At 59.0% G+C, this 57,671-nt stretch carries 50 protein-coding genes and 1 pseudogene (1 of these 51 running past the window's edge); 17 read left to right on the top strand and 34 right to left on the bottom strand.

What is annotated here, in order from left to right:
* Both IV01_RS27455 and IV01_RS14610 read left to right on the top strand, forming a co-directional pair.
* Positions 1 to 70 (top strand): annotated as a pseudogene (locus IV01_RS27455) (threonine dehydratase); the annotation flags it as partial.
* A 180-nt stretch (positions 71 to 250) separates the two neighbouring features.
* Entirely contained in the window at positions 251 to 679 is a 429-nt protein-coding gene (locus IV01_RS14610) for a DUF2269 family protein (protein WP_032628093.1), read from the top strand.
* 214 nt (positions 680 to 893) lie between these two features.
* Here IV01_RS14610 and IV01_RS14605 read toward each other — a convergent pair whose 3' ends face one another.
* Positions 894 to 1,550 (bottom strand): HAD family hydrolase, encoded by a 657-nt coding sequence (locus tag IV01_RS14605; protein WP_032628095.1) that lies wholly within the window; start codon positions 1,548 to 1,550, stop codon positions 894 to 896.
* 142 nt (positions 1,551 to 1,692) lie between these two features.
* On the opposite strand from IV01_RS14605, the gene IV01_RS14600 reads away from it, so the two are divergent.
* Positions 1,693 to 2,172 carry an RNA pyrophosphohydrolase gene (locus tag IV01_RS14600; protein ID WP_032628192.1) on the top strand — a complete coding sequence of 160 codons (480 nt, stop codon included), beginning with the start codon at positions 1,693 to 1,695 and terminating at the stop codon, positions 2,170 to 2,172.
* A 21-nt stretch (positions 2,173 to 2,193) separates the two neighbouring features.
* Positions 2,194 to 4,473, top strand: a complete 2,280-nt coding sequence (ptsP, locus tag IV01_RS14595) for a phosphoenolpyruvate--protein phosphotransferase (protein WP_032628096.1) — start codon at positions 2,194 to 2,196, stop codon at positions 4,471 to 4,473.
* Between the two features lie 188 nt (positions 4,474 to 4,661).
* Here ptsP and IV01_RS14590 read toward each other — a convergent pair whose 3' ends face one another.
* Entirely contained in the window at positions 4,662 to 5,408 is a 747-nt protein-coding gene (locus tag IV01_RS14590) for an NRDE family protein (protein WP_032628097.1), read from the bottom strand.
* Between the two features lie 201 nt (positions 5,409 to 5,609).
* On the opposite strand from IV01_RS14590, the gene lgt reads away from it, so the two are divergent.
* On the top strand, positions 5,610 to 6,422 hold the full coding sequence (gene lgt, locus IV01_RS14585; RefSeq protein ID WP_032628098.1) for a prolipoprotein diacylglyceryl transferase: 813 nt from the start codon (positions 5,610 to 5,612) through the stop codon (positions 6,420 to 6,422).
* Positions 6,423 to 6,474: 52 nt separating this feature from the next.
* Complete coding sequence (locus IV01_RS14580) at positions 6,475 to 7,446, top strand: thymidylate synthase (protein ID WP_032628100.1); 972 nt, start codon at positions 6,475 to 6,477, stop codon at positions 7,444 to 7,446.
* 130 nt (positions 7,447 to 7,576) lie between these two features.
* On the opposite strand, the gene cadR is transcribed toward IV01_RS14580, so the two are convergent.
* Positions 7,577 to 8,023, bottom strand: a complete 447-nt coding sequence (gene cadR, locus IV01_RS14575) for a Cd(II)/Pb(II)-responsive transcriptional regulator (RefSeq protein ID WP_032628102.1) — start codon at positions 8,021 to 8,023, stop codon at positions 7,577 to 7,579.
* Between the two features lie 83 nt (positions 8,024 to 8,106).
* On the opposite strand from cadR, the gene IV01_RS14570 reads away from it, so the two are divergent.
* Complete coding sequence (locus IV01_RS14570; RefSeq protein ID WP_032628103.1) at positions 8,107 to 10,368, top strand: heavy metal translocating P-type ATPase; 2,262 nt, start codon at positions 8,107 to 8,109, stop codon at positions 10,366 to 10,368.
* A 103-nt stretch (positions 10,369 to 10,471) separates the two neighbouring features.
* Here the strand turns inward: IV01_RS14570 and hutG are convergent, their stop codons facing one another.
* The 14 genes from hutG to hutC form a co-directional block, all read right to left on the bottom strand.
* Entirely contained in the window at positions 10,472 to 11,275 is an 804-nt protein-coding gene (gene hutG / locus IV01_RS14565) for an N-formylglutamate deformylase (protein ID WP_032628104.1), read from the bottom strand.
* A gap of 63 nt (positions 11,276 to 11,338) precedes the next feature.
* Complete coding sequence (hutI, locus tag IV01_RS14560) at positions 11,339 to 12,544, bottom strand: imidazolonepropionase (RefSeq protein WP_032628105.1); 1,206 nt, start codon at positions 12,542 to 12,544, stop codon at positions 11,339 to 11,341.
* Between the two features lie 14 nt (positions 12,545 to 12,558).
* Positions 12,559 to 13,959, bottom strand: a complete 1,401-nt coding sequence (locus tag IV01_RS14555; RefSeq protein WP_032628107.1) for an amino acid permease — start codon at positions 13,957 to 13,959, stop codon at positions 12,559 to 12,561.
* Positions 13,960 to 14,300: 341 nt separating this feature from the next.
* Complete coding sequence (gene hutH / locus IV01_RS14550; protein WP_032628108.1) at positions 14,301 to 15,830, bottom strand: histidine ammonia-lyase; 1,530 nt, start codon at positions 15,828 to 15,830, stop codon at positions 14,301 to 14,303.
* Positions 15,831 to 15,842: 12 nt separating this feature from the next.
* Entirely contained in the window at positions 15,843 to 16,673 is an 831-nt protein-coding gene (locus tag IV01_RS0124995) for a quaternary amine ABC transporter ATP-binding protein (RefSeq protein WP_032628194.1), read from the bottom strand.
* Positions 16,670 to 17,521: an ABC transporter permease gene (locus IV01_RS14545; RefSeq protein WP_032628109.1), complete on the bottom strand. Its 852-nt coding sequence runs from the start codon at positions 17,519 to 17,521 to the stop codon at positions 16,670 to 16,672. Before IV01_RS14545 ends, IV01_RS0124995 begins: the two co-directional genes overlap by 4 nt.
* A 135-nt stretch (positions 17,522 to 17,656) precedes the next feature.
* Complete coding sequence (locus IV01_RS14540; protein WP_032628110.1) at positions 17,657 to 18,625, bottom strand: ABC transporter substrate-binding protein; 969 nt, start codon at positions 18,623 to 18,625, stop codon at positions 17,657 to 17,659.
* Positions 18,626 to 18,855: 230 nt separating this feature from the next.
* A complete protein-coding gene (gene hutU / locus IV01_RS14535; protein ID WP_032628112.1) occupies positions 18,856 to 20,541 on the bottom strand; it encodes a urocanate hydratase in 1,686 nt (561 codons plus the stop codon).
* 365 nt (positions 20,542 to 20,906) lie between these two features.
* Positions 20,907 to 21,632 (bottom strand): anti-sigma factor, encoded by a 726-nt coding sequence (locus IV01_RS14530; protein WP_032628113.1) that lies wholly within the window; start codon positions 21,630 to 21,632, stop codon positions 20,907 to 20,909.
* The gene (locus IV01_RS14525) at positions 21,629 to 22,192 is read right to left on the bottom strand and encodes a sigma-70 family RNA polymerase sigma factor (protein WP_032628114.1); all 564 of its coding nucleotides are present in this window, start codon (positions 22,190 to 22,192) and stop codon (positions 21,629 to 21,631) included. Before IV01_RS14525 ends, IV01_RS14530 begins: the two co-directional genes overlap by 4 nt.
* A 93-nt stretch (positions 22,193 to 22,285) precedes the next feature.
* Entirely contained in the window at positions 22,286 to 22,819 is a 534-nt protein-coding gene (locus IV01_RS14520; protein ID WP_032628115.1) for a DUF3455 domain-containing protein, read from the bottom strand.
* A 103-nt stretch (positions 22,820 to 22,922) separates the two neighbouring features.
* Positions 22,923 to 24,101 carry a Na+/H+ antiporter NhaA gene (gene nhaA, locus IV01_RS14515; RefSeq protein WP_032628116.1) on the bottom strand — a complete coding sequence of 393 codons (1,179 nt, stop codon included), beginning with the start codon at positions 24,099 to 24,101 and terminating at the stop codon, positions 22,923 to 22,925.
* A 137-nt stretch (positions 24,102 to 24,238) separates the two neighbouring features.
* A complete protein-coding gene (locus tag IV01_RS14510) occupies positions 24,239 to 24,832 on the bottom strand; it encodes a HutD family protein (RefSeq protein ID WP_032628117.1) in 594 nt (197 codons plus the stop codon).
* Positions 24,829 to 25,539: a histidine utilization repressor gene (gene hutC, locus IV01_RS14505; protein ID WP_195758777.1), complete on the bottom strand. Its 711-nt coding sequence runs from the start codon at positions 25,537 to 25,539 to the stop codon at positions 24,829 to 24,831. The genes IV01_RS14510 and hutC overlap by 4 nt, the downstream gene beginning before the upstream one ends.
* Positions 25,540 to 25,758: 219 nt before the next feature.
* Here hutC and IV01_RS14500 point away from each other — a divergent pair, with 219 nt between their 5' ends.
* On the top strand, positions 25,759 to 27,123 hold the full coding sequence (locus tag IV01_RS14500) for a formimidoylglutamate deiminase (RefSeq protein ID WP_032628119.1): 1,365 nt from the start codon (positions 25,759 to 25,761) through the stop codon (positions 27,121 to 27,123).
* Positions 27,124 to 27,263: 140 nt separating this feature from the next.
* Here IV01_RS14500 and IV01_RS14495 read toward each other — a convergent pair whose 3' ends face one another.
* Positions 27,264 to 27,842, bottom strand: coding sequence for a lipocalin family protein (locus IV01_RS14495; RefSeq protein WP_032628120.1), 579 nt, complete (start codon positions 27,840 to 27,842; stop codon positions 27,264 to 27,266).
* A gap of 3 nt (positions 27,843 to 27,845) precedes the next feature.
* Positions 27,846 to 28,100 (bottom strand): lipoprotein, encoded by a 255-nt coding sequence (locus IV01_RS14490; RefSeq protein WP_032628121.1) that lies wholly within the window; start codon positions 28,098 to 28,100, stop codon positions 27,846 to 27,848.
* A gap of 189 nt (positions 28,101 to 28,289) precedes the next feature.
* Here IV01_RS14490 and IV01_RS14485 point away from each other — a divergent pair, with 189 nt between their 5' ends.
* Positions 28,290 to 28,562, top strand: a complete 273-nt coding sequence (locus IV01_RS14485) for a type II toxin-antitoxin system Phd/YefM family antitoxin (RefSeq protein ID WP_032628122.1) — start codon at positions 28,290 to 28,292, stop codon at positions 28,560 to 28,562.
* Positions 28,559 to 28,891 (top strand): type II toxin-antitoxin system RelE/ParE family toxin, encoded by a 333-nt coding sequence (locus IV01_RS14480; protein WP_032628124.1) that lies wholly within the window; start codon positions 28,559 to 28,561, stop codon positions 28,889 to 28,891. Before IV01_RS14485 ends, IV01_RS14480 begins: the two co-directional genes overlap by 4 nt.
* Positions 28,892 to 28,895: 4 nt before the next feature.
* On the opposite strand, the gene IV01_RS14475 is transcribed toward IV01_RS14480, so the two are convergent.
* The 4 genes from IV01_RS14475 to IV01_RS14460 form a co-directional block, all read right to left on the bottom strand.
* Positions 28,896 to 29,498 (bottom strand): DUF924 family protein, encoded by a 603-nt coding sequence (locus IV01_RS14475; RefSeq protein WP_032628125.1) that lies wholly within the window; start codon positions 29,496 to 29,498, stop codon positions 28,896 to 28,898.
* Positions 29,499 to 29,503: 5 nt separating this feature from the next.
* Positions 29,504 to 30,514 (bottom strand): class 1 fructose-bisphosphatase, encoded by a 1,011-nt coding sequence (locus IV01_RS14470; RefSeq protein WP_032628126.1) that lies wholly within the window; start codon positions 30,512 to 30,514, stop codon positions 29,504 to 29,506.
* A 322-nt stretch (positions 30,515 to 30,836) separates the two neighbouring features.
* Positions 30,837 to 32,243: a DUF3999 domain-containing protein gene (locus IV01_RS14465; RefSeq protein WP_050507459.1), complete on the bottom strand. Its 1,407-nt coding sequence runs from the start codon at positions 32,241 to 32,243 to the stop codon at positions 30,837 to 30,839.
* Positions 32,244 to 32,473: 230 nt separating this feature from the next.
* A complete protein-coding gene (locus IV01_RS14460) occupies positions 32,474 to 34,924 on the bottom strand; it encodes a glycogen/starch/alpha-glucan phosphorylase (protein ID WP_032628127.1) in 2,451 nt (816 codons plus the stop codon).
* A gap of 285 nt (positions 34,925 to 35,209) precedes the next feature.
* Here IV01_RS14460 and pip point away from each other — a divergent pair, with 285 nt between their 5' ends.
* From pip to mdoH, 4 genes are all read left to right on the top strand, one after another.
* Positions 35,210 to 36,181 carry a prolyl aminopeptidase gene (gene pip, locus IV01_RS14455; RefSeq protein WP_032628129.1) on the top strand — a complete coding sequence of 324 codons (972 nt, stop codon included), beginning with the start codon at positions 35,210 to 35,212 and terminating at the stop codon, positions 36,179 to 36,181.
* A 151-nt stretch (positions 36,182 to 36,332) separates the two neighbouring features.
* Positions 36,333 to 36,770 (top strand): D-aminoacyl-tRNA deacylase, encoded by a 438-nt coding sequence (dtd, locus tag IV01_RS14450; protein ID WP_032628130.1) that lies wholly within the window; start codon positions 36,333 to 36,335, stop codon positions 36,768 to 36,770.
* Positions 36,771 to 37,027: 257 nt separating this feature from the next.
* Positions 37,028 to 38,932 carry a glucan biosynthesis protein G gene (locus IV01_RS14445; protein WP_324294253.1) on the top strand — a complete coding sequence of 635 codons (1,905 nt, stop codon included), beginning with the start codon at positions 37,028 to 37,030 and terminating at the stop codon, positions 38,930 to 38,932.
* A complete protein-coding gene (gene mdoH / locus IV01_RS14440) occupies positions 38,925 to 41,501 on the top strand; it encodes a glucans biosynthesis glucosyltransferase MdoH (protein WP_032628132.1) in 2,577 nt (858 codons plus the stop codon). Before IV01_RS14445 ends, mdoH begins: the two co-directional genes overlap by 8 nt.
* 97 nt (positions 41,502 to 41,598) lie before the next feature.
* Here the strand turns inward: mdoH and IV01_RS14435 are convergent, their stop codons facing one another.
* A complete protein-coding gene (locus IV01_RS14435) occupies positions 41,599 to 42,099 on the bottom strand; it encodes an ATP-dependent zinc protease (RefSeq protein WP_032628133.1) in 501 nt (166 codons plus the stop codon).
* Positions 42,100 to 42,402: 303 nt separating this feature from the next.
* Here IV01_RS14435 and IV01_RS14430 point away from each other — a divergent pair, with 303 nt between their 5' ends.
* Positions 42,403 to 43,296: an acyltransferase gene (locus IV01_RS14430; RefSeq protein ID WP_032628134.1), complete on the top strand. Its 894-nt coding sequence runs from the start codon at positions 42,403 to 42,405 to the stop codon at positions 43,294 to 43,296.
* A 15-nt stretch (positions 43,297 to 43,311) separates the two neighbouring features.
* Here IV01_RS14430 and IV01_RS14425 read toward each other — a convergent pair whose 3' ends face one another.
* Positions 43,312 to 43,881 (bottom strand): DUF2780 domain-containing protein, encoded by a 570-nt coding sequence (locus IV01_RS14425; RefSeq protein ID WP_032628135.1) that lies wholly within the window; start codon positions 43,879 to 43,881, stop codon positions 43,312 to 43,314.
* A 243-nt stretch (positions 43,882 to 44,124) separates the two neighbouring features.
* On the opposite strand from IV01_RS14425, the gene IV01_RS26635 reads away from it, so the two are divergent.
* Positions 44,125 to 45,165 (top strand): RHS repeat-associated core domain-containing protein, encoded by a 1,041-nt coding sequence (locus IV01_RS26635; protein WP_154232210.1) that lies wholly within the window; start codon positions 44,125 to 44,127, stop codon positions 45,163 to 45,165.
* Positions 45,166 to 45,248: 83 nt separating this feature from the next.
* Here IV01_RS26635 and fdhA read toward each other — a convergent pair whose 3' ends face one another.
* The 9 genes from fdhA to IV01_RS14380 form a co-directional block, all read right to left on the bottom strand.
* Positions 45,249 to 46,448, bottom strand: coding sequence for a formaldehyde dehydrogenase, glutathione-independent (gene fdhA, locus IV01_RS14420; protein WP_032628136.1), 1,200 nt, complete (start codon positions 46,446 to 46,448; stop codon positions 45,249 to 45,251).
* 220 nt (positions 46,449 to 46,668) lie between these two features.
* On the bottom strand, positions 46,669 to 47,526 hold the full coding sequence (purU, locus tag IV01_RS14415) for a formyltetrahydrofolate deformylase (RefSeq protein WP_032628137.1): 858 nt from the start codon (positions 47,524 to 47,526) through the stop codon (positions 46,669 to 46,671).
* A gap of 128 nt (positions 47,527 to 47,654) precedes the next feature.
* Positions 47,655 to 48,287, bottom strand: a complete 633-nt coding sequence (locus IV01_RS14410; protein WP_032628138.1) for a sarcosine oxidase subunit gamma — start codon at positions 48,285 to 48,287, stop codon at positions 47,655 to 47,657.
* A 148-nt stretch (positions 48,288 to 48,435) separates the two neighbouring features.
* The gene (locus IV01_RS14405) at positions 48,436 to 51,453 is read right to left on the bottom strand and encodes a sarcosine oxidase subunit alpha (protein ID WP_032628139.1); all 3,018 of its coding nucleotides are present in this window, start codon (positions 51,451 to 51,453) and stop codon (positions 48,436 to 48,438) included.
* On the bottom strand, positions 51,450 to 51,773 hold the full coding sequence (locus IV01_RS14400) for a sarcosine oxidase subunit delta (protein WP_032628140.1): 324 nt from the start codon (positions 51,771 to 51,773) through the stop codon (positions 51,450 to 51,452). Before IV01_RS14400 ends, IV01_RS14405 begins: the two co-directional genes overlap by 4 nt.
* Before the next feature lie 14 nt (positions 51,774 to 51,787).
* A complete protein-coding gene (locus tag IV01_RS14395) occupies positions 51,788 to 53,038 on the bottom strand; it encodes a sarcosine oxidase subunit beta family protein (RefSeq protein WP_032628141.1) in 1,251 nt (416 codons plus the stop codon).
* Positions 53,039 to 53,055: 17 nt separating this feature from the next.
* A complete protein-coding gene (gene glyA / locus IV01_RS14390) occupies positions 53,056 to 54,309 on the bottom strand; it encodes a serine hydroxymethyltransferase (RefSeq protein WP_032628144.1) in 1,254 nt (417 codons plus the stop codon).
* A gap of 383 nt (positions 54,310 to 54,692) precedes the next feature.
* Positions 54,693 to 55,913 (bottom strand): alanine transaminase, encoded by a 1,221-nt coding sequence (gene alaC / locus IV01_RS14385; RefSeq protein ID WP_032628145.1) that lies wholly within the window; start codon positions 55,911 to 55,913, stop codon positions 54,693 to 54,695.
* A 223-nt stretch (positions 55,914 to 56,136) separates the two neighbouring features.
* Positions 56,137 to 56,883: a TraX family protein gene (locus tag IV01_RS14380; RefSeq protein WP_032628147.1), complete on the bottom strand. Its 747-nt coding sequence runs from the start codon at positions 56,881 to 56,883 to the stop codon at positions 56,137 to 56,139.
* Between the two features lie 223 nt (positions 56,884 to 57,106).
* Here IV01_RS14380 and IV01_RS14375 point away from each other — a divergent pair, with 223 nt between their 5' ends.
* Positions 57,107 to 57,671: the 5' portion of a low specificity L-threonine aldolase gene (locus IV01_RS14375; protein ID WP_032628148.1), read on the top strand. The gene runs 476 nt beyond the window's last position; 565 of the gene's 1,041 nt are visible here — the first part of the coding sequence; its start codon is at positions 57,107 to 57,109; the stop codon falls past the right edge of the window.

The raw sequence follows: 57,671 nt of genomic DNA on the forward strand, positions 1-57,671 counted from the left end.
ACTGGCCGAGATTGGTTATCCGTATTGGGATGAGAGCGAGAATCCGGCTTATAAGCTGTTTCTAGGGTAAGCGCAAAAAGGGAGCTGGCGGAAACCCTGTGGGAGCGAGCTTGCTCGCGAAGACAATGTTCCTGCCATCCGAAATATATTTGGATGCCCGGCCTCTTCGCGAGCAAGCTCGCTCCCACAGGGGAATTTGTTGTCCCGGACATTATGTCCAACCGATTGGCACAACTGGAACCAACCGAAAATGGAACATTTCACCGCCCTTAAAATCTTGCACATTGTGGCGACTGTGCTGTTTTTAATCAGCGCACTCGGTTTGACGATTTGGCTGATCAAAGGCCGTCGCGCCGGTTTTACTGACAATCACTCCCGCCTGCTGCTGCGCCCACGGCTGTTTGCCTGGATTCTGATGGGCCTCTGTCTGCTGATCATGCCGATCAGTGGCTGGTGGCTGGCGCATATGGTGGGCTGGTCGCTGGGGCAGACCTGGGTGCTGGGCAGCAGCGTGCTCTACACTTTTGGCGCGCTGAGCTGGATCTGGCTGGTGGCGCGACTGAATCGGCTGCGAATCGAGCCGGGCAGGGGCGGTCTGAAATTTACCCTGGGGTTGGCGATAGTCTGCGTAGTGTGTTTTATCGCCATTGCCGGGTTGATGGGGGCCAAGCCGGTTTGAGCCCGGGCTTGCCTTGGAATGCGATCACCTGTGGGGGATTCTATATTGGTCTGCAAGCTGATGTGGACGACGTGGGACCGGCTTTAGCCGGGAAGAGGGTATTACATCCGCTGCATATTCATTGATTGGAATGCCGCCTTCCCGGCTAAAGCCGGTCCCACGTCGTCACTCTGCTCGCGGGCAAGTCGGATCGCCGCCTGCTCGCTCCAACAAACTATCCGCGCAGCGTGATTACCGGCCAACCTCGGCTTTCAGCTTCAGCGCGCAGCTTCGGATCCGGATCCACAGCCACCGGGTTGGCGACTTGTTCCAAGAGCGGCAGGTCGTTCAGCGAGTCGCTGTAGAAATAGCTGCCCTCCAGGCTGAGCTGATTCTCTTCCAGCCAACGATTGAGGCGCGTCACTTTGCCCTCGCGGAAACACGGCACGTCCGTGGTACGCCCGCTATAACGGCCGTCGATGATTTCACATTCAGTCGCCAGCAGCGTATCGATGCCCAGTTGCGCAACAATAGGCGCGGTCACGAAGCGGTTGGTCGCAGTGATCACCACCAGTCTGTCACCGGCTTCGCGGTGTTTTGCGATCAGCTCCAGTGCCTTGGGCAGCATGATGGGCTCGATGCAATCGCGCATGAAGTCGCGATGCCATTCATCGAGCTGCGCCATGGCTGTGCGGCCAAGAATCTCCAGGGTGAAGTTCAGGTAGGCCGTCAGGTCAAGGGTCCCGGCCAGGTAATCCTGATAGAACTCATCGTTGCGGGTTTTGTAGGTCGCGGTGTCAAGGATGCCGCGCTCGCACAGATAATCCCCCCACGCGTGATCGCTGTCGCCGCCCAGAAGGGTGTTGTCGAGGTCGAATAAAGCCAGACGCATGCGGTTACTCGCTGAAATGACTGAAAAAAGAGCACCAGAATACGAGGTTTTCACAACTCTTCACATAACCTGCTAAGGCTCGTTGCTGCTTTGAGCGGCTTTGTGGAACAATGCGGTGACATGCGTTTGCGAGGTTGTTGCCGTGATCGACCCCGATGGTTTCCGTCCTAATGTCGGGATAATTCTGACAAACGACTCCGGCCAAGTCCTATGGGCTCGGCGAATCAACCAAGATGCCTGGCAGTTTCCACAGGGTGGTATCAACCCGCAGGAGACGCCGGAAGACGCGCTTTATCGTGAATTGAACGAAGAAGTCGGGCTGGAACGTGAAGATGTGCAAATTCTTGCCTGTACTCGGGGCTGGTTGCGCTATCGTCTGCCGCAACGACTGGTCAGGACGCACAGCCAACCGCTGTGCATCGGCCAGAAGCAAAAATGGTTTCTCCTGCGCCTGGTCTCCAACGAGCAGCGGGTGCGGATGGATTTGACCGGGAAACCGGAGTTCGATGGCTGGCGCTGGGTCAGTTATTGGTATCCGCTGGGTCAGGTGGTGACATTCAAGCGCGAGGTGTATCGACGCGCACTCAAAGAGCTTGCCCCGCGCCTTTTATCGCGCGACTGACACGGAGTTCGACCCCGAGCCATGCTCAATACGCTGCGCAAGATCGTCCAGGAAGTTAACTCCGCCAAGGATCTCAAGGCGGCGTTGGGGATTATTGTGTTACGCGTCAAAGAGGCCATGGGCAGCCAAGTCTGCTCGGTCTATTTGCTCGATCCCGAAAGCAATCGCTTCGTGCTGATGGCAACCGAGGGCCTGAACAAGCGCTCTATCGGTAAAGTCAGCATGGCGCCGAACGAAGGCCTGGTGGGTCTGGTCGGCACCCGTGAAGAACCGCTGAACCTCGAAAACGCAGCCGATCACCCTCGTTATCGCTACTTTGCCGAAACCGGTGAAGAGCGCTACGCATCTTTCCTTGGCGCGCCGATCATCCACCACCGTCGTGTGGTGGGCGTGTTGGTGATCCAGCAAAAGGAGCGCCGTCAGTTTGATGAGGGCGAGGAAGCCTTCCTCGTCACCATGAGCGCGCAGCTCGCAGGCGTTATTGCCCACGCTGAAGCCACTGGCTCGATCCGCGGTCTGGGTCGTCAGGGCAAAGGTATTCAGGAAGCAAAATTCGTCGGCGTCGCTGGCTCTCCCGGTGCGGCGGTTGGCGTGGCGGTGGTCATGTTGCCGCCTGCCGATCTGGAAGTAGTCCCGGACAAAACCGTCAGTGATATCCAGGCTGAGCTGGCCTTGTTCCAGACCGCGCTGGAAGGTGTGCGCAGCGACATGCGCGCGTTGTCCGCCAAGCTCGCCAATCAGCTGCGCCCGGAAGAGCGCGCCTTGTTCGACGTTTACCTCATGATGCTCGACGATGCCTCGCTGGGCAGCGAAGTGACCAACGTCATCAAGACCGGCCAATGGGCGCAGGGTGCGTTGCGTTCGGTGGTCAACGAACACGTCAAACGTTTCGAATTGATGGACGACGATTACCTGCGCGAGCGGGCGTCGGACGTCAAGGATCTGGGTCGTCGCTTGCTGGCCTATCTGCAGGAAGCCCGGCAGCAGACTCTGGTTTATCCCGACAACACCATTCTGGTCAGTGAAGAGCTTTCCCCCGCCATGCTTGGCGAAGTGCCGGAAGGCAAGCTGGTCGGTCTGATTTCGGTACTCGGTTCCGGCAACTCCCACGTGGCTATTCTGGCGCGAGCCATGGGTATTCCGACGGTCATGGGCGTGGTCGATTTGCCGTATTCCAAAGTGGACGGCATCGAACTTATCGTCGACGGCTACCACGGCGAAGTCTTCACCAACCCCAGCGATGCCATGCGCAAGCAGTTCGCCACGGTGGTCGAAGAAGAACGTCAGTTGTCTCAGGGCCTGGACGCACTGCGCGAACTGCCTTGTGTGACGCTGGATGGGCATCGCATGCCATTGTGGGTCAACACTGGCCTGCTGGCTGACGTGGCTCGCGCCCAGCAGCGTGGCGCTGAAGGTGTAGGGCTGTATCGCACCGAAGTGCCGTTCATGATCCAGCAGCGCTTCCCCAGTGAAAAAGAGCAGTTGGCGATCTATCGCGAGCAGTTGGCCGCCTTCCATCCGCTGCCGGTCACCATGCGCAGCCTGGACATCGGCGGCGATAAAGCGCTGTCCTACTTCCCGATCAAGGAAGAAAATCCGTTTCTGGGCTGGCGCGGCATTCGCGTCACCCTCGATCACCCGGAAATCTTCCTGGTGCAGACCCGCGCGATGCTCAAGGCCAGTGAAGGCTTGAACAACCTGCGGATCCTGCTGCCGATGATTTCCAGCACCCACGAAGTGGAAGAGGCCCTGCACCTGATCCACCGCGCCTGGGGTGAAGTCCGCGACGAAGGCACCGACGTGCCGATGCCGCCGGTTGGGGTGATGATCGAAGTACCGGCGGCGGTTTATCAGACGCGTGATCTGGCGCGTCAGGTGGACTTCCTGTCGGTGGGCTCCAACGACTTGACCCAGTACCTGCTGGCGGTGGATCGCAATAACCCGCGGGTCGCCGATCTGTACGACTACCTGCACCCTGCGGTGCTGCAAGCCTTGCAGAACGTGGTGCGCGACGCTCATGCCGAAGGCAAACCGGTAAGCATCTGCGGCGAAATGGCCGGTGATCCTGCCGCTGCGGTGCTGTTGATGGCGATGGGCTTCGACAGCCTGTCGATGAACTCCACCAACCTGCCGAAAGTGAAGTGGATGCTGCGCCAGATCCACCTGAGCAAAGCCAAGGAAATACTCGCGCAACTGATGACCAACGATAACCCGCAAGTGATCAGCAGCTCCCTGCAGCTGGCGCTGAAAAACCTCGGGCTGTCGCGGATGATCAATCCAGGGTCGATCAAAGGGCATTGAGTTTTGTATCCCCTGTGGGAGCTTGCTCGCGAAGAGGCCGGGACATCCGAAGATATTTCTGGGGCAGGAATATTGCCTTCGCGAGCAAGCTCGCTCCCACAGGGATCTGGTAAGCCAAGTGGGCTACGGGGTTGCAGGCAAACATAAAGTCTCCCCACTGTTAGTCCGAATTTCAGGTTTAGTTGTATTTAAATCTGCAACTCCACCTCCCCCAATCTCCCGCCATACGGCCCAAAGCTGTGCTCGATGAACTGTCGGCTGCCATCGGCATTGACGATCAGCACGGTGCTGGCGCGGGTGCCGTAGTTCGGGCTGGCGATGAAAAGGCTCGACAACAGTGTCTCGGTTGCGAGGCTGACGCCGGTGTCGGGCAGTTCGGCCGTTGGCGCAATGTCCGGGTCACTGAGCAGTGCCAGGAGCGCCAGCGGGTCTGGAGTGTCCAGTTGCGTTTCGAGGGCCGCTTTGGCTTTTCTGACTTTCGGCCACGGCGTATCCAGCCCGGCGTTCGACAACCCGTAGACACCTTCACCCAGCAAGCGTGGCTCAGGACTGGCGCTGCTCAGGTAGTGCATTTGTTCACGGTTGCCCACCAATAGATTGAAGCCGCCGTACTCATCAGATCTTTGCCCGACCTCCGCCAGATAGCTTTCGATCGACATATCACCGGTCAAAAACTGCGCAACCAGTTCACCCCGGGAGCGATGGCCGAGCGGTAGAGCAGGATTGCGGATATTGGTCAGCGCCGCGAAGCGCCCGTCGGCATTGATGCCGAGCCAGGTGCCGCCCGCTTCAAGATCGCGTCCAGCATAGACCTGCGGCGCGTCGGCCCATTGCGCCAGGGGCTGGGTCGGGCGGGCATAGAACTCGTCACGATTGGCCGCCACGATCAGCGGTTGAGCATGGGCAGGGCGCCAGGCGAACACGATCAGACACATGCGGTACTCCTTTTTTCAGCCACTCTACCCATCACCGAAGCTGACTTCCATCGCACGCTGCTAGAGCCGGACGCCGCGCTCCGGTAGTATGCCGTTCTCATTTGCGGGCTCGCGCTGTGCTGCTGTTCAGCGTGGGTTTACGTTCTCTGCTTTAGTGTTCTGGTTCAGTGCTCGCAAGAGTTTCCCTTTTAAGGAGTCCCAATGCTGCCTTACCCGCAGATTGACCCGGTGGCGGTGGCTATCGGCCCGCTGCAAATTCACTGGTACGGTTTGATGTATCTGGTTGGCATCGGCGGCGCATGGCTGCTGGCCTCGCGCCGCCTGAACAGCTTTGATCCGACCTGGACCAAGGAAAAGCTCTCCGACATGATTTTCTGGCTGGCCATGGGCGTGATCGTCGGTGGGCGGCTGGGCTATGTGCTGTTCTACGATCTGCCGGCGTACATCGCCAACCCGTTGCTGATCTTCGAAGTCTGGAAGGGCGGCATGGCGTTCCATGGTGGGTTCGTCGGCGTAATGATTGCCGCCTGGTGGTTCGGTCGACGCAACGGCAAGTCGTTTTTCGAGCTGATGGATTTCATTGCGCCCATGGTGCCGATTGGCCTGGGTGCCGGTCGTATCGGCAACTTCATCAATGCCGAGCTGTGGGGCAAGCCGACCGATTTGCCGTGGGCGATGATCTTCCCGCCGTTCAGCGATCCGGCGCAATTGCCGCGTCATCCGTCCCAGCTGTATCAGTTCGCACTGGAAGGCGTTGCGCTGTTCGTGATTCTCTATCTGTTCTCGCGCAAGCCGCGCCCGACCATGGCCATTTCCGGCATGTTTGCGCTGTTTTACGGGATTTTCCGTTTCCTCGTCGAGTTCGTCCGCATGCCGGACGCGCAACTGGGCTATCTCGCGTGGGGTTGGGTCACCATGGGGCAGATCCTCAGCCTGCCGATGATCATCGCCGGTGCCGTGCTGATCTGGCTGGCCTACAACCGCTCCCCCGCCAGCAAGAACGCGGCGGTATAACACCGAAACGCCGGGCCAGCTTGCCCGGCGGATTCACCGATGCAGGTAATTTATGAAGCAATATCTGGAATTAGTCGCCCACGTCATCAAGAACGGAACCTTGCAGGCCAACCGCACCGGCGTGAAAACCATCAGTTTTCCCGGCGCCATGTTGCGCTACGACCTCAAGGAAGGCTTCCCGGCGATTACCACCCGGCGCATGGCTTTCAAATCCGCGATTGGCGAGATGGTCGGCTTCCTGCGTGGCGTGAACAATGCCGCCGAATTCCGCGAGCTGGGCTGCAAGGTCTGGGACCAGAACGCCAACGAAAACGCTCAATGGCTGGATAACCCGTTCCGCAAGGGCGAAGACGACCTGGGCGAAATCTACGGCGTGCAATGGCGCAAGTGGCCCGCCTACAAGCGCATCGACCTGAGCAACCCGAAAGCCATCGAACTGGCGATCAGCCAGGGCTATCAGCAGATTGCCCAGGCCGAAGAAGACGGTCAGGCCTACGTGGTGCTGTACAAGGCGATCGATCAGATTCGTCAGTGCGTCGACACCATCATCAAGGATCCGGGCAGCCGTCGTATCCTGTTCCACGGCTGGAATTGCGCACAACTGGATGAGATGGCGTTGCCGCCGTGCCATCTGCTGTATCAGTTCCACCCGAATCAGGAGACCAAAGAAATCTCCCTGACCTTGTACATCCGCTCGAATGATCTGGGCCTCGGCACCCCGTTCAACCTGACCGAAGGCGCTGCACTGCTGAGCCTGATCGGCCGCCTGACAGGCTACACGCCGCGCTGGTTCACGTATTTCATCGGTGATGCCCATGTCTACGAAAACCATCTGGACATGCTCAACGAACAGCTCAAGCGCGAGCCGTATCCGATGCCGAAGCTGGTGATATCCGACCGTGTGCCTGAATTCGCCAAGACCGGGGTGTATCAGCCTGAATGGCTGGAACAGATCGAACCTTCGGATTTCTCGCTGGAAGGTTATGAGCACCATCCGGCGATGACTGCGCCGATGGCGGTTTAGAGAATATCTGTTGGAGCTAGACGTGGGACCGGCTTTAGCCGGGAAGAGGCCGGTACATCCGACGCATCTGTGTCGTCTGAACCGCCGCTTTCCCGGCTAAAGCCGGTCCCACGTCAGTTTCTGCGGGCCCTCAATGCCCATGACTCCTGCCCACATGGGAATGCTCCACATCCGCGGTCACTACGCTGCCGCTGACTTCCAGTCGATCCAGAATCCCGCAATGATCCGGTGCGCCGTCGCTGCACCGCTGGCGCAAGTCCAGTAGCTGGGTCTGCAAGGCTTGCAGGCTGGTGATTCGGGCGTTGACGTGTTCGATATGCTCATCAATCAACGCATTGACGTTTTCGCACTGGTCTTGCGGGCTGTCGCGCAGGTTGAGCAGGCTGCGGATCTCGTCGAGTGTCATGTCCAGGCTGCGGCAATTGCGGATGAAGGTCAGGCGCTCGACATGCGCCTGGGTGTACAACCGATAGTTGCCATCGCTGCGCGCCGGGGCCGGGAGCAGACCCTCGCGCTCGTAATAACGGATGGTTTCCACCTGCGCATCGGTCAGTTTTGCCAGTTCGCCAATCTTCATGATCGCTATTCCTGTTTCAGTGCTTGACCCTATAGTGGCTACAGGGTGTTCACTTGGCAACAAGCACGTTATAGGACCGGACCATGAGCCAGTTGACCCCCGTTCACGGCAAGCACGACCACGCAGAACACGATCATTCAAAGCACGATCGCGGCGATAAAGCCCACGATCACGCTGCCCACGACCATAGCTGCTGCTCTTCAAAAGCCGCCCCTGCGGTAGTTTCGTTTACCGATGCGCCTGCATCTGGGGGCCAACTCAGTACTTTCCGCATCGAGCAGATGGATTGCCCTACAGAGCAAACCCTTATCCAGAACAAGCTGGGCAAGCTGGCGGGCGTGCACAAGCTTGAATTCAACTTGATCAATCGTGTCTTGGGCGTCTGGCATGAGCTGCCGTCCACCGAGCCGATTCGCGATGCCATTGCCTCGTTGGGCATGCAGGCCGAGCCGATTGAAGAGGGCGCTGACGCAGCACCGGCACCGGTGGTCAAGAAAGCCTGGTGGCCCCTGGCATTGTCGGGCGTCACGGCATTGGCTGCCGAGGTGATCCACTTCGGCGCGCTGGCACCGAATTGGGTGGTGGCCGTGGTGGCGCTGGTTTCCATCCTCAGTGGCGGCTTGGGCACTTACAAGAAAGGCTGGATCGCACTCAAGAACCTCAATCTGAACATCAATGCCTTGATGAGCATTGCGGTGACCGGCGCGGTGCTGATCGGGCAGTGGCCGGAAGCGGCGATGGTGATGTTTCTGTTTACCGTGGCCGAGTTGATCGAGGCCAAATCCCTGGACCGCGCCCGCAACGCCATCAGCGGCTTGATGCAGCTGACCCCCGAGCTGGCAACCGTGCAGCAGGCTGATGGTCAGTGGCTCGAAGTGGAAGCTAAAAGTATCGAGTTGGGCGCTATCGTCCGGGTAAAGCCGGGTGAGCGAGTTGCGCTGGACGGTGAGGTGGTCTCGGGGAACTCGACCATCGACCAGGCACCGATTACCGGCGAAAGCCTGCCCGTGGAAAAAACCATCGGTGACAAGGTGTTTGCCGGGACCATCAACCAGGCCGGTGCGCTTGAATATCGCGTGAGCGCCGCTGCCAACAACTCCACTCTGGCGCGAATCATTCACGCCGTGGAAGCAGCCCAAGGCTCACGGGCGCCGACCCAGCGCTTCGTTGACAGCTTCTCGCGTATCTACACCCCGGCTGTATTTCTCTTCGCGCTGGGTGTCGCGATCATCCCGCCGCTGTTCATGGGCGCGGTCTGGTTCGACTGGATCTATCGCGCCTTGGTGCTGTTGGTCGTTGCGTGTCCGTGTGCGTTGGTGATTTCCACGCCGGTGACGATCGTTAGCGGCCTGGCTGCGGCAGCGCGCAAAGGCATTTTGATCAAGGGCGGCGTGTACCTGGAAATGGGCCACAAGCTGGATTACCTGGCCTTGGACAAAACCGGCACGATCACCCACGGCAAACCGATGCAGACCGACTTTGTATTGCTTGAGCCCATGGCGGCGGAGCTGGCACCGCGTGTGGCGGCAAGCCTGGCGGGTCGCTCGGATCATCCAGTTTCCCAGGCAATTGCCAAGGCGGCCGCGCAGGATATGCAGGCCCATCAAGTCGCCGCCTTCGAAGCGCTGGCAGGGCGCGGTGTGCGCGGCGAGATCAATGGCGAGCTTTATCATCTGGGCAACCATCGTCTGGTTGAAGAGCTTGGCCTGTGTTCACCCCAGCTTGAGGCGCAGCTCGATGCGCTGGAGCAGCAGGGCAAGAGCGTCGTGCTGTTACTGGATCGTTCCGGCCCGCTGGCGTTATTTGCCGTGGCTGACACGGTGAAAGACAGCAGCCGCGAAGCGATTCAGCAGCTGCATGAGCTGGGTGTCAAAACCCTGATGCTCACCGGTGACAACCCGCATACGGCCAAGGCCATTGCCGCGCAGGTCGGTATTGACTCGGCTCAGGGCAACCTGATGCCGACGGACAAGCTGGAGGCAATCGAAGCGTTGTACGCCAAAGGTCATCGGGTCGGGATGGTTGGTGACGGTATCAACGATGCGCCCGCACTGGCGCGTTCGGAGATCGGTTTCGCCATGGCTGCTGCCGGTACGGATACCGCCATCGAAACTGCTGATGTCGCGCTGATGGACGACGATTTGCGCAAAATCCCTGCGTTTATTCGCCTGTCACGGCGCACATCGACCGTGCTCAAGCAGAACATTTACCTGGCGCTGGTGATTAAGGCGATCTTCCTGGTGATGACCTTTACCGGCATGGCGACCATGTGGATGGCGGTGTTCGCCGACATGGGCGTGAGTTTGCTGGTGGTGTTCAACGGGTTGCGGTTGCTTAAAAAATAACCCAGATCTGTTGGAGCGAGGCTTGCCCGCGAACGTATCGCCTCGGTGGGGCAGATACACCGTATTATCGTTCTTCGCGGGCAAGCCTCGCTCCAACAGAAAATCAGCGGCCGTACTTAGCCTTGCCCCAACTAATCATCCCCTCGACCAACGCCCTCAACACCACCCGCGTCGGTTCAGCCAAGTCCGGGCGGTAGTGGAATGGCACGAACTCATCCATGTAGGTAGCTTGCACCAGCTCCAGTTGCACGGCATGGATGTTGTTGGCCGGGTCGCCGTAGTGGCGGGTGATGTGGCCGCCTTTGAAGCGCCCGTTGAGCACGTGGCTGTAGTCAGTGGCGGCGGCACACGTGGCTTCCAGGCCTGTGGCCAGTTCTTCAGCACAGCTGGCGCCGTTGAAGGTGCCGAGGTTGAAGTCCGGCAAAAGCCCGTCGAACAGGTGCGGGATATGGCCGCGTATCGAGTGGGCATCGAACAGCAGCGCATAGCCGAATTCGTCTCTGAGCCGTCCCAGTTCTTGTTCCAGAGTCTGGTGGTACGGCTTCCAGATCTGTTCCAGATAGGTCGCCCGTTCTTCGGCACTCGGTGCCTGGCCATCCTTGAACAGCGGCACGCCGTCGAACAGGATCGACGGGAATAGCCCCGTTGTTGCACCGGCGTACAGCGGCTTGTCGTCTGATGGGCGATTGAGGTCGATCACGAAGCGCGAATACTCGGCTGCCAGAGTACTTGCGCCCAGTTCAGCGGCGAAATCGTAGAGCTGGGGAATGTGCCAGTCGGTATCCGGCAGGCTCAGGGCGTCGTCCACCAGACCCGCCTCGACCGCGGGTGTCAGGCGCAGACCCGCATGAGGCATGCTGATCAGTAGCGGCACCCGGCCGCGAGAAAATTTCAGAACGTTGTCCATGAATCTCTCCTATCAATAACCCACAACGGCTGTGTTGAAGTGCAATCCCCTGTGGGAGTCGTGTCAAATCACCGACTCAACCCCATGCCGAACGACACGCTTGTCCAGATCACCCCCCAGCCAATAGGCCAGGTCTGCAGGCCGTTCGATGTCCCAGGCCACGAAGTCAGCGAATTTGCCCACCTCCAGCGAACCATGTGTTTCACCCATCCCCAGAGCTTTGGCGGCATTGATCGTGACGCCGGCCAAGGCTTCTTCAGGTGTCATGCGGAACAAGGTGCAGGCCATGTTCAGCATCAAACGCAACGACAGCGCAGGCGATGTGCCGGGGTTGAGGTCGCTGGCGATGGCGATATCCACGCCGTGTTCGCGCAGCGCGTCCATAGGCGGCAACTGGGTTTCCCGCAGGAAGTAATAAGCACCCGGCAGCAACACGGCCACCGTTCCGGCTGCACCCATGGCGATGGCGTCCGCTTCAGTCATGAACTCCAGATGATCCGCCGACAGCGCCTTATAGCGTGCCGCCAGACTCGAACCGGCCAGTGAGGACAGCTGTTCGGCATGCAGCTTCACCGGCAAGCCCAATTGGCCAGCGGTGATAAAGACCTGTTCAACCTGCGCCGGGGAAAATGCCAGATACTCGCAAAACGCATCCACTGCGTCGACCAGGCCTTCCTCGGCCAGGGCAGGCAACATCTCGCTGCAGATGTGATTGATGTAATCGTCGGCGCGGTCAGCGTATTCGGGTGGCAAGGCGTGGGCGGCCAGACAGGTGCTGCGTACGGTCACCGGCAGCGTATTGCCGAGACGGCGGATAACCCGCAACAACTTGCGCTCGCTGGCCAGATCCAGACCGTAACCGGACTTCATCTCCACCGTGGTCACGCCGTCCTTGAGCAGATGCCGCAAGCGGCGTTCGGCACTGGCGTACAACTCATCTTCGCTGGCAGCGCGGGTGGCGCGCACGGTACTGGCGATGCCGCCGCCTGCCGCTGCTATTTCGGCGTAGCTGACACCTTGCAGACGCTGCTCGAATTCACCGCTGCGGTTGCCGCCGAACACGGTATGGGTGTGGCAATCGATCAGGCCCGGCGTGACCCACGCGCCATTGAGGTCGATGACGCTGTCATAGCTTGATTCGGGTTGGTCGGCCTGCGGCCCGATCCATTCAATCAACGCTCCGCAGGTCACGATGGCGGCGTGCTCGATGATCGAGTATTGACCTCGCGCCATGCTCGCGACGTGACAGTGTTTCCAGAGCGTTTTCATTTCCAGTCTCCGCGTTACCGATGAGTGATGGAGGGACTACCGGGACGTTTTGGCGTGCTCGATTTGACCCATAAAGAGTAGGCGGCGACTAGCAGCACCACCCAGACCCCGCCGACGATCAACGCCATGCGGTTGTCCGGGAAGTAGCCCAGCACGCCGAAGATAAACAACATGAACACGATGGCGGCCGCAGGCGCGTAAGGCCAGAACGGTACCGGGAATTTCAGCTGTGCAGCTTCTTCGCGGCTCATGGCGCGGCGCATGGCGACTTGCGTCAGCAGGATCATCAACCAGACCCAGACCGTGGCGAAGGTCGCGATGGACGCAATCAACAGGAACACGTTTTCCGGGATTTTGTAGTTCAGCCATACGCCGCCCAGCAGCGCGACGCCCATCACCAGCACGGTCATCCACGGCACGCCCTGTTCGGACAGGCGGGAGAAGGCTGCAGGTGCCTGACCCTGTTGCGCTAGGCCGTACATGATGCGGCCTGCGCCGAACACGTCACTGTTGATTGCCGAAACCGCGGCGGAAATCACCACCACATTGAGCAGCGCAGCCGCCCACGGAAAGCCGAGACTGGCGAAAATCTGCACGAACGGGCTGTTTTCCTTGCTGATCTGCGTCCAGGGGAACAGGGCCATGAGCACGAACAGAGTCAGCACGTAGAACAGCAGTATCCGCAGCGGCACTGAGTTGATCGCGCGGGGGATGGTCTGCTGCGGGTCCTTGGCTTCACCCGCCGTGATACCGATGATCTCGATGCCGCCGAAGGCAAACATCACCACCGCGAAGCAGGCGATCAGGCCGCCGATGCCGTTGGGCAGGAAGCCGCCATGCGTCCACAGATTGCTGATCCCGGAGACTGACTCGCCGTCGGCCGACAGGTTGACGCCAAACAGCAACAGGCCGAGCCCGGCGACGATCATGGCGACGATGGCGCTGACTTTCAGTAGTGAGAGCCAGAATTCGGTTTCGCCGAAAACTTTGACGTTGCACAGGTTCAGCGCGCCGATCAGGAACACGATGCCCAAGACCCAGATCCAGCGCGGCACGTCCGGAAACCAGAAGCCCATATAGATGCCGAACGCGGTCACGTCGGCGATGCAGACAATGATCATTTCAAACGCATAGGTCCAGCCCAGTACAAAGCCCGCCATGGGGCCCAGGTAAGTGCTGGCGTATTCGCCGAACGAACCGGAAACCGGGTTGTGCACGGCCATTTCACCCAAAGCGCGCATGACCATGAACACCGCCGCGCCGCCGATCAGGTAGGCGAGCAACACTGCCGGGCCTGCCATCTGAATCGCCGAAGCCGATCCATAGAACAAGCCGGTGCCGATGGCCGAACCCAGGGCCATGAAGCGAATATGACGAGCCGAAAGCCCGCGTTTCAAACCTTGCTGTGACGTCATTTCAATCCAATCCGGTTTCTTTCCAGCGAACTGCCAGTTACTCAGGGCGCGAAGGATACCTGCTGGTTGGGGTCGACCAAATCCATCTGTGATCGGGTGTCGCCTGGCTGACATCCAGTGTCATGGATGTCTATACGTTTCGTTTAGCTGGACCAGACCCGTGGGAGCGAGCTTGCTCGCGAAGAGGGCGGTACATCCAGAGCATATGTGTCGTCTGTAACAATGCCTTCGCGAGCAAGCTCGCTCCCACATGGCCCCGCGTATCCCGGATACACCGCGCCATCGTTCTTCGCGGGCAAGCCTCGCTCCCACATATGACCGCGTATTCCTGATATGCCGCTTCATCGTTCATTGCGGGCACTCATCACCTTTGCCAACATCTCCTCACTCCTGAGCACCTTCGCGCTGCTGGCAATATCCGGTGCCAGCCAACGGTCTACGTCGTAAGGCGGGACGGTTTCGCGTAGCAGTCGCCAGGCCGCATCGGTGCCGACCCCAAACCGCTGGCTCTTCAGAAATTCAAACGCCTGGGCCGCGAGCAGGTATTCGATGGCCAGAATCTGCGTGGTGTTATCCAGCACCTTGTGCAGCTTCAGCGCCGCGTTGGTGCCCATGCTCAGGTGGTCTTCCTGCAACCCCGACGTCACGAAGTTATCGGTGACGGCCGGTTGCGCCAACTGACGGTTTTCCGCACAGAGCGATGCCGCCACGTACTGCACAATCATCATTCCCGAGTTGACGCCCGGCTGAGCGACCAGAAACGCCGGCAAGTTACTGATGGTCGGGTTGATCAGCCGGTCCAGACGGCGTTCGGCAATCGAGCCCAACTCCGCCACCGCAATGGCCAGCAAATCAGCCGCCATGGCCACCGATTGCCCATGAGGGTTGGCTTGGGACACCACGCGATAAGCCTCGGGTGTGCCCAGCAGCAGCGGATTGTCCGTGGCCGAGTTCAGCTCGATTTCGATTTGTCGGGTGGCATGCACCCACTGATCGCGGGTCGCGCCGTGAACTTGCGGGATCGAACGGACACTGAGCGCATCCTGAGTGCGGATGCCGTGGCTGTTGATCACCATCTCGCTGCCCTCCAGCAGGGCGCGCAGGTTTTTGCCGACGATCTGCATGCCAGGATGAGGCTTGAGGGCAATGATCTCGGCATCAAAGGCGTTGATCTGGCCGCCCAGCGCTTCAAAACTCATGGCACCGATGACGTCTGCCCATTGGGTCAGACGCTGCGCATCGGCGACAGCCAGGCAGCTCAAACCGGTCATGCACGGCGTTCCGTTGACCAGACACAGCCCGTCTTTTGCGCCCAATACCACCGGGCTCAAGCCTTCAGCCTCCAGTGCTTGCTGCGCCGGCATGATCTGGCCGCGATAGCTGACGTTGCCAACGCCCAGCAAGGCGATGCCGATGTGCGCCATGTGGGTCAGATAACCCACCGAGCCCTGCGACGGGACTTGCGGTGTGATCTGCCGATTGAGCAAAGCCAGCAGAGCCTCGACCACTTGCCGATGCAGCCCGGATTTACCCTGGCTGTAATTGATGATCGCCGCACAGATGATCGCCCGGGTCTGCTCGTCGGGTAGCGCAACACCGACGCCACACGCGTGGCTGAGCAAAGTGTTGCGCGACAGCTGGCTCAGTTGCTCCCCTTCGAGTGAGACATTGCACAGCGCGCCGAGGCCGGTGTTGATGCCATACGCCCGCTCGCCGCTGGCAATGATGCGCTCGACGATGGCCTGGGCGTTGTCGATCCGTGCCCAGGCATTCGCCGATAGCACCAGTGGCGCACCCTGGCGAGCCACTGCGACCACCTCTTGCCAACGGACCGGACTTTCACCAATCACCACTTGTTCGACGGGGGGCATCTGCACGCTTCCTTACACAGTGACTGCGCGCCGCTGCACGAAACGATCAACGTATTCGTCGGCAGGGGAGTAGAGGATTTCTTTAGGGGTGCCGACCTGAATCAACCGACCGTCCTTGAGAATCGCAATGCGATTGCCGATACGCACGGCTTCGTCCAGATCGTGGGTGATAAATACGATTGTTTTCTTCAGGTTGCTTTGCAGCTCCAACAACTGATCCTGCATTTCGGCGCGGATCAGGGGGTCAAGTGCGCTAAAAGCCTCGTCCATCAGGATGATGTCCGTATCCGCCGCCAGTGCCCGAGCCAGGCCGACCCGTTGACGCATGCCACCGGAAAGCTGATGCGGATATTTGTTTTCGTAACCTTGCAGGCCCACGGTGCTGATCCAGTGTTGGGCACGTTCGATGCAATACTCTTTGCTCTCGCCGCGCACCTTCAGGCCATAGGCGACGTTGTCCTGCACGGTTTTATGCGGCAACAGCCCGAAGCTCTGGAACACCATGCTGATCTTCTTGCGGCGGAATTGGCGCAGAGCTTCCATGTCGTATTGCAGGATGTCTTCGCCATCCACCAGGATTTCGCCGCTGGTGGGGTCGATCAGCCGATTGAAGTGGCGCACCAGCGTGGATTTGCCTGAACCGGAGAGGCCCATGATCACGAAGATTTCGCCGCTGCCGATGGACAGCGACAAGTCGTTCACGCCCACCACACAGCCGGTTTTTGCCAGCACCTCGTCCTTGCTCTGGTTGTCCCTGACCATCGCCAGCGCGTCCTTATAGCGGTTGCCGAAAATCTTGTACACGTTGCGGACCACGATTTTGTCGGGCTCTGGAGTGCTCATTTGTTGGCCTCATGTCGTGGTCGGCCGTAGGCCTGGGTGATGCGGTCGATAACCACTGCAAGAATCACAATCGCCAGCCCTGCTTCCAGGCCGCGCCCGACGTTGAGGGTCTGGATACCGACCAGCACGTCTTCGCCCAGGCCACGAGCGCCGATCATCGAGGCGATCACCACCATCGACAGGGCCATCATCGTGGTCTGGTTGATCCCGGCCATGATGCTTGGCAAGGCCAGGGGTAACTGCACGCCGAACAGTTGCTGCCAGCGGTTGGCACCGAAGGCGTTGATCGCCTCCATGACTTCGCCATCCACCTGGCGGATGCCCAGGTCGGTCAGGCGAATCAGCGGCGGCGCGGCGTAGATCACGGTGGCGAAAATCGCCGGGACCTTGCCCAAGCCGAACAGCATCAGTACCGGAATCAGGTAAACGAAGCTGGGCATGGTCTGCATGATGTCCAGCAACGGCATCAGTACCGATCGCAGGCGATTGCTGCGCGCCGAGAGGATGCCCAGCGGAATGCCGATGATCACCGAGATCATCGTCGCCACCAGCATCAGCGCCAGGGTCTGCATCAGCTTGTCCCACAGCCCTACCGCGCCCACCAGAAACAGCAGGCCGACGATGACCGCTGTGGTCGTCAGCTTGCGCGTCGCATGCCAGGCAATACCGCCGACAATCGCCAGCATCAACCACCACGGGGCCATGCGCAGCAGGCCTTCCAGATTCACGATGGCCCACAGCAGCGTGTCGGAGATCTGCCGGAACACATCGCCATAATTAGTCACCAGCGCATCAACCCAGTCGTTGACCAGATTGGCGATGGAGAATGTGAAGCTTTCGGGGAACATAAGGTGCTCTCGTTTTTATTTGTTGGAGCGAGGCTTGCCCGCGAAGAGGCCAGTACAGTCGACGAATGATTGTTCAGATACAACGCCTTCGCGGGCAAGCCTCGCTCCAACAGGTCCGTGTTGGCCGCGTTTTACCTACAGCGAAGCATCCACCTTTTTCGCCGCCTCTTCAGTCACCCAGGCGTGCCAGACTTCGGGGTGTTCCTTGAGGAAGATCTTCGCCAGCTTCGGTGATTCGATACGGTCCTTGGTCATGCGCGCCAGGTTCTCGTTCAGCAGGTCAATCGGGATGTTGACCTTCTCCATGACCGACACCAGTTCCGGTGCCTGTTCGTGGAAGACCTTGGACAACCCGACCTTGATGTCGATGCTCTTGTTCACGCCCGGTTTCTCTTCCAGACGCACCAGATCCACCTGGCCCATCAGCGGGGTCGGCGACCAGTAGTAAGTCAGGATTGGCTCACCCCGTTTGTAGCTCGACAGAATAGCGGCATCCAGCGCTGGGCCGGTGCCTGGGCGGAAGTTGGTGTACTTGCTTTCCAGGTCGTAGCTTTTGAGCATTTCGCTGTTTTCCAGCTCACAGGTCCAGCCGGCCGGGCAGTTGTAGAAACGGCCCTTGGCTGGCTCTTCGGCGTCTTTGAACAGTGCAGAGTATTTAGCCAGATCACTGATGGATTTCAGGTCAGGAGCCTTGGCTTCCAGCTTGCGCTTGGCGTCGCCTTCGATCACGTAGCGCGGCACGTACCAGCCTTCAACCGCGCCTTTGACCGGGCTGCCAACGCCGACCACTTTCCCGGCTTTTTCAGCCTTGTTCCACACTTCACTGCGGCCGACCCATTCTTCGGCGAACACTTGAATATCATTGCTGCTCAGGGCGTTTTCCATGGTGATGGAGTTGCCTGGCAGGCTGTCGACTTCACAGCCATACCCTTTGTTCAGGACCACTTGCAGCACGTCAGTCAGCAGCATGGCGCTTTCCCAGTTCAGGCCGGCGAACTTCACCGGCTTGCCGGATTCGCACCAACCCGCCGCCTGGCTGGCGCCCGCGCCGGTGAGCAGACCCACGGAAATCAACGTGGACAACAGTGCCTTCTTGGTTTTCATTGTGTGACGCTCCTCGCGATTGGGGATGGGCAGTTTCCAGATCAAACACTGATACCAAGACACTTGACGGTCCTTTGGGGTGGTCGGTTCACTGAGCGGTGCAATCTCACATTAAGCGCAGAACCTGTGGGACCGGCTTTAGCCGGGAAGGGGCCAGTACATCCACTGCATTTTCTGCGCTGGATGCAATGTCTTCCCGGCTAAAGCCGGTCCCACAAACAGAGCAAACCTCAGTTCCCCACCATCGGCAGGTTCAACCCCTGCTCATTGGCGCAGTCGATAGCGATCTGGTAACCCGCGTCGGCGTGACGCATCACACCCGTGGCCGGGTCGTTGTGCAGGACGCGGGCGATGCGTTCGGCGGCTTCGTCGCTGCCGTCACAGACGATCACCATCCCCGAATGCTGCGAGAAGCCCATGCCGACGCCGCCGCCATGGTGCAGCGAAACCCAGGTCGCGCCGCTGGCGGTGTTGAGCAGTGCATTGAGCAGCGGCCAGTCGGACACGGCATCGGAGCCATCCTGCATGGATTCGGTTTCGCGATTTGGACTGGCGACCGAACCGGAGTCCAGATGGTCACGGCCAATCACCACCGGAGCCGACAGTTCGCCGCTGCGCACCATCTCGTTGAACGCCAGGCCCAGTTTGGCGCGCTGGCCCAAGCCGACCCAGCAGATGCGTGCTGGCAAGCCCTGGAAGGCAATCCGCTCGCGGGCCATTTTCAGCCAGTTGTGCAGGTGCGCATCGTCCGGGATCAGTTCTTTGACCTTGGCGTCAGTCTTGTAGATGTCTTCTGGATCGCCCGAAAGTGCGGCCCAGCGGAACGGTCCTACGCCACGGCAGAACAGCGGACGAATGTAGGCGGGGACGAAGCCCGGGAAATCGAAGGCGTTTTCCACGCCTTCTTCTTTGGCCATCTGACGGATGTTGTTGCCGTAGTCGAAGGTTGGGATGCCCATCTTCTGGAAGTCGAGCATGGCCTTCACGTGTTCAGCCATGGATTGCTTGGCGGCTTTGACCACCGCGGCGGGCTCAGTCAGTGAGCGGGCGCGGTATTCGTCCCAGCTCCAGCCCTTGGGCAGGTAGCCGTTGAGCGGGTCGTGGGCGCTGGTCTGGTCGGTGACCATGTCCGGGCGAACGCCACGACGGACCATCTCCGGCAGGATCTCGGCAGCGTTGCCGCACAAGGCGATGGAGATGGCTTTGCCCTCGGCGGTGTATTTGGCGATGCGCGCCAGGGCGTCGTCCAGATCCGTGGCCTGCTCATCGACGTAACGGGTCTTGAGGCGGAAATCGATGCGGCTCTGCTGGCATTCAATGTTTAGCGAGCATGCACCTGCCATGCCTGCGGCCAAAGGTTGCGCGCCGCCCATGCCGCCCAGGCCAGCGGTCAGTACCCACTTGCCCTTGAGGCTGCCGTTGTAATGCTGGCGACCGGCTTCGACAAAGGTTTCGTAAGTGCCCTGAACGATGCCCTGGCTGCCGATGTAGATCCAACTGCCGGCAGTCATCTGGCCGTACATGGCCAGGCCCTTCGCATCCAGTTCGTTGAAATGCTCCCAGCTCGCCCAGTGGGGTACCAGGTTGGAGTTGGCGATCAGTACGCGAGGTGCGTTGCTGTGGGTCTTGAACACGCCGACCGGTTTGCCGGACTGTACCAGCAGGGTCTCGTCATCGTTGAGGTTGGTCAGGCTCTCGACAATCTTGTCGTAGCATTCCCAGTTGCGCGCCGCGCGACCGATGCCGCCATACACCACCAGCTCTTTAGGATTCTCGGCCACTTCCGGATCGAGGTTGTTCATCAGCATGCGCAGTGGCGCTTCAGTCATCCAGCTCTTTGCCGTGAGCTTGGTGCCACGTGCGGCGCGTATTTCGACATCCCGATGACGGGTCCAGTGTTGGTTATTCTCGGTCACGAAAGAACTCCTCAGCGATCTGTTCAATACACTTGGCTTTACTTGTATGTACAAGCATATGCAATTGAAATACCAACATTGGAATCCAGGCAGTAGGAGCGCGCTTGCCCGCGATGGCGTCGGGTCAGCTATGCATGTTTTGGCTGAACTGATGCCATCGCGGGCAAGCGCGCTCCTACGGGAAATACGTTCTAATTCAAAAGGTTGGGTGTGGATTTTGACACGGGTAGGCTCAGGGCATATGCGGTCACCCATTGATAGATCTGGCGCGCTGGTGATGAATGCAACCCAGTAGCGAGTCGTCCAAAGGTGTTACGACTCGCTTCTTTCTGGGGCGCTGGGTAACAGGATGGTGCGCGGTTGGCTCAGATGACTTTGACAGCGCGACCTATGAACTGGATCGGCCCGGTGGGTTTACCGATGGGCGAACCTGAGGCCTGTTCCAGCGTCAGCTCAAACAGTTGATTGGGTTGCAGCGGCGGCAGTTTGTCCAGTGGCACCTGAAGGCTTTGCCCCGGCTTGACCAGGCCCAGCGATACCGGGCCTTGCCAGTCGTCGCCTTTGGTCCAGAACTCCAGTGCCTTGTCGGCGGGCACTTCGGTAACGCTGAGAGGGATCAGCTGGATTTCCTGGGAATTGCTGGCTTGAATCACCCAGCCCGGGGCTTTGTCTTGGGGCGCGACCAGCACTACCAGATAAGAAGGCGCAGGCGTGGATCTGGATTGGGTAAACAGTGTCATCCCCAGCACCAATGATGCAGCGAGACCAGCCCCCGCGAGTCCGCGCCAGATCGACAGGTTATTCCACCAACTTTGCACGTCGCGTATCGCGGCTTGCGGGGGTGCAAGCAAGTCATCCAGGCTGCGCTCGATCCTCGTCCACAACCGCGGCGGCGGGGTTTGCGGTTCGGCCATGGCGGTCAGCGGCAACAAGCGCTCTTCCCAGGCATCCACCGCTGCGCGCAACGCAGGTTCGTGGGGCAGGCGACGTTCGACTTCGATTCGTTGTTGGGCAGACAGCGTGCCCAAGACATATTCACCGGCCAACTCGTTGAGCGGTTTTTGCGGTTCAGTGCCCGAAGTGTTGCTCATCCGATGCACTCCCGTAATGCATTCAGGCTGCGCTTGATCCAGGCTTTCACAGTGCCCAGCGGCGCGCCGATTTTCTGCGCAATTTCTTGATGCGAATAGCCATCCACATAAGCGTGGAACACACAGTTGCGACGCACGGGTTCAAGCTGATCGAGGCAAAACTCGATGCGGCCCGGATTCACCCGCCAGTCGAAGCTGTCCACGGTTTCGTTCCAGCCTTCCAGCGTGGCCTGGGCCTCGGCATGCTCTTCATCATCTTCACGTTGCACTTCACGGGCATTGTTGCGAATGGCGTTGAGCGCCAGATGCCGGGTGACAGTGAACATCCAGCCACGGGCAGAACCACGCGACTTGTCGAAACTCGCAGCGCCGGTCCAGATCTTGAGGAAGGCGTCGTGCACGATGTCCTGAGCCAAGGCGCTGTCGCGCACCAGGCGTTGCGCCACACCGAGCAAACGGGCACTTTCCTGTGCATACAGCCGCTCAAGCGCCTGCCGCTCGCCACGGGCGCAGGCATCGAGTGCTGCTTCGTAATCAAACAGAGTTTCGGGCAGAGACAAATCGATTCGCCATCAACAGAGGACATCTGCTCCAGTCAGACCGGAGCACCCGCGCAGGAGCATAGACGAACTCCCGCGCGGCACCCATCTGAATTACTTGGCGGACCAGAAAATGTAGTCGCCCTGATATTTCACGATTTCTTTCGCGCCTTTATTGCTCTCTGCGCAAGCTTTGGCAGGAGCCACGCCGCCTTTGAGCGCAGTACGCTGGATGTACGCAACGCCAGTCATGGCACCTTTGCCTTCAGCGGGATTAGCCTTGACCAACTGATACGGCAGGTTGCCAGCGCTGGACGGCGCGACGGCGAGCTGAGTACCGGTCACTTTCGAGCCGTCTTTGGCTTCCCAGGTGGCTGGTGGGCCGTAGTAAGTGCCGACTTGCTTGCCGCTGCGATCATTGAGCACGGCTTTAGGGCCGACGAACGCCCATTCCATTTCGTTCGGCATGTTGGCCTTGGCGCGGCACTCGTAGGTGATTTCGCCTACGCCGGTGGTTTCCATGCTGACCTTGAAACCGTCTGGCACACGAACGGTTTCCGGCAGGTTGCTTTGAGCGAAGGCAGATGGCGCCAGGCAAGTGAAAGCCATTGCAGCACCAGTCAGGCAGAGCAAGCGTTTTGCGTTCATGCAGTTATCTCCAGATTGTGTTTTCGCTTGGCAGCCTGAATGGCTGCTTATCTGTACTACCCGCGAGAACACGATCTGGATGCAGCACGTTGAAAATAAATTTTCAGCGTTTGCAAATACGGCTGCGCAGCATGATCACGCCGACGATGGCCGCCAGCCCTGAGCCCATCAAAACGCCTACTTTGACCTCGTCAATCAGGTGGGGCGCGCCGGGGAAAGCCAGGTTGCCGATGAACAGGCTCATGGTGAAACCGATGCCGCAGAGGATCGCCACACCATACAGCTGCATCCAGTTACTGCCCTCTGGAAGCGTGGCCAGCCCCGAACGGATGGCCAGCAAGGCAGCCAGGAACACACCGATCTGTTTGCCGAAGAACAACCCGAGGGCTACTCCCAGTGGTACCGGATCAATCAGGTTCTGCAGGGTAATCCCCGACAGCGACACGCCAGCGTTGGCAAAGCCGAACACCGGCACAATGGCGAACGCGACCCAGTACTGCAGCTTTTCTTCCAGGAATAGCAGTGGTGAGCGGGCTTCTTCCTCGGGTTTGCCCAAGGGGACGCACAGCGCCAGCGCGACACCGGCCAGGGTTGCGTGAACACCGGACTGCAAGACGAAGAACCACAGCAGGGCGCCGAGCAGCAGATACGGCAACAAATGCCGAACCCGCAGGCGATTCATGACGATCAACACCGCCAGTGTGGCAAAAGCAGCCAACAGCATCGGCAAGTTCAGGCCAGAGCTGTAGAAGAAAGCGATGATCGTCACCGCACCCAGGTCGTCGAGAATCGCCAGGGCAGCGAGGAAGACCTTCAAGGAGGTCGGCACGCGATTACCCAGCAACGACAGCACGCCTAGCGCGAAAGCAATGTCGGTGGCCGCCGGGATCGCCCAGCCGCTCATGGTTTGCGGGTTGCCCCAGTTGACCGCGATATAGATCAGCGCCGGCACCAGCATGCCGCCCGCCGCTGCAAAACCAGGCAGGGCGCGCTGGCCCCAGGTCGCGAGCCCGCCGGCAAGTACTTCGCGTTTGATTTCCAGGCCGACCATCAAAAAGAAGATCGCCATCAGCCCGTCGTTGATCCACAACTCAACGGAAAGCCCCAGCCAGACGCTGTGTAGAATCGCAAAATAGCCTGCGGAAAGTCCTGAGTTGGCAACGATCAATGCCGCCAGCGCCGCGCCCATCAACACGATCCCGCCCGCAGACTCCGAGGCAAGGAAGCTGGCGAGAATGGCGATGGCTCTTGGGGTTTCTTTCTTGTTATTGGTTGTCGTCATTGGCGGTGAGGTGTCCTTGGGATTCAATTGACGCCTGTGGGAGCGGTGCTTGCCCGCGATCAGGCTGGACGCGGTTCACTTTAGATCGCATCCAGCCTGATCGCGGGCAAGCACCGCTCCCACATGGTGATGTGCCGTTAAATCTTCATTAATTCAATCAAACAGCAGCGGCTCGCACGCGGTGCATACAGCACCACTTCCACCAAGGCGCCAGCTTCGTTATCCAGCTGCAGACAGTCGTGCTTTTCCAGCAGCTGCGGCGGATATCCGGCCATATTGGCGGCCATTTGTTCGGCGGCGCTGAATAGTAACAGCGTGGTGGCCGAGCTGAACAACCGCTGCGGTTTGAGCACGTCAAGCCATTGCAAGCTGGCGCCAAAGCGATCAGGCGCATAAATCAGATTGAAGTCGCGGATAGCGCCGCCCAGCAAGGCGCAGCTGGCCTGGCTGTCGCCGCTGAAGGCAAACGGATCGCCGGGCAGAAGTGGCTCGCTAAGTGTGCCGTCGATATCCAGTGTCATGCCCGCACCCTGCAGCACGGTGATGATGCGTTGATAGCCCGGGAACAGGGAAAAACCGCCCGAGGCCTCGATGTCGGCGATCGATAGACGCCAGCCGAAATTGTCCAGGTCCTGGCCTGCATCGCGGGTAATTTCTTCGGTACTGCCGCCGCCGTTCTTCCAGGGCATACGTGAATAGTCGGCGGCGCGCAAAACAGTCAGTTGGCTCATTTACTGAAACGTCCTTCCAGGCGATGACGGGAACCGGGGTGGATCAGCCGCGCCGCGGTCACCGGCTGACGGCCAGACCAGGTGCGGCGGCGGATCAACAGGCACGGTTCACCGGGATTGATCTGCAACAGCTCGCACTCATCCGCTTCGGCGAGTATTGCTTCGACCACATGCTCACCCTCGGTCAATGGCGCGACTTGCGACAGATAGGCGTACGGCGTTTGCCGAGTGAAGTCCTGACTCAGATAGTCGGGCGCGACCAGGGCATTGACGTAGCGATCTTCGATTTGCACCGGCAGGTCATTTTCCAGGTGCACGATCAGCGAATGAAACACCCGCTGGCCCTCGCGCATGTCCAGAGCCAGCGCCCGCTCGGAGCCGGCCGCTTCTTCCTGAAGCAGGATGACCTTGCAGGTGTGTCGATGGCCACGGGACGCGATTTCGTCGGCGATGTTGTGCACTTCAAACAGTGCAGACTGGCTTTTGGGTTCGGCAACGAAGGTGCCGACCCCCTGCATGCGCACCAATAGTCCTTCGGCGGTCATTTCCCGCAGGGCGCGGTTGATGGTCATGCGGCTGAAGCCCAGTTGGGTGACCAACTCGCTTTCCGATGGCACGCGATGGTGGGGCGGCCAGTTACCACACTGGATCTGCTGGGCAATCATGTGCTTAACCCGGGCGTACAGCGGAGCCGGACTGTCGCCCATCTGGGCAGCCAATGGTGAAGTGGCGGGCGGAGTCGGCACGGTCAATCCTTTTGAAGATCATTGGGCTACGGGTCGCGCTAATCTTGTAGCGCTGTGGCACTGATAACTGTGCGGTCACGCTAACCATTAAGCGGTTCAACGGCAAGCTTGCCGGAGTTTACCGAGCGTGCAAACGTCTGTATATGTATATACAAATCACTTTTGACGGGATGCAGAACCATGTCCGCCTTCTTCGCCGAGCGCGCTTTTTTACCCAGCGGTTGGGCCAATAATGTGCGCCTTGAGGTCAGCGCCGCTGGCGTGATCACCCGCATCGCCATTGACGCTGAGGCTTCTGGTGCAGAGTGGCTCAAAGGTCCGCTGTTGCCGGGCATGCCCAATCTGCATTCCCACGCCTTTCAGCGAGCGATGGCGGGGCTGGCGGAAGTGGCGGGCAACCCCAACGACAGTTTCTGGACCTGGCGCGACCTGATGTACCGGCTGGTCGGGCAGATCAGCCCCCAGCAACTTGGCGTGATTGCTCGCCAGCTGTATATCGAAATGCTCAAAGGCGGGTTTACCTCCGTCGCCGAGTTTCACTACGTGCATCAGGACACTGACGGCAAGCCCTATGCGAATCCCGCAGAGCTGGCGCTGCAGATCAGCGCGGCGGCCAGTTCCGCGGGTATCGGTCTGACGCTGTTACCGGTGCTCTATAGCCACGCAGGCTTTGGTGGGCAAGCGCCGAATGACGGTCAGCGGAGGTTTATCCACAGCACTGACAGCTATCTCGATCTTCAAGCCAGGTTGCTGCCAATGCTGCGCGAGCAACCGGCGCAACAGCTGGGTCTGTGCTTTCACTCCCTGCGCGCCGTCACCCCGGAGCAGATCAGTAAGGTGTTGGCGGCCAGCGATAAGCAATGCCCGGTGCACATCCACATTGCCGAACAGCAAAAGGAAGTCGATGACTGCCTGAACTGGAGCGGTCGCCGACCGGTGCAATGGTTGTATGAGAACACGGCAGTGGATCAGCGCTGGTGTCTGGTCCATGCGACGCATGTGGAGCCGGACGAAGTAGCACTGATGGCCCGGAGTGGGGCGGTTGCCGGGTTGTGTCTGACCACGGAAGCGAATCTGGGTGACGGAATCTTTCCGGCCGTGGACTACGTCGCACAGGGTGGGCGCTGGGGAATCGGTTCCGACAGCCACGTTTCGCTGAGCGTGGTGGAGGAGTTACGTTGGCTGGAGTACGGCCAGCGGCTACGGGATCAGCGTCGTAACCGCCTGTATCGCAGTGACCAGCCGATGGTCGGCCGGACCTTGTTTGATGCAGCGTTGGCCGGCGGTGCGCAGGCGTTGGCTCAGCCGATTGGGAAGTTGGAGGTCGGGCAGCGGGCTGACTGGCTGGTGCTGGATGGCAATGACCCCTATATCGCCACAGCGTCGGGCGACGGGGTTCTCAATCGTTGGCTGTTCGCAGGCGGGGACCGGCAGATTCGCGATGTGATGGTCAATGGCAAGTGGGTGGTGCGAGAAGGGCATCACGCCGGGGAAGAGCAGAGCAGTCGTGACTTCGCCCAGGTGTTGCGTGAGCTGTTGGGGTAAAGATTCGGTATTTGACGACGTCGACGTGGGACCGGCTTTAGCCGGGAAGGCGACATTTCTGACGATAGAAATGTTGCGAATGTACCGGCCTCTTCCCGGCTAAAGCCGGTCCCACGACATCGCGTCAATACTTGGAATAGTTATTTCCCTTCCTTCCCGATCTTCGAATCTTCAACCCGCCAGATCAGCTTGGTGGTGTCGTAGCCCTGTTGCTGGGCTTCGCTGAGCATTTTTTCCTTAACGGACGTAGATACCGTCGGCGTGCGCGACAGCAGCCACAGGTATTTGCGATCCGGATTGCCAACCACGGCGGTCTTGTAACCGTCGCCGATGTACAGCACCCAGTAATCGCCTTTGGCTACGCCAGGCAGAATGCGTGAAAACCAGTTATCGAACACTACCGACAGCTTGTCGGTCTTGCCTGGCACTTGCGGCGAGGCCGTGCCGGTGGCTTCCTGCCATTCGCCTTCGATGGTCCGGCAGCGATTGGTCACGCCGACATTGCCATCAGGCTTGAGCAGGTAATGGGCTTCGGACTGCGCACAGTTGCGCTGGAAAAACATCGGCAGACGAGCGATTTCGTACCAGGTGCCCTGGTACTGCTTGAGATCCACTTCGCCAACGGTCTTGGGCTCAAGGTTGTCCGCCGAGTGCGCAAAACCAATTGCCAGAAAGCTGGCCATCAACACCACGCCGAAGCGCACAAGTAATTTGATCATGACTTATTTCAAACCCTGGCCCGAGAACATCAGCACCTTGTCGCCAGCGTATTGAACGCTGATAAAGCTTTTCTGATCGCCCCACGTGCAACTGGACATGCCCAGCGCGCCGGAACATTCGGTCGGGCTGCCGAGCAGGTTTTCGACCTCTGCCTTGGGCATGCCAGCGGAAAGTTTCGAGTAGTTTTCCTGATTGACCTTGCTGCAAGCAGTCAGCAGAACGAGAAAAGACAACAACGCTAGAGCGCGCAGAGACATGGATGAAGCTCCTGAACGGAAGGGGGCAACGCCGCAGCAAACGGTCGATCGGGCACGCATGCTGGCGTAATGCCGAAAGCTTAGAAGAGAAAAACTCGATCTGGTTCCGTTGGTCGACGGGTCTTTGTGTGGAAGACTGAATTCGGACTAAAATCGGTTCTTTGTTTCTCGCCTAAGAGATTTTGCCTTATGAAGCTTTCATCGCATGTGAAGCCAATCAGCTATCTGAAAAGCCACGCGGCCGAAATCGTCAGGGACCTGTCTGAAAGTCGTGAGCCTATGCTGATCACTCAAAATGGTGAAGCGAAGCTGGTCGTGCTGGACGTGAAAAGCTATGAGCAGCAGTTGGAGACCTTTGCCCTGCTCAAAATTCTTGCGCTGGGTAGTCGCGAGATAGAGCGCGGGGAATTTAATGACATCGATGAGGCATTCGCAGCGCTGGACAGGAATGATGACGAATGAGTTTCAAAGTTGTCATTTTGAAGTCCGCACAATACGAACTCAAAGAATTACGTAACTATATAGTCCGCAAGTTCTCGCACGACACTTGGCTGATGACTTCTGAGAAACTCCAGAAAGCCTTGAAAATTCTTGAGACCTCACCCCTTTTGGGCGCAGTCCCTGAAGAGATTGAGATGTTGAATCTTGGCCCATTTCGCCAGATTGTTTCAGGCATGAATCGAATTATTTACGAAACTCGGCAGGACGTCGTGTTCATTCATGTCATCGCCGATACCCGCAGAAACATGACTGACTTGTTAACCAAGCGCCTTCTTCATAGCTCCCAGTAAAGTCTTAAAACCTCGACCCGGGCTCTTTCAGAAACTCGATTTCTTCTGGCGTGGAAGTGCGCCCGAGGATGTCGTTGCGATGCGGGAAGCGACCGAAGCGTTTGATCACTGCACGGTGGCGCTCGGCGTAGTCGAGGCTGCTGGTGAGAAATTCGCGGTCAGTGGCGGGGAGTAAGGGGAGGAGATCGGTAATGCGGGCGACGGCCTGATTCTGCGCGTCGAGGTTTTCACAGTGCTCAAGCACCAGATAGATAAAGGTGCGTTGCAGCGGATCCAGATGCTGGTCACGGCCGAGCTTCAGGCCATGTATGACAAGTTGCTGAGCCCGTTGATCCCCAGCGAAGGCTTTGGGGGTGTCGCGGTAAATCATGCGTGGTAACTGGTCCAGCAGCAGTATCAATGCCAGCCAGCCATCAGGGGTTTCTGCCCACTCTTTCAAACCGCCAGAGAGCGCCGTATCGACCAGATCGCCGAAGCGACTCTTGGCTTCGGCGTCCTGTGCTTTGCTCTTGCCGAACCACAACTTGCCCTTGGCTTTTGCCACTTCACTGGGGGATTCGGCAGAACCGAACCACCATTCAAGCAGCGCAAGCCAGGGGGCAATCATGATGATCAGCCTTTGTGGTACGAGGTCGCGCGCTCAACTTCTTCCTTCGAACCCAGGAACACCGCTACACGCTGGTGCAGGCCGTCCGGCTTGATATCGAGGATGCGCTGGTGACCATCGGTGGACGCGCCGCCAGCCTGTTCAACCAGGAAGGACATCGGGTTGGCTTCGTACATCAGGCGCAGTTTGCCTGGCTTGGAAGGTTCGCGGCTGTCACGTGGATACATGAACAGGCCGCCACGAGTCAGGATGCGATGCACGTCGCCAACCATCGCCGCAACCCAGCGCATGTTGTAGTTCTTTTTCAAAGGACCGTCTTCACCCGCCAGCAATTCGTCAACGTAGCGCTGTACCGGGGCTTCCCAGTGACGCTGGTTGGACATGTTGATGGCGAATTCCTGAGTGGATTCCGGAATCTTGATGTCTTCGTGGGTCAGTACGAAGCTGCCCATCTCGCGATCCAGGGTGAAACCTTTGACGCCGTCGCCGAGAGTCAGCACCAGCATGGTCTGCGGGCCGTAAATCGCGTAACCGGCGGCTACTTGCTGGGTCCCTGGCTGCAGGAAAGCGTTTTCGTTCAACGGCTCATTCTGGCTCAGGTATTCGTTCGGGCAACGCAGTACCGAAAAGATGGTGCCAACCGGGGCGTTGATGTCGATGTTCGACGAGCCGTCCAGTGGGTCGAATACCAGCAGGTACGCGCCTTTCGGGTATTTGCCGGGAATCTGGTAGGCATTGTCCATTTCTTCGGACGCCATGCCGGCCAGGTGACCGCCCCATTCGTTGGCTTCAAGCAGGATTTCGTTGGAAATCACGTCGAGCTTTTTCTGCACTTCGCCCTGAACGTTTTCAGTGCCCATGCTGCCAAGCACGCCGCCCAGCGCGCCCTTGGAGACGGCGTGGCTGATTTCCTTGCACGCACGCGCCACCACCTCGATCAGGAAGCGCAGATCGGCAGGAGTGTTGTTGCTGCGGGTCTGCTCAATCAAATAGCGACTCAGGGTAACGCGGGACATGGATAGCTCCGAATATGGGGGAATAAAAACCCGCGCAGTTTAACGCGAGTGGAGACGTAATACTGCCCATAAGACTGGGTTATCACCCATTGAGTTCACGTTTGGCTCAGCGTAGCTGGAAATTGCTGAAGGGGTGGCTGAAACGAGGTGGGCACCATGGATGGTAGGAGACCCCGTCCCGGCGTTGGCGCCGCGCTGTCGGGCGGTCCTGACACGTACTGTAGGAGCGCGCTTGCCCGCGATGCGGTATGCCAGCGAAAAATATGTTGTCTGACCTCACGCTATCGCGGGCAAGCGCGCTCCTACAGGACTAGCGATCAGCTTACGACCTTGGTTGTGACCCCCGCCGCGAGCTCAATGCAATCCAGCCCAGCAGAACAAAGCCCAGCACCAGAACGCCCCACAGGCCTGCGCGTTTCCAGTCGAAGCTGTCCACGATGGGAGCAATGGGAGCAATGGGAGCGGGTGCCACGCCAGCAGCCTTTACAGGGGCGGTGTCGGGTTCGGCGCGACCCAGGCTGGCCAGCCTCTGTGAGCTGTAATCGGGGATCAATGTCGACAGCGGCACGCTGCCCACAGTCGCTGTCGCGTTACCGACGGCCAGAGAAAACGGCCCATTACCCTGTGCCTGGAACACCAGTTGGGTGGCGCGCACGGCGAAACGTATTTGCGGGGCTTGCGCGCCCAGGCCGCCGCCGCGTTCGTCGACTTCGAGGCGCAATTGGCCCACGACTTTACCCGGCAACTGCATTTCGTCCTGGACCATGTTCTCGCCGTTTTGCATCAGGCGGTAAAGCAGCCCGCTGCCGATCGGCTCCCACGGGGCTTTACTGTCCAGGCGACCATACAAGGTGGCTGGTGCCAGGCTGTTGGCTTGGCTGATGTCGAATTTCAGGTGCTCGATAGGCAATGCGCGTGGCAGATCCCAAATGTAATTGCCAGGTTCCGCCAGACTGCCGCTGACAGGTTGCGACCAGCTCAGGGGTAAGCTCGGATTGTCTGTGTGCACACTGGTCAGCTGTGCTGAGGTCAGGGTCGGCGCGCTCTGGGGAGCTTTCCATAGCAGCCGCAGATAGCGAGCTGTGCGACCGGGCAGGCTGACGTCCCGCTGCTCGACCAGTTCGTCGGCGAAGGAGAGCCGGGCAACCTGGCCTTCACCCCAGGCTTGCCAGGTTTGAAGGTCATCGCTGGCTTCAATCGTGAAGCGCTGTAGACCTTCGCGCTCGGTGCTCCAGTCCAGAGTCAGCAGCTCCAGCGGGGTGTTCAGGGCGCTGGTGTCCAACAGCCAGCCACGCAGGATTTCCTCACCGGCTTCAATGTCACTTTGCGGTTGCACGTCGACCACCGCACCGCTGGCGGTCCGTTCGACACGAATGGTCGGTACGGTGTCGCTGGCGTCAGCGTTGTCATAGAGCGGGAACCACTTCACGTCAGTCGGCGTAGAGGGCTGTTGGAGCTGAACCGGTTTGTAGGCGACGGAATACGCTTGCGCCTGGTCTTGAGCATCGAAGATGCGCACATCCGCCAGATCGGACCTGCGTGAATCCAGTTGCACCGCCAGTGGCAGCTCAATGCGGTACCACGGGCCTTCGCCTGAGAGTTTCAAGGGCGTACGGCTGGCAAAGTCGCCGGGATTTTCCTGGGCGCTGGCAAACATCGCGCTGACCAGCGTGGCGCCGAAAACGGCCGCTCTGAACAGCTGCGGACGACTCAAAAGCTCGATTTTCATGGGGTGTCTGCTCGGAATTGTCCGAGAAGTCCTTATCGTTTGTAGGTTTTTGCTACTGCATTGGTGCGAAATATCCCACATTTCAAATAACTGTGGGAGCGACCGGTGTGGCGCTCCACCTTGCTCGCGAAGGCGTCGATACAGTCACCACAATGTGGCGCATGAACCATTGTCTTCGCGAGCAAGCTCGCTCCCACGGGTCCCACGGTTTTACTTTATGCGTTCGAGGTTTAATCCAGCGCCTGCCAGATCTCTCCGGCATATTCGCGAATCGTCCGGTCCGATGAGAACCAGCCCATGCGCGAGGTGTTGAGCACTGCCGAGCGCCACCATTGCTTGGAGTCGTGCCAGTGAGCTTCGACCTTGGCCTGGGCTTCCCAGTACGAATCAAAGTCCGCACAGACCATGAAGCGGTCATACGCCAGCAATTGATCGATCAAACCCGCATAGCGATTTGGATCATCCGGCGAGAACACCCCGCCACGGATTGCTTGCAGCACATCGTTCAGACGACCCGATGCGGCAGCGTCTCCGTGAGCGCTGAAGTCACCCAGCAATTTGCGGGCTTCGACCTGTTGCGCCGTCATGCCGAAAATGAACATGTGTTCCAGCCCGACTTGCTCGCTCATCTCCACGTTGGCACCGTCCAAGGTGCCGATGGTCAGTGCGCCGTTGAGGCCGAACTTCATGTTACTGGTGCCAGATGCTTCCAGGCCCGCTGTAGAAATCTGCTCGGACAAGTCGGCTGCCGGGATGATGCTTTCCGCCAGGCTCACGTTGTAGTTGGGCAGGAACACCACTTTGAGCAGCCCGCGCACAGTCGGGTCGTTGTTCACGGTACGGGCGATGTCGTTGGTCAGCTTGATGATCAACTTGGCCGAGTGATAACTAGCCGCTGCCTTGCCCGCGAAAATTTTCACGCGTGGCACCCAATCGGTGCCCGGTTGAGCACGAATGGCCTGATACAGCGCAATAGTGTGGAACAGATTCAACAACTGACGCTTGTATTCGTGGATCCGTTTGACCTGCACATCAAACATCGCGGCCGGGTTGACCACGATGCCGAGTCGCTCATTAATGATCGCTGCCAGCGCGCGTTTGCTATGCAGTCGCTGATCGGCGAACTGCTTGCGGAACGAGCTTTTCTCGGCAAAGGGCTCCAGCTCGATCAGGCGCGTTTCCGCGTTATCGAGCACGTCATCGCCCAAGGCTTCTTTAAGCATGTCGGTGAGCTTGGGGTTGGACTGGAACAGCCAGCGGCGGAAGGTAATGCCGTTGGTTTTGTTGTTGATCCGCTCCGGATACAGCTTGTGCAGCTCGGCAAACACCGTCTTGCGCATCAATTGGGTATGCAGCGCCGAAACGCCGTTGATGCTATGGGAGCCGAGGAACGCCAGGTTACCCATGCGAACCCGACGACCATTTTCTTCTTCGATCAGCGACACGGCGCGCAGCACATCGAAGTCATGAATGCCTTTGGCGCGCAGCGTGTCGATGTGCTGGGCATTGATGATGTAGATGATCTGCATGTGGCGCGGCAACATCCGCTCCATCAGGCCTACCGACCAGGTTTCCAGCGCCTCAGGCAGCAAGGTGTGGTTGGTGTAGGCCAGGGTGCCGACGGTGATCTTCCACGCCGCGTCCCACGCGATGCCGTGGTTGTCGATCAACTGACGCATCAGCTCGGCCACGGCAATGGAAGGGTGCGTGTCGTTCATCTGGATCGCGGCGTGTTCCGGCAGATCCATTAGCGTGGCATGCATGTTCAAGTGACGGCGCAGCAAATCCTGCAGCGATGCGGAAACGAAGAAATACTCCTGACGCAGGCGCAATTCCTGGCCGGCTTCCGTCGCGTCGTTGGGGTACAGCACACGGGAGATGCTTTCTGCGCGCACGACTTCGGCGACTGCACCAAAGTGGTCACCGGCGTTGAAACGCTCAAGGTGCAGATCTTCCACCGCACGGGCACGCCACAGACGCAGGGTGTTCACGCTTTTGCCGCGCCAGCCGACCACCGGTGTGTCGTAAGCGATGGCTCGCACGGTTTCCGATGGGCGCCAGACCTGACGCTGTTCGCCCGCTTCATTGATGATGGTTTCGACACTGCCGCTAAAGCCGATGGGATACACCACTTCAGGGCGCTCGAATTCCCACGGGTTACCGAAGTCCAGCCAGTTCTCCGTTTGCTCCTGCTGCCAGCCGTCGACGATGGCCTGACGGAACAGGCCGTGTTCGTAACGAATGCCATAGCCGTGACCGGCGATGCCGAGGGTCGACATGCTTTCCATGAAGCACGCAGCCAGACGGCCCAGGCCGCCGTTGCCGAGTGCGGCGTCCGGCTCCAGCAATTTGATGCGCTCGATGTCCACGCCCAGCTCGGTCATGGCCTCGCGGGCGATTTCCAGCAGGCCGAGGTTGCTCAGACTGTCGTATAGCAAGCGGCCAATGAGAAATTCCAGCGACAGGTAATAAACCCGCTTCTGGACCTTGCGGTAAATCTGCCGGGTATGGTCCATCCAGTGCTCGACCATGTGGTCGCGGGCGGCCAGTGCAACGGCTTCGAACCAGTCATGCTCAAACGCATGGTCAGGGTCCTTACCCACCGCATAGGTGAGTTTGGCGAGAACGGCGGCGCGAAAAGCGGCCACTTCAGCGTCACGAACAAGTGGTTCCTGAGACATCGATACGACCTCAAGTAGTCAGACGAATGAAGGATGGTGATCTTTGACTGTAGGGCGTGTCCGCAATCTTTTCCCGAAATATCTGAAAAAACCGGGGAGGCGTCCCACGCTTCGACCCAGACATAACAGTCTGGTTCGCTAATCACAGTAATTGGCAGAACGCTTGCATTGATCGTTCCACTTGCGTGGGGCGTTGAGTGACAGCATGAACATTCCACGTTTCGGGTTTATGATGCCCAACGGCAGATTGATAGCAGCCCCAGGAATCACACTTACGGAGCACCTATGCAGACCTTGTACCCACAGATCAAACCCTACGCCCGGCACGATCTGGCCGTAGAAGCGCCGCATGTTTTGTACGTTGATGAAAGCGGTTCGCCGGAGGGTCTGCCGGTGGTTTTCATTCATGGTGGCCCTGGTTCAGGGTGCGATGCGCAAAGCCGCCGCTACTTTGATCCTAATATGTACCGCATCATCACCTTCGACCAGCGCGGCTGCGGCCGCTCCACGCCCCACGCCAGCCTGGAAAAAAACACCACCTGGGATCTGGTAGCGGACCTTGAGCGGATTCGCGAACACCTTGGCATCGAAAAATGGGTGCTGTTTGGCGGTTCCTGGGGTTCGACTCTCTCGCTGACTTATGCACAGACTCACCCCGAGCGCGTACATGCGCTCATCCTGCGCGGTATTTTCCTGGCCCGTCCGCAGGAAATCGAATGGTTCTACCAATGTGGCGCCAGTCGTATGTTCCCCGACTACTGGCAGGACTACATCGCTCCGATCCCGCTGGATGAGCGCGATAATCTGCTTCAGGCCTTCCACAAGCGCCTGACTGGCTCTGACCAGATCGCCCAGATGCACGCCGCCAAGGCATGGTCCACCTGGGAAGGCCGCGCCGCCACCTTGCGCCCCAATCCTCAGGTGGTGGATCGTTTCTCCGAGCCGCAGCGGGCGCTGTCAATTGCGCGGATCGAGTGCCACTACTTCACCAATAACTCGTTCCTTGAAGAAAACCAGCTGATCCGCGACATGCCGAAGATTGCCCACCTGCCGGGCATCATCGTGCACGGCCGCTACGACGTGATCTGCCCGCTGGACAATGCCTGGGAACTTCACCAGGCCTGGCCGAACAGCGAGCTGCAAGTGATTCGCGATGCCGGGCACGCCGCTTCTGAGCCGGGCATCACCGACGCCCTGGTTCGCGCTGCGGCTCAGGTGGCCCGCCGGTTGCTGGATTTGCCGCCTGAAGAGGCTTAAATCGGGCGGCGCTGCCGAGCCTGCATATGTGGGAGCGGTGCTTGCCCGCGATAAGGTTTAGATGATCTGGCGTGAACCGCGTCCAGCGCTTATCGCGGGCAAGCACCGCTCCCACAGGCATAGCGCTCCACATGAAATCGGGATTTGATGCATGAAAGCCTTACTACAACGCGCCCGCGGCGCGCGGGTCGAGGTCGGGGGGCAGATTGTTGGCTCTATTGATCAAGGCCTCTTGGTACTGGTCGGGATCGAGCCTCAAGACACTCAGGCCAGCGCCGATAAGATGCTGCACAAACTGCTTAACTACCGGGTGTTCAGCGATGCAGAGGGCAAGATGAATCTTTCCCTGCGGGACGTGGCCGGTGGTCTGCTGCTGGTTTCGCAGTTCACACTTGCGGCCGACACTAAAAGCGGCATGCGCCCAAGTTTCTCAAAAGCTGCGCCACCCGCGCTGGGCGCCGAGTTGTTCGGCTACTTACTGCAGCAGGCGAAAAGCTCGCACGAGGTGGTGGAGTCGGGCCAATTTGGTGCAGACATGCAAGTGCACTTAATAAATGATGGCCCGGTAACGTTTTTGCTGGAGACCTGAGGTGTCCGGTGTAGCTGCGGTGATGTCATAAGGCTACAAATATCTATAAATACTTCATCTGACCTGATGCGTTGTTACGCGCGCTACTAGATAATCGCGCGGTACGGAGTTCGGCGTCCGTCGCACCGTTTGGCAAGGTCAGAAGCTGGTCCGACACCGTTTGGGGAATCATTAGGTTCTTTCGGAGTCGGAACAATGCTCGCCAACCCGGCATTAGATAGCTGGCCGTTGGTTTTTTCATCTGTTTTCGGCGAGGGTTGCTCGTGATTGTTAGTCCCTGTAATGCGGTAAAGACATCTGGCAAGCGGTTGCGTAGCGCGCTATTGGCAAGCTCAGCCCTGATCTCACTGTTCAGCGCCACCCAGTTGTGGGCGTTCAGTCTCGATGATGTGGCGAGCAGGGCCAAAGAAATGGCCGGGCAGAAATACGAAGCTCCAAGGAGCAATCTGCCAGCAGAGTTTCGCGACATGAAGTTCGCGGACTATCAAAAAATTCGCCCTCGCGAAGACCGTGCCGAATGGGCTGGCGACAGAACCCCGTTCAAGGTGTCGTTCTATCACCAGGGCATGCACTTCGACACGCCGGTCAAAATCAACGAAGTCACTGCGACCACCGTTGAAGAGATCAAGTACGACCCTAATCGTTTCGATTTCGGCGATCTGAAGTTCGACCCCAAGTCGACCGAGAAACTCGGCTACGCCGGTTTCCGTGTGACCTACCCGATCAATAAAGACGACAAGCAAGACGAAGTCATGACTATGCTGGGCGCGAGCTACTTCCGCGTGATCGGCAAAGGCCAGGTCTACGGTTTGTCTGCCCGTGGCATGGCGATTGATACTGCGTTGCCTTCCGGCGAAGAATTTCCGCGCTTCACCGAGTTCTGGATCGAGAAGCCAGGTGCCGATGACAACCATCTGGTGATCTTCGCGTTGCTGGATTCCCCTCGTGCAACCGGTGCTTATAAGCTGACCCTGCGTCCGGGGACCAACACACTGGTTGATGTTCAGTCGCGTATGTACTTGCGTGACAAGGTCACCAAGCTTGGCGTCGCGCCGCTGACCAGCATGTTCCTGTTCGGTGCCAACCAGCCTTCGCGTGTGCAGAACTACCGCCGCGAGCTGCACGACTCCAACGGTCTGTCGATCCAGGCAGCCAATGGCCAATGGTTGTGGCGTCCGCTGACCAACCCTAAACACTTGGCTGTCAGCAGCTTCTCGGTAGAGAATCCGCGCGGTTTCGGCCTGCTGCAACGTGGCCGCGACTTCTCCAGCTACGAAGATCTGGATGACCGCTACGACAAGCGTCCAAGTGCCTGGATCGAGCCTAAGGGCGACTGGGGCAAAGGTACTGTAGATCTGGTTGAGATCCCGACAGCCGATGAAACCAACGACAACATCGTTGCGTTCTGGAAGCCGGAAACCCTGCCAGCTCCAGGCGAACCAGTTGACTTCAACTATCGCATTCACTGGACCATGGACGAGAAAGCCATTCACTCACCTGATCTGGGCTGGGTGAAGCAGACCTTGCGTTCGGCGGGCGATATTCGTCAATCCAACCTGATTCGTCAGCTGGACGGCAGCGTCGCGTTCCAGATCGATTTCGTCGGTCCTATCCTCGCCTCGATGCCTGAAGACAAGACCATCCGTAGCCAGGTCACCACCGACACCAACACCGAGCTGGTGGAAAACAACCTGCGTTACAACCCGGTCACCAAGGGTTATCGCCTGACGCTGCGGGTCAAGGTCAAAGACACCAACAAGCCGATTGAGATGAAGGCCTATCTGCTGCGTGAAATCCCTGCCGAACCGGGCAAGGAACCTGCGCTGCTTGTTGCTGCCAAAGCTCATGTCGGCGAAGAGAAAAAGGCAGCGCCTGCAAACGCAGCCACTCCTCCGAAGGCCGAGATTGTAGTCAAGGCGGACGCGGCCAAACCGGCTGACGCCAAAGCAGATGCAGCCAAGCCTGCCGACGCCAAGGCTGATGCAGCCAAGCCAGCCGATACTGCCAAAGCGGATGTCGCCAAGACTGAAGTGGCGAAAGACAAAGACGGCAAAGAGATCCAGCAGCCAGCAGCCGAGGCTGCGCCCACCATCCCGGAACCGGCCAAGACGCTGCAAGTCATGACCGAGACCTGGAGCTACCAGTTGCCAGCCGATGAGTAATTCTCTACCAGTGCCAGAATCGCTTAGCGAGTACCTGGCACATCTGCCGATGAGCGACGAGCAGCGGGCCGAATTGGCCAGCTGCACCTCGTTTGCCGAACTGCACGAACGACTTGCCGCGCAGCCGGTCAGCGATCCCGCCGATGCCGCTCAGGCTTCGGTGGGCCGCCGCCTGACATTGACCACCGCCGATGATTTGCACGATGCCGAGATGCTCGCCCTCGATGCAAATGGTCGCGTGGTGCTCAAGGCTACGCCGCCGATTCGCCGTACCAAGGTCGTGCCTGAGCCATGGCGGACCAACATTCTGGTCCGTGGCTGGCGTCGTCTGACCGGTCGCAGCAACCCCGTTGAGCCTGAGCCGGATCGTCTGCCCAAGGCGCGCTGGCGCACCGTGGGTTCGATTCGTCGTTACATTTTGCTAATCCTGATGCTCGGCCAGACCATCGTTGCCGGCTGGTACATGAAGGGCATCCTTCCGTATCAAGGCTGGTCGCTGGTTTCGCTGGACGAAATCACTCATCAGACCTTTGTGCAGACCATGTGGCAAGTTCTGCCGTATGCCTTGCAGACCAGCATTCTGTTGCTGTTCGGGATTCTGTTCTGCTGGGTTTCGGCAGGTTTCTGGACCGCCTTGATGGGCTTTCTGGAGTTGCTCACCGGTCGTGACAAATATCGTATTTCCGGTGCCAGCGCAGGTAACGAGCCGATTGAAAAAGGCGCGCGTACCGCTCTGGTCATGCCGATCTGCAACGAAGACGTGCCGCGCGTGTTCGCCGGCTTGCGAGCGACATTCGAGTCAGTTGCAGCCACCGGTGACCTGGATCGCTTCGACTTCTTCGTACTCAGCGACAGTAATGAGACCGATATCTGCGTGGCCGAGCAACAGGCCTGGCTGGATGTGTGTCGCGAGACCAAAGGCTTCGGCAAAATTTTCTATCGCCGCCGTCGCCGCCGCGTAAAACGCAAAAGTGGCAACCTTGACGACTTCTGCCGTCGCTGGGGTGGTGATTACCGTTACATGGTCGTGCTCGACGCAGACAGCGTGATGAGCGGCGAATGCCTGACCAGTCTGGTGCGCTTGATGGAAGCCACGCCGGACGCCGGTATCATCCAGACCGCGCCACGTGCCTCGGGCATGGACACGCTTTATGCCCGTATGCAGCAATTTGCTACTCGCGTTTACGGCCCGTTGTTCACTGCCGGTCTGCACTTCTGGCAGCTGGGTGAATCCCACTATTGGGGTCACAACGCAATTATCCGCATGAAGCCGTTTATCGAGCACTGCGCCCTGGCGCCGTTGCCGGGTAAAGGTGCGTTTGCCGGTGCGATTCTGTCCCACGACTTCGTTGAAGCTGCGCTCATGCGCCGTGCCGGCTGGGGCGTGTGGATTGCCTACGATTTGCCGGGCAGCTACGAAGAGCTTCCGCCAAACCTGCTGGACGAACTCAAGCGCGACCGTCGCTGGTGCCACGGCAACCTGATGAACTTCAGGCTGTTCCTGGTCAAGGGCATGCACCCGGTTCACCGGGCGGTATTCCTGACCGGTGTGATGTCGTACTTGTCGGCGCCGTTATGGTTTTTCTTCCTGGTGTTGTCCACAGCCTTGCTGGCGGTCAATACGTTGATGGAGCCGACGTACTTCCTTGAACCTCGTCAGCTGTATCCACTGTGGCCACAATGGCACCCGGAGAAAGCCGTAGCGTTGTTCTCGACGACTATCGTCCTGTTGTTCCTGCCCAAGCTGCTCAGCGTGATTCTGATCTGGGCCAAAGGTGCTACAGGCTTTGGCGGCAAGGTCAAAGTGACCCTGTCGATGCTGATGGAAATGCTGTTCTCGGTGCTGCTGGCTCCGGTGCGCATGTTGTTCCACACCCGCTTCGTACTGGCTGCCTTCCTGGGTTGGGCTGCGACTTGGAACTCCCCGCAACGCGACGACGACTCCACGCCGTGGATCGAAGCGGTCAAGCGTCACGGTCCGCAAACCCTGTTGGGCGCGTGCTGGGCATTACTGGTGGCTTGGCTGAACCCGAGCTTCTTGTGGTGGCTGGCGCCAATCGTCGGCTCGTTGATGCTGTCGATTCCGGTGTCGGTGATTTCCAGCCGGACTGGTTTGGGCTTGAAGGCGCGGGATGAGAAATTCTTCCTGATTCCTGAAGAGCACACCCCTCCTCAAGAGCTGGTGTCCACTGATCTGTACACCCACGAAAATCGCTGGCACGCGCTGAAGCAAGGCTTCATCCGCGCAGTGGTCGATCCGCAGCAGAACGCCCTGGCCTGCGCCCTGGCGACCTCGCGCCACCGGATCGTCGAGCCTATCGAGTTCGTGCGTATGGAACGTGTGCGCCACGCGTTGAAGGCCGGTCCCGACAAGCTCGACAATCAGGAGCGGTTGATGCTGCTCAGCGACCCGGTCGCCCTGGCCCGCCTGCACGAGCAGGTCTGGAGCGAGAGCCATCCGGAATGGCTGGCAGCGTGGCGTGCATCGGTTGAAGCCGATCCCCACGCACCTTTGCTGCCGCTGCAGCCGGTGGTGCGCGAGCCTGAGCCGAGTCTGGTTAACGCTTGATAAACGGCTTGTAAAACAAAAACGGCGCCCCGAAAGGGCGCCGTTTTTTGTTCTCTCAGGATACGCTCCCACAGGGGATTTGCGGTGTGTCAGTCAATCAGCAATCCGGCTTATCCGCCGTATAACGACGTGCAGGATTCACCGCCGCATCAAACTCACGCAGCGCCTTGGCACCAATCAAAAGCGGATAGTTGAAGTGGCTGCGATCCACCAGATTGACCTCGACGGTGCGTTTGACGTTACCCAGGCATAGCTCCAGATCGACAACCGGGCGTTTGGTCGGATCGAGCTCTTCATCCTCATCGTCGCCTTCAGAACGGCTCTTGATCTTGCTGATGCGCGAGACTTTATGCTCGTAGACCTTGTTGCTGGCGTCTTTGGTGGCCAGGCGGAAACGCACCCAGTCATCGCCATCGCGCTCGAACAGCTCGATGTCCTTGGCCGACAGGGAAGCGGTCAACGCGCCGGTATCCATTTTGGCTTTGAAGGTTTCGCCGAGTTCACCGACCTTGATGTATTCGTAGCGGCCATACAGCGTCGGCTCCGCGGCCATGACAGGCAACGCCAGCAGGGACAAAAGCGCCAGGATTGATTTCACGTGGTGGTTACCTCTCTGAAGGTGGAATGCGATCACCTGTGGGAGCGGTGCTTGGTCTGGGCGGCATTCCGACGATAAAGTTTAGGCGATCTAACGTGAACCGCGTCCAGCCTTATCGTCGGAATGCCGCCCAGACCAAGCACCGCTCCCACAGGGTTCGTTGTTAGACCGCAGCAGCGGTGTTCGTTCGCAGCCCCCAACCTTACTCGTAACCTCGTGAAACATTTGTTCGCACCAAGCAGATTTGGCGTTAGCGGCTAGCCTCTTTATGATGGCCCGCCCAGAAATCACAAGAATTATTTTATGCGTCGCCTGTTCACTGGCTGTTTAGTCACTCTGCTGCTGTTGCTCAATACCTTAATCATGATTGGGCCGCTGCTGGTCTTTGCCCTGCTCAAGCTGACATTCAGCGGGCACCTGCGCGACCAGTGTTCGGCGGCAGTCATGTGGCTGGCCGAGACGTGGGCCGAGATCGACAAACTGATTTTTGCCTTGTGTATCCCCACCCGTTGGGACGTGCGCGGCGCAGAAGGCCTGCGTAGCGACACGTCCTATCTGGTGATCAGCAATCACCAGTCGTGGGTCGACATCCCGGCGTTGATCCAGGCCCTCAATCGGCGCACGCCATTCTTCAAATTCTTCCTCAAGAAAGAACTGATCTGGGTACCGCTGCTGGGGCTGGCGTGGTGGGCCCTGGATTATCCGTTCATGAAGCGCTACACCAAGGCATTCCTGGCCAAGAACCCAGAGCTTAAAGGTCACGACCTGGAAATCACCCGGCAAGCCTGCGAGCTGTTCAAGCGTCAGCCGGTGACCATCGTCAATTACCTCGAAGGGACGCGTTTCACCCCGGCGAAAAAAGTCGCGCAGGATTCCCCCTATTCGCACCTGCTCAAACCCAAGGCAGGCGGCGTGGCGTTCGTACTCGCGGCGATGGGCGAACAGCTGGATGCCATTCTGGATGTCACCGTGGTTTACCCCAGCGAGCGGATTCCGGGGTTCTGGAACCTGCTCTGTGGTGATGTACCCCATGTGATCATCGACATCCAGACGCGGGAGCTTGATCCCGCCTTGTGGCAAGGCGATTACGAGAGCGATGCGGTTTTTCGCGAGAAAGTGCAGGGCTGGGTCAACCAGCTTTGGCAGGAAAAGAATGCACGCATCGCCACCTTGCGCGGCGATGCGTCCCAAGCGTGAATAATCAGCGCTGAATCAGCTGCCTGCGCCCCAGATACCGCTCAGGCTTTGCAGCGCTGTGCCGCCAGCGCCTTGCTGGCCGAGGTATTGCAGAATCAGCGGGACAAACTGGCTGACCATTGCACTGTCCATGCCCAAAGCTGTGAAGGCCTTGTTCACGTCGCCCATGCTTTGCAAGTTTCCTAAAGCGCTGTTCAACACCGAACTGTCAGCGCTTTTGCCCGAGTTACCCAGCACGTTACCTAAGCCGTTGAGGCTGCCAAGGCTGCCCAGCGCGCTGGTGCCGGCCAGTTGGTCAAGGCCCGGCACGGATTTGCTCAATTGACTGTAATCGTTGCCAGCGAGCTTATTCTTCGCCAGACCCAGCAGTGCGCCAGTACCGCCAACCGCCTGCTCTGGCGTGATATTGAGGGACGTGCCCAGCGTATTGAGCAGCCCGGCAGCTTCAGGCGCTGCGGTAGCTTTCTGATTGCCGCCGGTGGCGTTGGCAACTGCGTTGGCCGCGTCGTTCAGGTTAAAGGCAAACACCGGGCTGGAGGCCAGAGCCATCAACGTTGCCAGTGCTACACCGCGTGAAATCTTCATTGCCACAAACCCCTCAACCAAAAGAACCGGCAGTAGCCGGTACAAACACGTGTTCGACCTTGAAGGGGCAGGCAATGTTCCTTGCGTTCGTCTGGTGGGCAGGTATCCATTGATCGGCAGCTCCTACAGGGGCATGACTAACGCATGATCGCAAAACGATACCTAGTAGTTTTGCTAGGTAGGCAGCGGGTAGAAATCGGTGGAGACTTGCACCCAAGCCACCCGCGCTTTGGGGAGAGCCCCATGACTGCCAAGCACCAGGCTTTGTTGTGTCATTACCATTACGACGCCCTAGACCGCCTTGCGTCCTGCTCGCCTGCCGCATTGGATTCTATCGAGCGCTTCTATCAGAAGAGCCGGCTGACCACGGAAATCCAAGGCCAGATCCAGCGCAGCCTGGTGCAGAGCGACGACCAGTTACTCGCGCAACAGACACGGCGTGCCGCTCAGATTGAATGCGCTCTACTGGGGACGGATCAACAGCGCTCAGTCCTGAATACGACTGAACACCTTCAGATCGCCTACACCCCATACGGCACCCGCCATCCGGCACTGGACTTACCAGGCTTCAACGGCGAACAGCCAGACCCGGTGACCGGGCATTATCTGTTGGGTAACGGCTATAGAGCGTTCAATCCGATATTGATGAGATTTAACAGCCCGGACAGTTTTAGCCCGTTTGGTGAGGGTGGGATTAATGCTTATGCTTATTGCGCAGGGGATCCGGTTAATCGGGTGGATCCGAGTGGGCATATGTTTGTTTTTTTGAGATCTTTTTTTCGGTTTTTTAAAACGGCTAAGCCGCTAGGGCGAGTGGTTATTCCTTCGCGAGCTCCTCACATGACTGCCATCCCACGTATTAACCTTCGCAACCCATTGGTGAATAGGCGCATTGGTGCGCGGCCACCCGCAGACCTCTTGGCAGCTAAAAAGAATGGGACGATCCAGGAGTGGGTTAACACTGGTAACTGGCCGCCCAGCTCTGAAGCGAGTCGGCTTGCTAGGCGATACGAAGTAACTCCTGAGAGACTTGGTCAGTTCCCAACGAACCCTCCTATCAACAGAGGGGCTGATGAACATCAATTGGTATTTATTGCAACGCCGCAAAGGAGGTACGAGTTGAATGCGGCGTTGACCCGCGAACAAGTCGCATCTCAATCTGCGGCCAAAGCCCAGCTTTCACGGATACTCGGCGAGCAAACACCAGAGCAGCGTAGGGCAGTAGCAATGGCAATGGCGATTAGGGCCCAGCGCACCAATAGAGACCTGTTCACCGGGGCCTGATACCTAACCCAGCGGGTTGTCACCTTGTGAGCGCCTTTACTCGCATCAAGAGCGAATCACTTCGCTCTTGATCGAGGGGATCATTACGCCGCACTAAACAACTTATGCGGATCAATCACAAACTTCTTCGGCACGCCAGCATCAAACTCGCCGTAACCGCGCGGGGCATCGTCGAGGCTGATGACTTCAACGCCGACGATGTCAGCGATCTTGATGCGATCCCACATAATGGCTTGCATGAGTTGGCGGTTGTACTTCATGACCGGGGTCTGGCCGGTGTGGAAGCTGTGGGATTTCGCCCAGCCCAAGCCAAAGCGGATGCTCAGGCTGCCCATTTTTGCCGCTGCATCTACAGCGCCAGGATCTTCGGTCACATACAGGCCGGGAATGCCGATTTTGCCAGCCACGCGCACTACACCCATCAAAGAGTTGAGGACTGTGGCCGGTGCTTCATGTTGCACGCCCGCATGACCATGGCCCCGAGCTTCGAAACCTACAGCGTCAACAGCGCAGTCCACTTCTGGCTCGCCCAGCAGCGCGGCGATTTGCTCGTGCAGCGGAGTGTCCAGTGACAGGTCGGCGATTTCAAAACCCTGAGCCTTGGCATGGACCAGACGAGCCGGGTTGACGTCACCGATGATCACCACGGCCGCGCCCAGCAGACGTGCCGATGCAGCAGCGGCCAGGCCCACAGGACCGGCGCCAGCGATGTAAACAGTGCTGCCTGGGCCAACGCCTGCTGTTACCGCGCCGTGGTAACCGGTAGGCAGGATGTCGGAGAGGCAGGTCAGGTCGCGAATTTTTTCCATGGCCCGATCGCGATCAGGCAGCTTGAGCAGGTTGAAGTCGGCGTACGGCACCAGCACGTATTCCGCCTGGCCGCCGGTCCAGTCGCCCATGTCGACATAACCGTATGCGCCACCCGGACGAGCCGGATTTACCGTCAGGCATACGCCGGTGTGTTGCTCCTTGCAGGAGCGGCACAGACCGCAAGCCACGTTGAACGGCACGGACACCAGGTCACCGATTTTCAGGTTCTCGACGCCTGTGCCTTTTTCGATCACTTCGCCGGTGATTTCATGACCCAGGACCAGGCCAGTCTGGGCAGTGGTGCGGCCGCGAACCATGTGTTGGTCCGAGCCACAGATGTTGGTGGAGACTACCCGCAGGATGACACCGTGCTCGATCTTGCGACCACGCGGATCCTGCATTTTCGGGTAAGCGATATTCTGTACTTCGACTTTGCCAGCGCCGAGATACACCACACCACGATTGTCAGACATTCTTTCACCTCGATTTTGTTGTTATGTCGCGGAGAAATGCGCTGCTTGTTGGTGTTGCAGCAACGCACTGATTGCTCTGGGGTGCTTGCTTTGAATCTGTGTTCACGACCCCTGTGGGAGCGAATTCATTCGCGAAGAGGCCGGTACATCCGATGGAGATTCGTCGTTTGTACAACCGCATTCGCGAATGAATTCGCTCCCACAGGGGGATATGCGTCGTTTAAAGGACTACTGTCCTGTTGGCATTCAAGAACACTCGCCTCTCAATGTGATAACCCACCGCCCGGGCCAGGGTCAGGCCTTCGATGTCCCGGCCTTTGGCGATCAGGTCTTCTGGGTAGTGGCTGTGATCCACCACCTCCACGCCTTGGGCGATGATCGGGCCTTCGTCCAGGTCATTGTTGATGTAGTGCGCGGTGGCACCCACCAGTTTCACGCCCTTGTTGTAGGCCTGATGGTAAGGCTTGGCACCCTTGAAACCGGGCAGCAGTGAGTGGTGAATGTTGATCGCCTTACCATCCAGCTTGCGGCACAGATCCGGTGACAGCACTTGCATGTAGCGGGCAAGAATCACCAGCTCGGCACCGGACTCTTCGATCACCTGCCAGACTTTGCTTTCCTGCGCGGGCTTGTCGTTAGGGTCCAGCGGGAAATGGTAGTACGGAATTTCATGCCAGCGCGTCAGGGGCTCCAGATCCGGATGGTTGGACACCACGGCGACCACGTCCATGGACAGTTGGCCAATGCGCTGGCGGTAGAGCAGATCGTTGAGGCAGTGATCAGCTTTGGAGACCATGATCACAACTTTTGGACGGTAGTTCGGCGCGGTGAGCTCGAAGATCATGCCAAAGGCTTCGCCACGTTCCTTCAAACCAGCGCGGAAGCCCTGCTCGTCAAACCCGTCCGGTTGGCGGAATTCCACGCGAATGAAGAAGCGGCCGGACAGCCGGTCATCGAAGGAGTGGTGCTCAGTGACGTAGCAGCCCTGCTCGAACAGATAGCGGGTCACCGCGTCCACCGTGCCCAGAACGCTTGGGCAGTCGGCAGTCAGAATCCATGTGTCGGGGGCGCGGCTCATTCGATAACTCCTGAAAGTTGTGTAATCCCTGTAGGAGCGCGCTTGCCCGCGATGGCGCCGGGTCAGCTACATCTTTGCTGATCGACGCACCGCCATCGCGGGCAAGCGCGCTCCTACAGGGAGGGCATTCAAGCCTGGATAGTCAGGCCATATTCAGCACTCGCATCCTGCAACCACATCCACCAGTAATCGGCGAAGCTGCGGCGGATCAGCAGTTCCCAGGTTTCCTCGCCGGTCCGGCGGATCACCAACTGCGATTTGGCGAACACCGTGCCGATGGCTTTACCCACCGGGAAGTTGTCCGGGTGCACGTCGTAGCTGGTGGACTTCATCAGTACTTCGCGGACTTTCGGGCCGCTCAGTTCGAGGATCGACTGACCGCCGCTGACGTTGACGATGGCAATGTGCAGACCGGTGAGTTCTTCGCGCAGTTTCTGCTCGATGCTGAACTCTTCGCCGCTTGGCACGATCAGTAGCCATTCATCCGGACCCAGCCATTGCAGCGAGCTTTCACCGCTGACAACCAGTGCCAGCGCGCCAGGCAATTCCATGCCCAGTGCCTTATGTACCCCGGCGGCGAAAGCCGGATCGTGGGCATCGCCACGGAGAGTCAGATGCCCGAGCAATTTTTTCTCGCGCAGGAACACGCCAGGGTTGGCGCGGCCTTTACCGACCAGGCTGTTGAGGTCGGCGTGGAACAACGGTGACTCGGCTTTTGCGCCGGTCGTTGGCCGCTGCTGGTAAACGTTGGCTGTGGTCATAGAGCACCTGTTCTGAATTCTGTTAATAACCTGTAGGAGCGCGCTTGCCCGCGATTGGATCGACTCGGTCTTTCAGATCCACCGCGTAATCGTTCATCGTCCGGATGCGGCCCAGACCAAGCGCGCTCCTACGGGAGGCGCCGCCTGCTTAAACGTTCTGCTGCTCACCCTTCGGATCGAAGAACACCGAAGACACGATTTCGGCTTCGATCACGCTGCCATCGGCTTGCGGCGAGAACACCCGCTCGCCCATGCGCTTCAGACCGCCCTTGACCACGCCCATGGCGAACGAATAGCCCAGGGAGTTGGCCGCATAGCTGGAGGTCACGTGACCGACCATGGTCATCGGGATCGACTGTTTAGGATCGAACACCAGCTGCGCGCCTTCCGGCAGCCACTTGTCAGGATCAATCGGCTTGAGCCCCACCAGCTGCTTACGCTGTTCGCGCACGCAGTCTTCGCGGTTCATGCCACGCTGGCCGATCCATGAGAACGGCTTGGTGCGGCCCACACACCAACCCATGTTCAGGTCGTCCGGGGTCATCGAACCGTCGGTGTCCTGACCTACGATGATGAAACCCTTCTCGGCCCGCAGCACGTGCATGGTCTCGGTACCGTACGGTGTCAGGTTGTACTTCTTGCCCGCCTCGATAATCTTTTCCAGCACGCCCATGGCGTAGTCAGCCTGAATGTTGACCTCGTAGGACAGCTCGCCGGTGAACGAGATACGGAACACCCGCGCCGGAACGCCACCGACCTGACCTTCTTTCCAGGTCATGAACGGGAACTCTTCACGGCCCAGGTCGATGTCGGTCACTTCGCTGAGCAGCTTGCGGCTGTTCGGGCCTGACAGGGTCAGGGTCGCGTAATGGTCGGTCACAGAGGTGAAGTACACCTTCAGGTCAGGCCATTCGGTCTGCTGATAGATTTCCAGCCATTGCAGTACGCGAGCCGCGCCGCCAGTGGTGGTGGTCATGATGAAATGGTTGTCGGCGACGCAAGCTGTAACCCCGTCGTCGAAGACCATGCCGTCTTCTTTACACATCAGGCCGTAACGCGCCTTGCCCACATCGAGCTTGGTCCAGGCGTTGGTGTAGATGCGGTTCAGGAACTCCCGGGCATCCGGACCCTGAATGTCGATCTTGCCGAGGGTCGAGGCGTCCAGCAGGCCGACGCTTTCACGCACGGCTTTGCACTCGCGGGCCACGGCTGCATGGATGTCTTCACCGGCTTTCGGGAAATACCACGGACGTTTCCACTGGCCGACGTCTTCGAACTCGGCACCGTTTTTCACATGCCAGGCGTGCAGCGCGGTGAAGCGTACAGGCTCGAAAATGTGCCCACAGTGACGACCTGCTATCGCGCCAAAGGTGACCGGCGTGTAGTTCGGGCGGAACATGGTCGTGCCCATTTCCGGGATGGTCACGTTCAGCGAGCGGACGGCGATGGCCAGACCGTTGACGTTACCCAACTTGCCCTGATCAGTACCGAAACCCAGAGCGGTGTAGCGTTTTACGTGCTCAACCGACTCGAAACCTTCACGGGTCGCCAGCTCGATAGCAGCAGCGGTGACGTCGTTTTGTAGATCAACGAATTGCTTCGGCGCACGGGCGGTCGGTTTGTCGTGGGGCACCTGGAACAGCGCAAGCGTCGGCTCTTCAGCGCGGCTCAGGGCTTTCGGCAATATCCCTTCGACGGCTTTGAAGCCGGCTTCGCTGGCTGCGCGCACGCCACCTTCAAAACCATCAGCCAAGGCGTCGCCCAGTGCGTAGACGCCGTTTACGCCGCCGACACAAACACGTTTCTGCGGCGCTTCCCCGGGTACGAAACCGAGGATGTCTTCTCGCCAGACCGGCTTGCCACCCAAGTGTGAAGCCAAGTGAACGATAGGGCTGTAGCCACCGGAACTGGCGATGAGGTCGCAGTCGAGCCATTCGCCAGGGCTGGTGACGCGATGGGCTTTGACGTCGATGGCGGCAATCCGAGCGGCTGTCACGTGCTTGCTGCCACGGGCTTCGATCACAGCGCTGCCGGTCAGGATGCGGATGCCTTTGGCGCGCGCCTCTTCAACCAGCGCGCCCCGTGGGTTGTGGCGTGCATCGGCAATCGCCACCACTTGCAGGCTGGCGTCGAGCCAGTCCAGCGCAACGCGGTAGGCGTGGTCGTTGTTGGTGGACAGCACCAGTTTCTTGCCCGGTGCCACGCCGTAACGACGCACATAGGTGGAAACCGCACCGGCCAGCATGTTGCCCGGCACGTCGTTGTTGCCGTAAACCAGCGGACGCTCATGGGTACCGGACGCCAGGACCACACGCTTGGCGCGAACCCGGTGCATGCGCTGACGCACTTGACCAATCGGCGCGCGATCGCCGAGGTGATCGGTGAGGCGCTCATGAATGGTCAGGAAGTTATGGTCGTGATAGCCGTTGACCGTGGCCCGAGGCAGCAACACCACGTTCTTCAGGCCTTTCAGCTCGGCAATAACCGTGGCCACCCATTCAGCAGCCGGTTTGCCGTCGAGGCTTTCGCGGCTGTCCAAGAGGCTGCCGCCAAATTCTTCCTGCTCATCGGCCAGGATCACTCGGGCGCCGCTACGGGCCGCAGCCAGTGCAGCGGCAAGACCGGCAGGGCCGCCACCGACAATCAGCACGTCGCAGTGCTGGTTCATGTTGTCGTAGGTATCCGGATCGTTTTCAGTCGGCGAACGACCGAGGCCGGCAGCCTTACGAATGTACTTCTCGTAAGTCATCCAGAACGATTGCGGATACATAAAGGTTTTGTAGTAGAAGCCGGGAGGCATCAGCTTGCCGCCGACCTTGCCGAGGATGCCCATCACGTCGTTGTTGACGCTTGGCCAACCGTTGGTGCTGGTCGCGACCAGGCCCGAATACAGCGCCTGTTGCGTGGCGCGCACGTTGGGGATCTGGGTGGCTTCGGTTGCGCCGATCTGCAGCACCGCGTTCGGCTCTTCGGAGCCAGCAGCGAAGATCCCGCGAGGACGCGAATATTTGAAGCTGCGGCCGATAACGTCCACGCCGTTGGCGAGCAGGGCTGCGGCCAGTGTGTCGCCTTCAAAGCCCTGATACGTCTGGCCGTTGAAGTTGAAGTTCAGCACCTTGCTGCGGTCGATACGGCCGCCATGGGGCAATCGGTTGATCTGGCTCATACCTGGTCTCCCTCGCCTTCAGCAGCTTTCTTGAACGCAGGGTTGGTGAACTGCGGTTTCGTGCCGATCGGGTAGGTTTCGAGAATTTCGTAAGTCACGGTGTCGCGGGTGGCGTTGAAGTACTGACGGCAACCGGCGGCGTGGATCCACAGTTCGTGATGCAGCCCGCGTGGGTTATCGCGGAAGAACATGTAGTCGCCCCATTGCTCGTCGGTGCAGGCAGCCGGGTCCAGTGGACGCGGGATGTGTGCCTGGCCAGAGGCGTGGAATTCCTCTTCGGAGCGCAGTTCGCCACAGTGAGGACAGAAGATATGCAGCATGGATGAATCTCCTGTTAGTGAGCGACAGCGGCAGCGCCGTGTTCGTCAATGAGTGCGCCGTTGTGGAAACGGTCGATGGAAAACGGTTTCGCCAGTGGATGCATTTCACCCTTGGCCAGGCTTGCCGCGAATACGTTGCCCGAGCCCGGCGTGGCTTTGAAACCACCGGTGCCCCAACCGCAGTTGAAGAACATGTTCGGTACAGGTGTCTTGGAAATGATCGGGCAGGCGTCCGGCGTAGTGTCGACGATGCCGCCCCACTGACGGTTCATGCGCACTCGCGACAACACCGGGAACATCTCGACGATGGCCTGAATGGTGTGCTCGATCACCGGGTACGAACCGCGCTGGCCGTAGCCAACCCAGCCGTCGATACCGGCGCCGATCACCAGATCGCCTTTGTCGGACTGGCTGATGTAACCGTGTACCGCGTTGGACATGATCACGCTGTCGATAATCGGCTTGATCGGCTCGGACACCAGCGCTTGCAGCGGGTGGGATTCAATCGGCAGACGGAAGCCCGCCAGTTTCGCCATGTGCCCGGAGTTACCGGCCGTCACTACGCCGACGCGCTTGGCGCCGATGAAGCCTTTGTTGGTTTCCACGCCGATGCACACGCCGTTTTCCTTGCGAAAGCCGGTCACTTCGGTTTGCTGGATCAAGTCCACGCCCAAGGCGTCAGCGGCACGGGCAAAGCCCCAGGCCACGGCATCGTGACGAGCAACACCGCCGCGACGTTGCACGGTGGCGCCGATGATCGGGTAGCGGGTGTTTTTCGAGCAGTCCAGGTACGGGATTTCGTCCGCCACCTGTTTGCCGTTGAGCAGTTCGCCGTCCACCCCGTTGAGGCGGTTGGCGCTGACCCGGCGTTCGGAATCACGCATGTCCTGCAATGTGTGGCACAGGTTGTACACGCCGCGCTGAGAGAACATCACGTTGTAGTTCAGGTCCTGAGACAGGCCTTCCCACAGTTTCATCGCGTGTTCGTACAGATGCGCCGACTCATCCCACAGGTAGTTGGAGCGCACGATCGTCGTATTACGGGCCGTGTTGCCGCCGCCCAGCCAGCCTTTTTCGACCACGGCCACGTTAGTGATGCCGTGCTCTTTGGCCAGATAGTAAGCGGTCGCCAGGCCATGCCCGCCGCCGCCGACGATGACCACGTCATAGACTTTTTTCGGGGTTGGCGTGCGCCACATGCGCTGCCAGTTTTCGTGGTGGCTGAGGGAGTGTTTGAGGAGGCCGAAGCCTGAGTAATGCTGCATGAATAACTACTCCTGACTCAGCTATAAACCGGGAAATCGGTACACAGAGCTGCAACCTGACTGGCGACATTGGCTTCGACGTCGGCATCACCGAGGTTGTCGAGAATGTCGCAGATCCAGCCGGCCAGCGTGATGCATTGGGTGACCTTGAAGCCGCGTGTGGTAACCGCCGGGGTGCCGATACGCAGGCCCGAGGTCACAAACGGCGATTGCGGGTCGTTGGGCACCGAGTTCTTGTTGACGGTGATGTGCGCACGACCCAGAGCGGCGTCGGCGTCTTTGCCAGTCAGGCCCTGACGGATCAGGCTGACCAGGAACAGGTGGTTGTCGGTACCGCCGGACACCACGTCGTAGCCACGGTCGATGAACACCTGCGCCATGGCCTGGGCGTTATCGATCACTTGTTGCTGATAAACCTTGAAGCCTGGCTCCATGGCTTCCTTGAAGCACACGGCCTTGGCGGCAATCACGTGCATCAACGGGCCGCCCTGACCGCCAGGGAAGACGGCGGAATTGAGCTTCTTCTCGATCTCTTCGTTGGCTTTGGCCAGGATCAGACCGCCACGCGGACCGCGCAGGGTTTTGTGGGTGGTGGTCGTCACCACGTCGGCGTACGGCAGCGGGTTCGGGTACAGACCGGCGGCGACCAGGCCAGCCACGTGGGCCATGTCGACAAACAGATAAGCGCCAACTTTGTCGGCGATTTCCCGGAAGCGTGGGAAGTCGAGGGTTTTCGAATAGGCCGAGAAACCGGCAATGATCATTTTTGGCTGACATTCAACGGCGATACGCTCGACTTCGTCGTAATCGATCAAGCCGGTTGCAGTGTCGATGCCGTACTGCACCGCGTTGTAGAGTTTGCCGGAGAAGCTGACTTTCGCGCCGTGAGTCAGGTGGCCGCCGTGGGCGAGGCTCATGCCCAGCACGGTGTCGCCGGCTTGCAGCAACGCCAGGTAAACCGCAGCGTTGGCCGAACTGCCGGAGTGCGGCTGGACGTTGGCGTAATCAGCGCCGAACAGTTGCTTGGCGCGGTCGATGGCCAGTTGCTCGACTTTATCCACATGCTCGCAGCCACCGTAGTAGCGCTTGCCCGGATAACCTTCGGCATATTTGTTGGTCAGGCCGCTGCCCTGGGCTTCCATTACGCGCTGGCTGGTGTAGTTCTCCGAGGCGATCAGCTCGATGTGATCTTCCTGACGCTGCTCCTCGGCATTCATCGCCGCCAGAAGTGCATCGTCATAGCCTTGAATTTGGTCGTTCTTGCTGAACATCGCGGTTCTCCCAGCGGCGGCGTCGCGCCTGACTTATCGGTAGGACCGCAGCATCTAAGCCGGGCCCTTTGACAGCGATACTAGGGCCGGACCAAAGACGCCAAATGCCTGCGCACGCCACGCAAAGGTGCGTTTACGACATGGTTGGGGGAGGAGGGGGAAATCGCGACAGGCTTGCGTTGATCTGTAGGAGCGTAGCTTGCTCGCGATCGGCTGCGAAGCAGTCGTAAATAGACACATAGCTTTTTCCTGACACTCCGCATTCTGCCTATTTATGGCCACTTCGTGCCCAATCGCGAGCAAGCTACGCTCCTACAGAATCCCTGTTCATAAACAAAAATCCCCCGGGGAGACCGGGGGATTTTTTAGTCGTTGTGTCGCAATCAGACCACAGCTTTACCCGGCAACTGCCCATCCGCCCGGAACATCCCGCGAATGCCGCGCACCGCCTGGCGAATCCGGTCCTGATTTTCGATTAACGCAAAGCGCACGTGATCGTCGCCGTATTCACCGAAACCTACACCCGGCGAGACACAGACCTTGGCTTCAGCCAGCAGCTTTTTGGCGAACTCCAGCGAACCGAGGTGGGCGTAGGCGGGTGGAATCTTGGCCCAGACGTACATCGACGCTTTCGGGTTTTCCACCATCCAGCCCAGTTCATGCAGACCTTTGACCAACACGTTGCGGCGCTGGCGATACTGCTCGGCGATGTCCAGCACACATTGCTGATCACCTTCCAGCGCCGCGATGGCTGCGACTTGTAGCGGGGTGAAGGTGCCGTAGTCGTGGTAGCTCTTGATTCGTGCCAGGGCGTTGACCAATTCCGGGTTGCCGACCATGAAACCGATGCGCCAGCCCGCCATGTTGTAGCTCTTGGACAGGGTGAAGAATTCCACGGCGATGTCTTTGGCGCCCGGGACCTGCATGATCGACGGGGCTTTCCAGCCGTCGTAGACGATATCGGCGTAAGCCAGGTCGTGAACCACCAGTACGTCGTACTGCTTGGCCAGCGCCACCACGCGCTCGAAGAAATCCAGTTCCACGCATTGTGCGGTGGGGTTGGACGGGAAGCCGAGGATCATCATTTTCGGCTTGGGGATCGAGCCGCGGATGGCTTTTTCCAGCTCGGCAAAGAAGTCCACGCCTGGAATCAGCGGCACCGAACGCACTTGCGCACCGGCAATCACGGCACCGTAGATATGGATCGGGTAGCTTGGGTTTGGCACCAGCACCGTGTCGCCCTGATCGAGGGTGGCGAGCATTAAGTGCGCCAGGCCCTCTTTCGAGCCGATGGTGACGATGGCCTCTTCTTCCGGGTCGATATCGACGTCGTAGCGTTTTTTGTACCAGTTGGAAATCGCCCGACGCAGACGCGGGATGCCACGCGAAGTCGAGTAGCCGTGAGTGTCTTCACGTTGGGCGACGGTAACCAGTTTTTCGACGATATGCGGTGGGGTTGGCCCGTCGGGGTTGCCCATGCTCAGGTCGATGATGTCTTCACCACGGCGGCGAGCGGCCATTTTCAGCTCGGCGGTGATATTGAAAACGTACGGGGGGAGTCGATCGATACGCGCAAAACGGCGCGGCGAAGGTAAGTCTGCCATGGAGGCCTCAGATACGTAAGCGCCCGGAACCGTCCGAGCGACGTTGGCCACTGCGGTGGCCAGCGCAGAAGATAAGGGCGCTGATGGCTTTTTGTCTAGATGGATTTTCGGGGATCTGATTTGTCGGAGCGCGCTTGCCCGCGATGCGATTTCAGTCCCAGCATTTTTGTTGTCTTTGCGGACGTCATCGCGGGCAAGCGCGCTCCTACAGGTGTTGCTCCAGCTAAATCGCGAGTAATTCCCGCAACCCAAGCAGCATGAGGAAGTGCAGCGGATAAATCGCGTACGCCCAGCGGCGCATGGGCTTCACGGGGAAATCAGGACGACGGCGCAGCAAGGCCATGCCGAGCATGGGTGCGAACAGGCAGGCGAGCATCGAACCGATGGAGATCGGATCACCCCACGCCGCCCCGGCGAACATTTGCGGCCAGGCGTTGCCCGCCAGGCACACCACGCCCGGCAGTATGGCCAGCCAGAGCGGCCGTTCCAGCACCAACAGAAACGCCAGGGGCAGCAACGCCCCAAAAGCACCAAACATCAGGTATTTGTGGAAAACCGCAGCGATCAGCAATGAAGCAAGCGCCATTACCCGAGTAACCGGCAAGCGATGTCGCCAGCCCTGGGCGATCAGCAGGCCCAGCACCAGCGTGGGCAAGACATTGAGCGTATTGGCCTCCTGGCCCATGTACAGCCGATACGGAATCTCTGCGACTACGGCGAACAGCAGCATCCAGGCCAGATAACGCCACTGCACCCGAGGCTCGGAAAATAGCGCCGACTTGCGTCCAAGATTCACCGCAATCGCCAGGCAGAACCAGGGGAAAGCCAAGCGCCCCGGCACGTACAAAAAATTCACAGACCAGCCCACATAGCGCAAATGGTCCAGCACCATGCTCAGCATGGCCAGCCACTTGAGCAGGTCCAGCGCCTTGTCGCGTCCGGGCAGGTAAGGCGGGTTAGACAGGTCCATGATTCTCCTGGTTATCGGGATGTTCCTCGGTCTATCAGTCGACAACCCTGTAGGAGCGCGCTTGCCCGCGATGGCGTCAAGTCAGTCAGAAATTTTTCGTCTGATGTACCCAATCGCGGGCAAGCGCGCTCCTACGGTAGTTGATTTGCAGTCAGTCAGCGGATGACCAACCGCACCGATCTTCGCTACAGTGCGCCACATAATCAATGACAAGGATTCGGTTATGACCGACAAGAGCCAGCAGTTTGCCAGTGATAACTATTCGGGCATCTGCCCTGAAGCCTGGGCTGCGATGGAACAGGCTAACCACGGCCACCAGCGCGCCTATGGCGATGACGAATGGACCGCGCGGGCTTCCGATCAATTCCGCAAGTTGTTTGAAACAGATTGCGAAGTGTTCTTTGCTTTCAACGGCACAGCAGCCAACTCCCTGGCGCTGTCCTCACTGTGCCAGAGTTATCACAGCGTCATCTGCTCCGAAACCGCCCACGTCGAGACTGATGAATGCGGCGCGCCGGAATTTTTCTCCAACGGCTCCAAGCTGCTCACCGCCCGCAGCGAAATGGGCAAGCTGACGCCTGAGTCGATCCGCGAAGTGGCGCTCAAGCGTCAGGACATTCATTACCCCAAGCCGCGGGTCGTGACCTTGACCCAGGCTACTGAAGTGGGCAGCGTCTATCAGCCCGAGGAGCTGAAAGCCATCAGCGCCACCTGCAAGGAACTGAAACTGAATCTGCACATGGACGGCGCTCGTTTCGCTAATGCCTGTGCGTTCCTCGACTGTTCAC

Source organism: Pseudomonas syringae, from assembly GCF_000737245.1.
In the GTDB taxonomy this organism is placed as follows: Bacteria; Pseudomonadota; Gammaproteobacteria; order Pseudomonadales; family Pseudomonadaceae; genus Aquipseudomonas; species Aquipseudomonas syringae_J.

What these genes read in the sequence shown, in the direction of transcription:
- IV01_RS0124995 (WP_032628194.1), bottom strand. Translation starts at nt 16,673, where the DNA reads ATGAGCACTCCAGAGCCCGACAAAATCGTGGTCCGCAACGTGTACAAG.
- IV01_RS14410 (WP_032628138.1), bottom strand. Translation starts at nt 48,287, where the DNA reads ATGACCACAGCCAACGTTTACCAGCAGCGGCCAACGACCGGCGCAAAA.
- mdoH (WP_032628132.1), top strand. Translation starts at nt 38,925, where the DNA reads ATGAGTAATTCTCTACCAGTGCCAGAATCGCTTAGCGAGTACCTGGCA.
- IV01_RS14540 (WP_032628110.1), bottom strand. Translation starts at nt 18,625, where the DNA reads ATGAAAACCAAGAAGGCACTGTTGTCCACGTTGATTTCCGTGGGTCTG.
- IV01_RS14475 (WP_032628125.1), bottom strand. Translation starts at nt 29,498, where the DNA reads ATGATTGCCCCCTGGCTTGCGCTGCTTGAATGGTGGTTCGGTTCTGCC.
- IV01_RS14405 (WP_032628139.1), bottom strand. Translation starts at nt 51,453, where the DNA reads ATGAGCCAGATCAACCGATTGCCCCATGGCGGCCGTATCGACCGCAGC.
- IV01_RS14430 (WP_032628134.1), top strand. Translation starts at nt 42,403, where the DNA reads ATGCGTCGCCTGTTCACTGGCTGTTTAGTCACTCTGCTGCTGTTGCTC.
- lgt (WP_032628098.1), top strand. Translation starts at nt 5,610, where the DNA reads ATGCTGCCTTACCCGCAGATTGACCCGGTGGCGGTGGCTATCGGCCCG.
- nhaA (WP_032628116.1), bottom strand. Translation starts at nt 24,101, where the DNA reads ATGACGACAACCAATAACAAGAAAGAAACCCCAAGAGCCATCGCCATT.
- IV01_RS14605 (WP_032628095.1), bottom strand. Translation starts at nt 1,550, where the DNA reads ATGCGTCTGGCTTTATTCGACCTCGACAACACCCTTCTGGGCGGCGAC.
- dtd (WP_032628130.1), top strand. Translation starts at nt 36,333, where the DNA reads ATGAAAGCCTTACTACAACGCGCCCGCGGCGCGCGGGTCGAGGTCGGG.
- IV01_RS14400 (WP_032628140.1), bottom strand. Translation starts at nt 51,773, where the DNA reads ATGCTGCATATCTTCTGTCCTCACTGTGGCGAACTGCGCTCCGAAGAG.
- fdhA (WP_032628136.1), bottom strand. Translation starts at nt 46,448, where the DNA reads ATGTCTGACAATCGTGGTGTGGTGTATCTCGGCGCTGGCAAAGTCGAA.
- IV01_RS26635 (WP_154232210.1), top strand. Translation starts at nt 44,125, where the DNA reads ATGACTGCCAAGCACCAGGCTTTGTTGTGTCATTACCATTACGACGCC.
- IV01_RS14465 (WP_050507459.1), bottom strand. Translation starts at nt 32,243, where the DNA reads ATGAAAATCGAGCTTTTGAGTCGTCCGCAGCTGTTCAGAGCGGCCGTT.
- IV01_RS14495 (WP_032628120.1), bottom strand. Translation starts at nt 27,842, where the DNA reads ATGATCAAATTACTTGTGCGCTTCGGCGTGGTGTTGATGGCCAGCTTT.
- IV01_RS14545 (WP_032628109.1), bottom strand. Translation starts at nt 17,521, where the DNA reads ATGTTCCCCGAAAGCTTCACATTCTCCATCGCCAATCTGGTCAACGAC.
- hutG (WP_032628104.1), bottom strand. Translation starts at nt 11,275, where the DNA reads ATGGACAACGTTCTGAAATTTTCTCGCGGCCGGGTGCCGCTACTGATC.
- IV01_RS14500 (WP_032628119.1), top strand. Translation starts at nt 25,759, where the DNA reads ATGTCCGCCTTCTTCGCCGAGCGCGCTTTTTTACCCAGCGGTTGGGCC.
- IV01_RS14470 (WP_032628126.1), bottom strand. Translation starts at nt 30,514, where the DNA reads ATGTCCCGCGTTACCCTGAGTCGCTATTTGATTGAGCAGACCCGCAGC.
- alaC (WP_032628145.1), bottom strand. Translation starts at nt 55,913, where the DNA reads ATGGCAGACTTACCTTCGCCGCGCCGTTTTGCGCGTATCGATCGACTC.
- ptsP (WP_032628096.1), top strand. Translation starts at nt 2,194, where the DNA reads ATGCTCAATACGCTGCGCAAGATCGTCCAGGAAGTTAACTCCGCCAAG.
- glyA (WP_032628144.1), bottom strand. Translation starts at nt 54,309, where the DNA reads ATGTTCAGCAAGAACGACCAAATTCAAGGCTATGACGATGCACTTCTG.
- IV01_RS14520 (WP_032628115.1), bottom strand. Translation starts at nt 22,819, where the DNA reads ATGAACGCAAAACGCTTGCTCTGCCTGACTGGTGCTGCAATGGCTTTC.
- IV01_RS14425 (WP_032628135.1), bottom strand. Translation starts at nt 43,881, where the DNA reads ATGAAGATTTCACGCGGTGTAGCACTGGCAACGTTGATGGCTCTGGCC.
- IV01_RS14610 (WP_032628093.1), top strand. Translation starts at nt 251, where the DNA reads ATGGAACATTTCACCGCCCTTAAAATCTTGCACATTGTGGCGACTGTG.
- IV01_RS14490 (WP_032628121.1), bottom strand. Translation starts at nt 28,100, where the DNA reads ATGTCTCTGCGCGCTCTAGCGTTGTTGTCTTTTCTCGTTCTGCTGACT.
- IV01_RS14530 (WP_032628113.1), bottom strand. Translation starts at nt 21,632, where the DNA reads ATGAGCAACACTTCGGGCACTGAACCGCAAAAACCGCTCAACGAGTTG.
- IV01_RS14480 (WP_032628124.1), top strand. Translation starts at nt 28,559, where the DNA reads ATGAGTTTCAAAGTTGTCATTTTGAAGTCCGCACAATACGAACTCAAA.
- pip (WP_032628129.1), top strand. Translation starts at nt 35,210, where the DNA reads ATGCAGACCTTGTACCCACAGATCAAACCCTACGCCCGGCACGATCTG.
- purU (WP_032628137.1), bottom strand. Translation starts at nt 47,526, where the DNA reads ATGAGCCGCGCCCCCGACACATGGATTCTGACTGCCGACTGCCCAAGC.
- hutH (WP_032628108.1), bottom strand. Translation starts at nt 15,830, where the DNA reads ATGCCCCCCGTCGAACAAGTGGTGATTGGTGAAAGTCCGGTCCGTTGG.
- IV01_RS14380 (WP_032628147.1), bottom strand. Translation starts at nt 56,883, where the DNA reads ATGGACCTGTCTAACCCGCCTTACCTGCCCGGACGCGACAAGGCGCTG.
- IV01_RS14555 (WP_032628107.1), bottom strand. Translation starts at nt 13,959, where the DNA reads ATGACGTCACAGCAAGGTTTGAAACGCGGGCTTTCGGCTCGTCATATT.
- hutC (WP_195758777.1), bottom strand. Translation starts at nt 25,539, where the DNA reads ATGGGCGACAGTCCGGCTCCGCTGTACGCCCGGGTTAAGCACATGATT.
- hutI (WP_032628105.1), bottom strand. Translation starts at nt 12,544, where the DNA reads ATGAAAACGCTCTGGAAACACTGTCACGTCGCGAGCATGGCGCGAGGT.
- IV01_RS14510 (WP_032628117.1), bottom strand. Translation starts at nt 24,832, where the DNA reads ATGAGCCAACTGACTGTTTTGCGCGCCGCCGACTATTCACGTATGCCC.
- IV01_RS14460 (WP_032628127.1), bottom strand. Translation starts at nt 34,924, where the DNA reads ATGTCTCAGGAACCACTTGTTCGTGACGCTGAAGTGGCCGCTTTTCGC.
- IV01_RS14395 (WP_032628141.1), bottom strand. Translation starts at nt 53,038, where the DNA reads ATGCAGCATTACTCAGGCTTCGGCCTCCTCAAACACTCCCTCAGCCAC.
- cadR (WP_032628102.1), bottom strand. Translation starts at nt 8,023, where the DNA reads ATGAAGATTGGCGAACTGGCAAAACTGACCGATGCGCAGGTGGAAACC.
- IV01_RS14570 (WP_032628103.1), top strand. Translation starts at nt 8,107, where the DNA reads ATGAGCCAGTTGACCCCCGTTCACGGCAAGCACGACCACGCAGAACAC.
- IV01_RS14580 (WP_032628100.1), top strand. Translation starts at nt 6,475, where the DNA reads ATGAAGCAATATCTGGAATTAGTCGCCCACGTCATCAAGAACGGAACC.
- IV01_RS14485 (WP_032628122.1), top strand. Translation starts at nt 28,290, where the DNA reads ATGAAGCTTTCATCGCATGTGAAGCCAATCAGCTATCTGAAAAGCCAC.
- IV01_RS14590 (WP_032628097.1), bottom strand. Translation starts at nt 5,408, where the DNA reads ATGTGTCTGATCGTGTTCGCCTGGCGCCCTGCCCATGCTCAACCGCTG.